The organism is Rufibacter sediminis (genome assembly GCF_014269285.1).
Classification (GTDB): domain Bacteria; phylum Bacteroidota; class Bacteroidia; order Cytophagales; family Hymenobacteraceae; genus Nibribacter; species Nibribacter sediminis.
Window position 1 is genome coordinate 266757 of the sequence record NZ_JACOAF010000041.1, and the last position, 57671, is coordinate 324427.

Genomic DNA, 57671 nt, shown 5'->3' on the forward strand with positions numbered 1-57671 from the left:
TTTATGCTTGTGGTGGATAAACTCATGTTAAATCAGAAAATTATAATTGCTTCGCCAAGGCTACTTTCACCGGGCTTCCGGCCTTCAAAGACATCACACCCGTGGTTAACACGGTATCGCCGGCGCTCAGGCCGGAAGTCACCAACAGATCATTCTCAGTGCGGGTGCTGGTTTCAATCATCACTTCCTTGGCTTTGCCGTTCTGGGTGATGAAGACTTTCTTCCCGTTCTGGACCGGCACTACCGCTTGCGTGGGAATCAGGAGGGCGTTCTGGATAACCGCCAAAGGCAACTGAATGTTAGCAAAAGAACCCGGCATCAGTTCTCCTTTGGAATTGTCGGCGCGGGCGCGTAGCTGAAGCGTGCGAGTAGCGGCGGCAATGCTGGGCTCAATGGCGTATACCTTGGCGGTGAACTTCTCGTTAGAACCGGCCACGGTAAAGGTCAGTTCCGTATTCAGTTTAACCTGACTGGCATATTTTTCCGGCACGGCAAACGTGATTTTGATGGGGTTGATGCTCACCAGATTGGTGACTACCGTCTCAGGGGAGAGGTAGCTGCCGGAGGAAACTGCCCGTAGACCTACTTTTCCGGAAAACGGTGCCGTAATGGAGGTTTTGGCCAGCTGCGCCCGAACCAACTGAATCTGGGCCTGGGCCGTTTTGAGCTCGGCGCGGGCCACATCGTATTCCTCGCGGCTGATGGCTTCCTTCTCTAAAAGCAAGCGGGCCCGGCGCTCATTCTCGGCGGTGAGCGATTGGCGGGTTTGGGCCTGGGCCAGTTGGGCGCGCAGCTCAGAGTCGTCAATCTTGACCAGCACCTGGCCTTTGCGCACGTTGCTGCCCTCCTCAAAGAAGATGCCGCGCACCAGACCAGACACCTGGCCCCGTACCTCAATCTGCTCATTGGCTTCAATGGAACCCGTCACTGACAATGAATTGGCGAACTCCTTTGGGGTGGCCACTACGCCACTTACCCGCATGGCCGGAGCGCCTCCTGGTCCGCCGGGTCCACCCGGGCCTCTACCTGCGCCACCGCCGCCCGGACCTCCGCCGGCCCCGGCTGCTTCTTTGTTGCTGGTGATGCGGTAATACACTAAAGCCCCGAAACCAAGGATGAGCAGCGCATAGACAATGTGTTTTATCTTCATAGAATTGGTAATACTAAACTCTTGCGGTTGTAGTGAGAAGAGTGGTGACTGTGGTTTTGTTTAAAGTAAATGGCTGCAAAGACAGCTAAGATAACCCAGGGAGATAGCCGGTAGGTTCCTGGGCAGGAAAAGAACTGGAAACTGCTGGTGCTAACTACCCATTGCCCAGAGAAGGATGGAGCGGTTGGGAGAGCAAGCCAGACCCGCTTTGGCGCGCGTGTGAGGCCTGGGTTGGGGATAATTCACCGCCGGGCGGGGTGAGAGCTGATGAGACAAGCACGTTCTTCATTCTGAGGGTTGGGGGTGATCTACATGGCAAATAGCCGCCGGGTAGAAAGCAAAAGCTTCTTACCACCACAGCAGCAGGTAAATTTATCGCGTTTTTTGGCTATTTTTAGAAATTAGACCTAAAAACAGAAAGAAGGTTTAAGCAAGGTCAGAAAAAATATCGGCCTTTCTTCTTTCCAGCCTCTTATTTCAAAACCAGCCGTAAATCAAGCACATGGCCAAACCCGATGCCGCCCAGAAAAGAACTAATTTCTTCCAGGATGTCTATGAAGTTGTGAAACTGATTCCGCCAGGGCGGGTCACCTCGTACGGGGCCATTGCCGCGTACCTGGGCGCGAAAGGCTCGGCCAGAATGGTGGGCTGGGCGCTCATTGCGTCGCATTCTCAGCAGGGGATTCCGGCCTACCGCGTGGTGAACCGAAACGGCATGCTCACCGGCAAGCAGCATTTTGAGTCGTATGACGCCATGCAGGCGCACCTTGAAGGCGAAGGCATTAAGATAAAGGATGATCAGGTGCAGGATTTTGAGCAACTTTTCTGGGACCCGGCCAAAGAACTGCTGTAAGATGAACCCATCCGTAGACTTGAACAACATCTCCAAGAAGAAACAGCACTACCCGGTCACCGAGCGGCTGCAACGGTACCTGCGCGACTATGACCGCGAAGCCCCGCTGGCCATCACCTACCAGGACCTGCTGCATTTCACCGATACCTACCCGCTCTATGACCGCTGGGGCCAGGACACGCTTTGGCAGACCGTGGTCTACGACCAGAGCCAGATGCACGAAATCTACGAAGGGCTCACCCGCATTTACGTGCAGCTGAAATCGGGTGGGAACGAGAGCCTGATGGAGCAGCTCTCCGTGCAGCGGGTGGATTACTGCACCTTCGGGAATTCCAACCCCTTCCGGATCAGGATCGTGAATTTGCTCAATGACAACTATGACTACTTCTACTTTAAGAAAGCCGATGCCTCGCGCATCTACGGCCTGGAGTTGGAGCACGTCTTGTCGCCTAACCGCATCAACTACCTGGTGCACGGCGCCTCACTCATAGAGGAGCACATTGCGGGCATCCCGGGCGATGAGTTCATCAAGCATTACCTGAGTCGGCCCAACCTGAACCGGGTGCGGCTGGCCAAGGAGTTCGTGAAGTTCAACGAGCGGTGCTTTGCCCTGCTGCTGGGCGACATGCGCTCCTATAATTACGTGGTGGTGGTCACGCCCGACTTTGAGGAGGAGCAGTACCGGGTGCGGCCCATTGACTTTGACCAGCAGAGCTACGAGGGCCGCAAAACCATGTACCTGCCCCAGTTTTTCAAAGACAACAACCCCATTGTGGCGCTCTGCACCCAGTTGCTGCACCCCGAGACCATGAAGCAGTACCAGAACGAGGAACGCACGCTGCTCTTTAGGCGCATCCGGGCGGCCCGCTACCGCCTGAAGGACCTGGTAGACTGCATGCGCAAAGACACCATCTCGTCACAAGAGAAAGTGACGCAACTGCGCGAGGAACTGGCCCGGCACCACAAGGTGGAGGAGTTCCGGCATTGCCATTCCATGGGTGACCTTGTGCGGCTGCAGCTCAAGCTGATGGTGCGGCATTTGTGAGTTTTCGGTTTCTTTTCTTAAAATCGGCCTTAAAACGGCTTTTTACGTATTGGGCCTGATGATCGCTTTTATGCCCTCCCAACTTCTCCCCAGAGTGTCGCCGGTGCTGCGGCTTTTCAAAGATGCGTTTGAACTGTTCAGGCAAAATGATCCGCTGCGGCTGGCCTCGTCAGTGGCGTTTTTTACCTTGTTCGCGCTGCCGCCCATCCTCATTCTGGTGATCTCGTTGTTGGGTGTCCTCTTCAACGATGCCCTGATTACCGGGGAGCTTTTCAACAAACTCACCAGCTTGGTGGGCGAAGACATTGCCGGCCAGATTGAGCTTATTCTGACCAATTTCCTGGATCTGCAGGGGAACGGCTGGGCGGCCGTGCTCAGTTTCCTGTTCCTGACGTTCGTCTCCACTACCTTGTTTACCGTGGTGCAGAATTCCGTGAACCAACTCTGGAGCATCAAGGTACGGGGGCAGCAGCACCTGAAAGGCGCGTTGCGGAACCGGTTCCGGGCGCTGCTCATCATTTTCACCAGCGGTATCCTGTTCCTGGGTTTTCTGGTCATTGACGCCTCGCTGGCTTTTCTGAACGACCATTATGTGTTGGTAGACGAACAGTTTCAACTGCAGCTGCTGCGCGTGCTCAACCGCCTGTTGGGTTTGGTGGTGGAGACTGCCTGGTTTGCCATTATCTTCCGGTTTTTGCCGTTTGCCCACATGCCGCCGCGGGCAGTGTGGGTAGGAGCGGCGGTGACGGCGCTGCTCTTTCTGCTGGGCAAAATGGTGCTTGCCCGGGTACTTATTAACAGTGACCTGAGCTCGCTGTACGCCACCTCGGGTTCCATCGTCATTTTGCTGCTGTTCATCTTCTACTCGGCCATGATCTTTTTCTTCGGTGCCTGCTTCACGCTGGTGTACGCCCGCTACAAACACATGCCGCTGCACCCTAAGTCCTTTGCCACGTTCTACGAGTGGCGCGAGACCGACCACTCTCCCCTGGAAGAAGTATAGCCCAATCCTGTTTTCGGCCCTCTTTCCTGAAATCGGCCTTAAAACGGAAGTGTTTCTGCTAAATATCTGGTTCTCCGTGACCTTTGCGGCAGATTTTACAAACGCTTGTTTGTTTTATTTGCTTTACGCAGGCACCCGTTATATATTGCTGATCAATTGAATTGCTTTAGAGGCAACTCGTTGTTAATCAAAGACCTATTATGAAGAAGAGAAACTTATTATGGCTGGCCACTGCCTTTGGGGGGGTGGTAGCCACCGGCTGCTCCAAACCCGCCGTGCAGCAGACTTCCTCCACGGAGACTGCGGCCGTAAGCCAGTCTGAGCCGGAGGTGAAAGGCGTGGGGCTGAACATGGCCAACCTGGACCGCAGCGTGTCACCGTGCGAGGATTTCAATTTGTTCGCCAACGGCGGATGGTTGAAGAACAACCCGATTCCCGCTTCGGAGAGCCGCTGGGGAAGCTTCAATGAACTAGCCGACAACAACAACAAAACCCTGCGCGCGGTGGTAGACGCCGCCGTGCGCCAGACCAATGCCTCAAAAGGATCTTCCACGCAGTTGGTAGGCGATTTCTACGCCGCCGGCATGGACTCCGCTGCCATTGAGAAAGCTGGTCTCACACCCCTGAAACCCGAGCTGGACAGAATCAACGCCATCAAAGACCGTAACAGTCTCTTGCAGAGCATGGCGCGTCTGAAGGTGCTGGGCCGGGGCGGAATTTTCAGCTTCTACGTAGGCCAGGACGATAAAATCAGCACGCAGTACATCGTGAACATCGGGCAAAGCGGCCTGGGATTACCGGACCGCGATTACTACACCAAAACCGATGCCCGCTCCAAAAGCGTGAAAGAGGAGTACCAGAAGCACGTGGCCAACATGTTCCAGCTGCTGGGCGACAACGAGGCGACTGCCCGGAAAAACGCCGCGAAGGTAGTGGAAATGGAGACCCGCCTGGCCAACGCTTCCATGACCCGCGTGCAGCAGCGCGATCCGCACGCCACCTACAACAAAATGACCGTGGCCGATCTGCAGAAACTGGCGCCTAACTTCAACTGGCCTACGCTCCTGAAAAACATGAACGTGACCGGGGCCAAAGAAGTGATTGTGGGGCAGCCCAACTTCCTGAAAGAAGCCAACACCATGCTCACCGCCGTACCGGTCTCTGACTGGAAAACGTATCTGCGTTGGCACCTGGCCCGTACCTCGGCGGCCTACCTGCCCCAGGCGTTTGTACAGGAGAGCTTCAACTTCAATAGTAAATTCCTGAGCGGCGCCAAAGAAATGCAACCCCGCTGGAAACGCGTGCTGCGCATGACCGATGGCACCATCGGCGAAGCCCTGGGCCAGGAGTACGTAGACAAAGCCTTCTCGCCGCAGGCCAAAGCCAAGGCGCTGGAGATGGTGAACAACCTGCGCTCCGCGTTCCAGGAGCACGTGAAAAACCTGGACTGGATGAGCGAAGCCACCAAACAGCAGGCGCTGGGCAAACTGAACGCCTTCGCCGTGAAAATCGGGTACCCCGAGAAATGGGAAACCTATGCTGGTTTAACCGTGAGCCGTACGTCTTACCTGCAAAATGTGCTGCAGGCTTCTGAGTGGGGCTTCAAAGACAACGTGAGCAAACTGGGCAAACCCGTAGACCGCTCTGAGTGGGGCATGACGCCGCCCACGGTGAACGCCTACTACAACCCCAGCATGAACGAGATCGTGTTCCCGGCCGGAATCCTGCAGCCTCCGTTCTTCGACCCGAACGCCGATGACGCCGTGAACTACGGCGGAATGGGCGCGGTGATCGGCCACGAACTGACCCACGGCTTTGACGACCAAGGCAGCCAGTACGATCCGGAAGGAAACCTGCGCGACTGGTGGACCGCCGAAGACAAAGCCAAGTTCAAGGAGCGCACCGACATGGTAGACCGCCAGTACAGCGCCTATCAGCCGTTGGACAGCGTGAACGTGAACGGAAAACTGACCATGGGCGAGAACATCGCGGACATCGGCGGCTTGAACATCGCCTTCACCGCCCTGCAGAAAGCCATCGCCAACAAGAACGTGGGCAAGATTGACGAGTTCACGCCTGAGCAGCGCTTCTTCCTGGCCTGGGCGCAAATCTGGCGGAACAACTCCACGCCGGCCGCCCTGCGTCAGCAAGTCTTGACCGATCCGCACTCCCCGGCCATGTTCCGGATCAACGGACCGTTGTCTAACATGCCCCAGTTCTACAAAGCATTCAACTGCGGCCCGGGCAACAAAATGTACCGCCCAGACGCCGAGCGCGTGCACATCTGGTAATATCCGTTTAAAGGCCATTTTCGTCAAATCACCCCAAAAACGCACCTCCGCCACGAGGTGCGTTTTTGCATTTATAAGCCACCCCCGTCCGAGAGGACAATGCAGGCATTGCAACGGCTCCAAGCCTTTACAGCAACCTGCGCTCTCTCGGAGCTGGGCCGCATGCGTAGCCCAGCTCCGAGGCAGCGCAAGCAGTACCGTTCCCAGCAGCAGAGGCCTACGTTTGCTATGGAACAGAAGGTTTTCACCAGGTGTCATAATTACTGAAGAAAAGACTGTCTGAGCGTCAGCGAGTTTCTTTTCTTCATGATTCTTTTGGTTACTTTTCTCATCCAGGAGAAAAGTGACAAACGCGGGCAGACCGCATCTGCAGCCTAAAGGCTTGACAGGACAGAGGTAGAGAGCAAAAGCGGATAGCTAATTAGAGAGGCAGTCATGGTCTTTGGTGAGAACACCAACAACGGCGGGCGGCATTACTATCACTGCCTAGTTTTGAGGCTAACGCCTCACTGCAGTTGCAAACTGCAGACCATGGTAGGTCCAAGTCACAGACTTGAACCAGCTATATTTATAGAACGATACGGCAACGTTACGGCTCTACCTTCAAAAGGGGAATCTCTGCTTAAGGGCAGTTGACTTGGACGATAGTGAGAACACCAACAACGGCGGGACGGCGGGCTTTGCTGGTGGCTTAAAGGTTGATAAAGAAGAAAGAAAGGCACGGAAGTAACTTCCGCGCCATAGTGGGGAAGTAAATCCGGGCCATAGAAGGCAGATCTTACAGATCATCGCTGTTTTGGGCCTGTTTTCCTAAAACCACACAAAAAACGCATCCCAGAAACAAGATGCGTTTTTAACAGAAAGGAGTTTGTCAAATCACTTCCATTACCTGATCACCCGCACCTTCATCCCGACATCCTTCACCGGCCATTTGGTCTGGTCCACCGGCACGGCGGCAATGCTGTCAACCACCTCCATACCTTCTATAACCTCGCCAAACACCGTGAAGGTTTGATCCAGGTTGGGAGCGCCGCCAATGGTGCGGTAGGCCTGTTTCTGGGCCGGGGTGAGGTTCAGTTTGAATTCCTTGATGTTCGCCTGCAATTCGTAGTCGGGCAGTTTGTGGCCCTGCACGATGTAGAAGTCTTTGTTTGATGACATGCGCTCCGGGTTCTCCTCGTCGCCGTAGCGCGCCATGCCCACCGCGCCGCGCTTGTGGAAGTAGTGGGGCTTGATCTCCGGCGGAATCTTGTAGGAGCCAATCTTCATGGTCTGGAAATCGGACCGCCCGCCCTGGATCATGAAGTCCTTCTCTACCCTGAAAAACACGGTTTTGTCAAAGAACCCGTAATTGGCCAGCCGCACGAAATTGCCCCGGTGCAGGGGCGTGTCTTTGTATAACCTGATCTTGATGTCGCCTTTGGGCGTGCTGATGAGCACCAAGGTGTCATTGGGGTGAGCCTGCGCGTACGCTTGCAGGGTGTCTTCTACCAACTCCTGGGTAAGGATGGTGGGGGTCGGTGGGGAAACTGGAGTAGTATTGGCGGTGACAGGAGCTTTCTTCTCGCCACAAGCGCCTACAAGGGCCAGGCACAGGAAAAAGGAAAGCTTAATGGACGGCAAAAATCTGATCATGAACAGTAACTTTTTAAGATAGCACGTCAAGGTGAGACAGGTAAAGCTAGAAGTTGAGAGCCAAATTCACAAAAAAGCCTGTCCTATAAAAGGTGAGCGGTTCTGTAAAACGCTATTTTTAGGTGGAGGAGGTATGAGTTAGAATATAGTAAATTTCTATATAAAACGGCTCTATACGAGTAAATAAATTGAAAGATTCACAGATTTGGCGTTGCGAGATAAATTTCTTCTCTCTATATTCGTCAACATTCAGTGTTTATTTTCCCCAATCCCAACCTAACAAACAAAACCATTTTCTTATGTTGAACAAGTACGTTTCTATCCCCCGGTTTAAATTCTTGATTGGAGCTGCCGTGGTAGTCTCCTCGTGTACCTTCCAGAGCTGCGAGCAGGTGGAAGAAGCCGCCCAGCCAGAAGAAGTGGTGGGCATTTCTGACAGTGGGTCGCTCATTGCCGGGAAATACATTGTCGTGCTGAAGAACGGAAGCAACCTGCGGCTTGCGGAAAGTGCTTCTTACCCGGAGCGGCTGCGCCAGGTGAAAAACTTCGGGCAGGAGATTCTGCGGGAGCGCGGCATCAACCCCGAAGCCATTGGACAGTCCTACGGAAAAGCGCTTCAGGGCTTTGAAGTTGACTTAACGGAGGCCGAAGCCGCCAAACTGGGCCGCGATAGCCGCGTGGCGTATGTAGAACAAGACAAAATCATCAGTTTAGGGAAACCCTCCGGCGGCGGATCTACGCCATCAGGCCAGGTGACTCCGTACGGCATCACGCGGGTAGGTTTCGGCGATGGAACCGGTAAAACCGCCTGGGTGATTGATACCGGCATTGATTTAGACCATCCAGATCTGAACGTGGACGCGGCCCGCAGCATGTCTGTGTTCACCTCAGGCAGAGACGCCGGTACGGCAGATGACGGAAACGGCCACGGAACCCACGTAGCTGGTACCATTGCCGCTAAAAATAACTCGATTGGCGTAATAGGTGTGGCGGCCAACGCCACCGTGGTAGCCGTGAAAGTACTGGATTCACGCGGCAGTGGCTCTACCTCCGGCGTGATAGCGGGGATTGATTACGTTGCCGCGAACGGAAAACCGGGTGACGTAGCGAACATGAGTTTAGGGGGCGGGGTTTCCACGGCATTAGACAATGCGGTGATAGAGGCGGCGAAAGGCGGCGTGATCTTCTGTCTGGCTTCGGGCAACGAAACCGATAACGCCAACAACCATTCCCCCGCCCGGGCCAACGGATTGAACGTGTACACCATCTCGGCCATGAACAACACCGATACCTGGGCCTCGTTCTCTAACTATGGCAACCCTCCGGTAGACTATTGCGCACCTGGGGTAAGCATCCAGTCCACCTGGAAAGATGGTGGCTACAACACCATCAGCGGTACTTCTATGGCTACGCCGCACGCCGCTGGGGTGATGCTGATGACCGGTGGCAAGCCAACTACCAGTGGTTTAGTGAAGAATGACCCAGATGGCAACGCTGATCCAATTATTCACTTATAATCATACGCTCTTATAAACAGGAAGGCCGCCTTTGGATTCAGAGGCGGCCTTCCTGTTTATAAGGAGTTTTGCGAAAAGCAGGCGTAAAATAACCGAGAGTTACTCCGCATATTTTGTGCAGAAAGGAGCAATCAACCCTTCTCGCCAGCCGATGTATCTTCCCCCACGGCGATGGGTCTGTTGCTGCGGCACCACTCACTCCAAGAACCCACGTACAGTTTAGCGCCTTTCAGTCCGGCGCTTTCCAGCGCCAATAAGGTATGGCAAGCAGTTACTCCGGAACCGCAGTGTACAATCACGTTCTCAGGGTCCACATCTTTGAGAACAGCTTTGTATTTCTGCTTGAGGTCATCGGGGGAGAGAAAACAACCCTCAGGGCCTAGGTTTCCGGTGAGCGGAACATTGACGGCGCCGGGGATGTGGCCTGCCACGGGGTCAATGGGTTCGCTTTCGCCCAGGTACCGGTACGCGTCCCGCACGTCTATGACCAGGTGGTTTTTGTCACCCGCGGCCTGCGCCACTTCTTCGCTATCTGCCGTGGGACTTTGCCAGGAGGTAGCCGGATATGGAGCGACCTCCGTAGGGTTGGATACACCGCTGCTGGTTTGGGCTCCAGCTTCTAAGGCTGCTTTCAGTCCGCCGTTCAGTACCTGCACGTGTTGGTGCCCCACGGCTTTCAGCATCCACCAGAACCGTGCTGCGGCATTAGCCCCGCTCTTATCGTCGTAAATGACCACGTGGCTGGCAGGGGTGATGCCTAGTTTCCCTAAGAAAGCCCCAAACTGCTCCGGAGAAGGAAGCGGGTGCCGTCCGCCGTGCGCCGCATTGTTGGGAACGGCCGCCAGATCGGTTTCCAGGTCTACATGAAGCGCGCCGGCCAGGTGTTCGTGCTGGTATTCCTCCAGCGCCTTGGGGCCTTGCCGGGCATCGATCAGGATCAGCTCTTTTTCTTTGGCCAGGGAAATAAAATCGTTGGGCTCCAGAAGGGGTTGGATCATGGCGTGGAAGACGTTAGTGTGAGGGATGTTTGAAACAGACAGGCAATTAAACAGATTAAAAGAGAATTTCCTGTTTCAAGCTGATTTTCTTTAAAACTGGCCCGAAACAGGAAACACACTTATTCGGCTTTGGGGTCTTCGCAGTTGATGTCGCGGAAAACCTGGCTGATGGCATCCTCGGCGTTCCGGAGTTTCTGCTTGCACAGCTTGAGGAGTTCTGAGGAGCGCTGCACCTTCTGGGTCAGTTCGTCCACGTCTACGTCATCGTTCTCAATGGCTTTCAAAATGGCCTCTAGTTCCTGGGTGGCTTGTTTATAGGTGATGTTGCTCATAGCGATCTAAGATGTAATGTAAAATGGGGGTATGATTTGACGCGGCGGTTTTCCGCCTGTTTTCTGGTTTTTAGGTCTGAAACGGAATCAATCGAAAAGGTCTGGTTCTTTGGTTTTGGTCACCTTACTGATCACCGAGCCGGCCAGCAGGCGGGTCTGCAGGACATCGCCGGAGGTGACTTGGTCCAGGGACCGCAGCAGCTTGCCGTTCACGTAGGTGAGGGTGTAGCCGCGCATGAGCATGATCTCCGGGTCATGGGATTTCACGTCCATCTCCATGAGTTGTAGTTGGTGTCCTTTGATCTGCAACTGGTCCTTGGCGCCGTAGAGCAGGCGCTGCTGGTTTTTCTGGAAGTGCATCTGGGCGTTCTGCAGCCGTTGCTTGGCAGATAATTGCAGGCAGTGTTCTACGTGCGTCACCTTGCGCTGGCCGGTCTCCAGTTTTTTGAGGGTATTGGTTTCCAGGTGCAGCAGGTAGTTCTGCTGTTTGGTGCCTTTGGCCCGCAGCAACTGTTCCACGGAATGGGTGAGGCGCAGTTCCTCGCACATGACATGGCGCTGCTCCTCAGTCAAAAACTTCTGGGGCTTGTCGGACAAGGTGCGGGTCTGGCATTCCAGCTGGAACTGGCGGCGGTGCAGAAACTGGTTCGTGCCCTGCTGCACCTGCGCGGCGAGTAAAGCCACGCGGCGTTCAGCGGCTACGGCCAGCGCAGTGGCGGCGTCTTTGATCTGCAGGAAAACGTCGTCCATGCCCGCCTCAAACTCGGCCAGCCGGTCAATGAGGAAAGCGGCCACGGCGGTAGGGGTTTTCAGCGGGGTGTGCGCCACCAGATCAGTGATGGATTCGTCGCGCTCGTGCCCGATTCCGGTCAGCACCGGCAGCGACATCTGGGCCACCGCCGAGGCCAGCTCGTAATGGTCAAAGCACAACAGATCGGTTTGCGAGCCGCCCCCCCTGATGATCACCACCGCGTCAAAGGCCTGCCGCTGCAGCGTCACTCTGGACAAGGCCGCTTTGATGGACGAAACCGCTTCCATGCCCTGCACGCTCGCCTCAAACAAAGTCAGCTGGAAATGGTACCCGAAGGGATTGTTCCCCAGTTGCGCCACAAAATCCTGGTAACCGGCGGCGGTAGGCGAGGAGATGATGGCCAGCCGTTGCGGTACCTCGGGCAAAACCTGTTTCTGGTTCAGCTTCAGGAGACCCTCGGTTTCTAGGCGGGCAATGGTTTCCTGCCGCTGGCGGGCCAAATCGCCTAACGTATAGGTCGGGTCGATGTCGTGGATGTCCAGGCTGAACCCGTAAAGCTCATGGAACCGCGGGCTGGCGTTGAACAGAATCTTGAGACCGGCCCTGAGCGGGTGCCCGGTCTGGGCCTCAAAGTATTGCGCAATCTCCTGGTACTGCCGTTTCCAGACGGTGCCGCGGGCCTGAGCCGTGAGCGTGCTTTTGGAGCCGGGTTCTTTGTCAGTGAGGGTGAGGTAACAGTGGCCGCTTTGGTGGTGCACCCGCGCCTCCGAGATCTCGGCGATGATCCAGTAGCGGTGGGGCAGCGCGTTCTCTATCTCTTCGCGCAGGCGGCGGTTAAACTCATAGAGCGTGAACGGCCTATTGGTGTTGATGGTAAACGAAACTTCTTCGCTACTACTCTGAAAAAATGTCCCCATGCCGTGCGCTCCTCTTGATTTCAGTCTGTTAAAATTACGGTTTTTCTAAATGCAGTCCACCAATTTGCTAAAAATTTAAGCAATTCACCAGCGAGGCGAAGAACTCACGTGCTTGCAGGTCAATCGGTTAGGTTCTTTCTTCAAGTAAAGAAATTTTACGCACTTCTGCGTACTTCCCGCGCTTCGCTTTCTATCTCTATCGTAAGTTTGTTTCCGGCGCTCCGCGGCGGGGCTAAAAACCTGCTTCCCGAAGGGCTGTTATAAGCTCGTTTTCCGGAAAGGAAGGCCAAAACACAAAATCAGGCCTCGCGCCATCAGCGGGTAAATGCCGTATTTCAAGCCGAAAGGATATACGCGGGTTGAGAAATGTCCAGAGAAAAGGCTAATTTCCAACTTCCAAGGCAATCCAGAGTGATAAAACGGGAAAACGCCCTCGATCTTGTGAAATTGTTACAAAAGTGCAAATCCTTGAGGCGTCTCTTCGCGTTCTAAGAATCATTCCTACCTTTGGCTATAGCAATGGTGCGGGAAAGCCACGCACATCAGTAGAACCGTATGTCAACACTTGTACTCAGCGAAATTTTCATTTACCCTATCAAATCTTTAAGCGGCATCTCCCTCACCTCGGCGCAGGTAGAGGAACGGGGGCTGCAATATGACCGTCGCTGGATGCTGATTGACGACAGTGGCATTTTCCTGACCCAGCGCAAACTGGCCGAGATGGCGCTGCTGCAGGTGGCGCTCTCGCCCGAGGGGCTGGTGGTGACGCACAAAACCAAAGACCTGGCCCCGCTGCTGGTGCCCTATGAAACCAACAGCACCCGCTCCACGCTGGTCACCGTCTGGGACGATATCTGCTTTGCGTTCATCGTGAGCCCCGAGGCGAACGCCTGGTTTTCTGAGGCGCTGGGCCTTAGTTGCCGCCTCGTGTACATGCCCGATAACTCCATCCGGCTCATTGACCCCAATTACGCCAAGCACAACGAGAAAGTAAGTTTCTCGGACGGCTACCCGTTCCTGATCATCGGGCAGGAGTCATTGAACGACCTGAATGGCCGGTTAGAGGAAGAGGTGCCCATGAATCGGTTCAGGCCCAATTTCGTCTTTACTGGCGGACAGCCTTACGCAGAGGAGAAATGGAAGACCTTTAAGATGGGCGATGTCCTGTTTTACGGGGCCAAGCCCTGCGGCCGCTGCAACGTGACCACCATAGACCAGGACACCGCCCAGGCTGGTGCTGAGCCCCTGAAAACGCTTTCCACGTACCAGAAGAAAGGCAGTAAAGTGATCTTCGGGATGAACCTGATTGGTTTGTCTACCGGAACTGTCAACGTAGGTGACCGCATCACGGTGATGGAGACCGGCAGCTCGTCTGGTGGGGAATAGGCTTTTGCCGTATCTTCGCCGGTAGAAGGAAGGAGTTAGCCTACCTGTATCGCTATTGGGTTTTAGGCCGGTTTTCTGAAAAAGAGCCCCAAAGCTCCGCCTTCTACGTACATTTACTTTAAAACACGCGCGCCATGACGCAACACAGCCGCTATCTAGTCACTGCCTCTGGGGGAGAGGAAATTGACCTCACGTACGCCAAGGAGTTACGCAGCAATAACTTGTTTCCCTTCGGGCTGCACAACTACGCCATTTACCAGACCCCGGAAGGGCAGTTTGTGAAAGGCACCAACACCGGCAACCTGAACCTCATGCTGGACCGGTACGAGGTAATTGAAGAAACCGCCGCCCGCGGGTACGCCCATCCGCACCAGCGCGTGGAAGAAGAATAAAAGAACGTATCACCCAGCAGGAACTCCTGCGTACAATAACCCGATCATCCTCTCAGAACCTTCTGGGGGGTGATCGGGTTATTGTTTTTTAACTAGTTGATTCCAATGCGATTTACGATATATTCTTCCCGGGTGCGTTTCCTGTTTTTCCTTTTTCTCTTTGGCGGGCTGATTTTCACTTCCTGTAGCCCGCAGAACACGTTGCGCGGGGTTTTCAAAAAGCAGTCTCCTTACGAGAAATACCAGGCCAGCCTGAAGGCGGCGAAGTTAGACGAGACGGCCCTGGGCCAGCAATGGATAGCGGCCGGCGAGCAGGCCTTGCAGAAAGCGGTACCCGTTAGCCTTCCCTTCAAAGAAACCGGCTATTTCCCCGCTGATAAACCCTTGGCCGCCAGTTACCGGTTCACAGTGAAACAGGGGCAGAAAGTAGCGGTGAAAGTTCAGACCCAAGGCCAGCAGGTGCCCCAGGTGTTCATTGATTTGTTTGAGGCCAATCCAGACAATGCAGGCCAACCCAAGCAGGTCTCCTACGCCGATACCACCGCCCAGAGCCTGGAGTATGAGATTGAGGAAGAACTGCCGCACGTGTTGCGGGTACAGCCCGAGTTGTTGCGGAGTGGTCAGTACACCGTCACCATTGAGACTTTGCCGCAATTGGCTTTCCCGGTGCAAGGCAAAGACAGCCGGGCTGTGCAGAGTTTCTGGGGCCAGGACCGCGACGCCGGGGCCAGAAGACACGAGGGCATCGATATTTTCGCTCCCCGCAACACGCCCGTGGTAGCCGCCGTGGAAGGTACGGTGACCCGGGTGAACGTGACGCCCATTGGCGGTAAAGTGGTGTGGCTCTCGGATGCAAAACGGCAGCAAAGCCTGTATTACGCGCACCTGGACAGCCAACTGGTGCAGCCCGGGCAGCGGGTATCCATTGGAGACACGTTAGGGTTGCTGGGCAATACCGGCAATGCCATCACCACCGCGCCGCACCTGCATTTCGGGATTTACCGGTTTGGCCAGGGAGCGGTGGATCCTTTCCCGTACGTGCACCATGACCGAACCAAGCCTGCCTCCCTGCAAGCCGATGAGAAGAAGCTGGGCAACTGGGTGCGTACGGCCAGGTCCAACGCCAATCTGCGGTTAGCGCCGGCAGCCTCGGCCACGTCGCTGCAAACGCTTTCGCAGTACACGCCGCTGCAAGTGCTGGCCGGTTCGGGCACCTGGTACCGGGTGATGCTGCCCGATGGGCAGCAAGGCTACGTAGCTTCGTCCATGGTGGAGACGCTGGACAAACCAATCCAGGCGGTGAAGCTCACCCGCGAAGCCCCTTTGCTGGAGGCTTCCTCATCAGGGGCGGCTCCGCAGAAGAACCTCTCCGCCGATTCTACTGTGCGCGTTCTGGCCAAACAGGACGCCTATTGGCTGGTGAAAGATCCCCAGGGAACTACCGGTTGGATTCCTGCCGAAATGGCCCGCTAAATGGACGAGGGCTGAACATTCCCATCTTTTCGGCCGTATTTCTGAAAGACAAACAACATTTCTTACCTCAAACGACAAAGAGAGCTATGTTAACGTGAGAAGCATATGGCCGACGTATGGGCAGTCACCAGCGCGCACTCTTATATTTCGCTGAAATATGAGGATGAGCGGGACTGGTTTTATATCAAGTGGAACGGGCACATCAATTCAGATGATGTGATTGCTACTGCCAAATATTACCTGCAGCAGCAAGAAGAGAGGCGGTGCCCCAAACTTTTAAGCGATAAAAGCGAGGTGACCGGCGAGTGGGAAGAAGCCAATGACTGGCTGCAGTATGAATGGATGCCGCAGGTGGAACAAACCGGCTTGAAGTATCTGGCCATGGTCCTCTCCCGGGACATGCATGATCTGTCCACGGCGCAGGATCTCAAGCGCAGAATTTCCCCGGCCTGTAAGGTGGCCCTGTTCTATGATATCGCTTCTGCCATCCGCTGGTTGTCTGCCCCTGAGCCATCCAAATAGCCCAAGGGCAGAAGCTGCTTACTGCTTGATCTCTTTTGCCAGGTCTTTGGCGTCTTTGGTGGTTTCCAGGGTGAGGTATTCGGCCTGCAGGGCTTTGATCTTGAGTTTGTCCTGCCCTGAGAGCTGATCTTCCACCAGGTCTTTCTTCTGGTTCAGGCGGCTGTAGATTTCGTCTACGTAGTCCCAGTCGGCGGCGGTCCAGTTGGCTCGGCGGGCGCGGACGTTCTGCAGGAACTGCACATAGGTGTCGCGCATCTGGTTGGCGGGCATCTGTACCTCCAGCGCATTGGGTGTCCCGAAGAATTCGGTTTCAAACCGCCGCAGCGTCTCCTGTTGTAAGGGCATCTGGCTTCTTTGCTGGTTGCGGGCTTCCCAGTTCTCGTATTTTCTCCTCAGCTCTTTGTACTCAGCCTTTGACTTTTCTGAAAGGCTGTCCATTCTGGTATCCAGCTGGGCGGTTTTCTCCTTGAATTCCTCTTTCACCTGCGGCCATCTTCTGGACGAGGCAGTATCTGCTTCCCGGCCGGTGCTGTCGGTTTTGTCTTTCATCCACTCGCGCAGCTCGGCCAGATCTTCTTCGGCGCGGGTTCTGGGTGGGTTGCCGGGGTCGTTGTTATTGGGCGAGGTGCGTTCACAGGCGGTGCCACCCAGCAAGCTGATCACGAGCGCACCGGCGGCCAGTAAGTTGGTATACAGAGGTCTCATATTGCTTTTTTGCTATCTATACGCAGAAATCTGAGCAGGGATTGTTATCGTCCAGGACGCGTTTGCTTCCCTGAGTCAGTAGGGCGGAGGATTCGACTGAAGGTAAGGATATAGGCAGGAAAGAGAAAAGGGTGTGTTTTGAGCCAGTTTTACGTAAAACAGGCTCAAAACACACCCTTCCTTCAAGAAGTGATGACAGAGTGCCGATGGGTTTAAAACAAACCGAAAAGCTCTATGTTGATCCGGTCAATGATGTTGCCCAGGTCTTCCGGGTTCTGTACGAAGTCAATCTGATTGGCATCAATGACCAGGAGCTTGCCTTGCTTGTAGTTCGCAATCCATTGGTCATAGTGCTCGTTCAGGTTCTTCAGGTACGCCAGCGAGATGTTGTCTTCGTAATCACGGCCGCGTTTCTGAATCTGGCCAATCAGTTTGGGAAGATCAGATTTCAGGTAGACGAGCAGATCCGGGGCTTTCACCATCTTGGTCATCGACTCAAAGAGGTTGAAGTAGTTCTGGTAATCGCGGTCGCTCATCATGCCGGAGTGGTGCAGGTTCTTGGCGAAGATGTACGCGTCTTCGTAGATGGTGCGGTCCTGGATGACGCCGCTGGTGCGCTCGTTGATCTGTAATACCTGGTTGAAGCGGCTGTTCAGGAAGAAGACCTGCAGGTGGAACGCCCACCGGGGCATGTCTTCATAAAAGTCTTTGAGGTACGGGTTATTGTCTACGGCCTCCAGAAAAACCTCCCATTTATAATGCTGGGCCAGTTTGGTGGCCAGGGTTGTTTTGCCGGCCCCAATGTTGCCTACAATTGCAATGTGCATGTGTCTCTACTGTTGTTAAACGCGGACGGCAAAAGTACGGGTTAAACAGCAGATTTTTGGCACATTATCTCAAAGCAAGGCAAAAAACGGGTACGGCGTGAGCACGTTAGCCCAGGGTGGTGCCTATCCACTCCACCACATCCATCAGGGAAATCCTGATCTTTGTCAAAAGCAGATCCTTTTCCTGCAAAGTGCCTTTTTTCCAGGCTTTCTGTTCCTGCTTGAGCTGTTTGTCCTCGGCTTTGGTGCGCGGGGTGGCCAGTAGCTGTGACAGGTCTGGTTTGCCGCCGTCTACCCAGCAGGTGTACCAGAAGGAGGCCGTTTTCTCGGCCGAGGCACGCATCCGGTCCTGCACCATGGTGCCCAAGGCCTGGTTGTAAGCACTGGCGAAGGCATCTGAGTAGCTTCTGCGGGAACGGCCGTTGCGTTCGGTGACGGTGTATTTGGTGGCCTCGGTGAAATTCTGGCTTACCTGTTTCTCAATGGCCAACAGCTGCGGGACCAGCGCGTGGGAGGCGCGTACCACTTCCCAGATCTCCTGCTCGGCGCTTTTGAAGTACTGCGCTTTCTGGTGCTTTAAGTTGTAGGAAGAAAGGTTCTGCTCCGGCAGTTTAGATTCCCAGAGGCTGTGCATGCCGGTTTGGCCGGTCAGGTGGCCGTCGTGGTTCAGGCTGGTGTGCAGGGGAACGTGGGCGTCCTGGAGGTAGTGCGCCAGATCTGCCGAGTAGAACAGGATGCTGTCTTTGTCTTTTTTGTAAAAGGCCTGGGTTAACCGCTCCTTCAGTTTGATGACCTGCCACGGCACCAAGCCATATTTCTGCAAGGTGTCTACGCTGTATTTGGCCGCGGCTGCGTCCCAGGCGTGGGGCATGTTTTCCAAGGGATGCTCGCCAAACGCCTCCAAATCTATGAAGTGCCGCGGCGCCTCGTTGGGGTCTGAACTGCGGCGCTCATCGGGCCGTACCGAGGTCTCCACCAGAAGCGTCATGTTCCGGTGGTAGAACTTCTGCATGTCTTTGGGCAAGCCGTAGATGGCCAGTTGCTGAATCACCTTATGCCCGAAGAATCCCCAGGAATGTCCAGAAATAGAAGTGCTCAGAATGATTCCAAGTATTAATATAAATTTACTAATACGGTTGTAAAACATAGTGCTTTTATGTGACGATATTTTAGAAGGTAGGCAGGTGTTTTTGCCTGACCATCGGTTTGCCGGAATCAACTGGTCTCTAAGAGATTCAGTTCCAAAATGTAGTCATTTAGTGTGAATTGGGCAAAAGGGATGTCTATAATTTTGGTGATTTTGAAACCAGACTTGAAATAGAAATGCTGGGCGGGGTTGTTGCGGTGTACGTTCAGTTCCAATTTCTCCGCCCCCAGGGCCTTGGTGCAAAGTATCACTTCTTGCAGAAGCCGTTTCCCGGCCCCCCGGCCCTGATAGGTCGGATGAATGTAGAGTTTGTTCAATTTGTACCGACGCTCAGCGGCATTAGAGAGGGAGTAGGAAGCAAAGGCCGCCGGGGTGCCGCCATAGGAGAGAAGCAGAAACGTTTGGCCTTCGGCCATCTGTCTCCGCAATGCCTCCAATGAATAGATTTCTGTTAGCATGAAGTCAATCTGTTCCCCTGAGAGGATGCTTCCATAGGTGGGGTACCAGGTGGCGTGGGCAATTTCCCGGATGATCCCGGCGTCTGTAGTTGGGTGGATGGTGATGGAGTCTGAAGTCTGCACAGCCATAAAGAATAAAGTAAAGTAGCGGGGCCGGTAAACAAATGCGCAGCGGCATTCTAATGTTATTAGCCTCTGACGTTTCAGGAACCTGATGCGCCGCCCGCTGCTAAAGCCAAGACAAAGGTAATGGCCGCAACCCCTACAAACACGAAAAAACTTGAGACGTTGGTAAGGCCCTGTAGTTGAACAAGAAACAAAATTGCAAGAATTGGGAGAAGGGGTGAAGTCTGACTGGCGCGGTGCGTTTCAGGGCCGTTTTCAGGAAAATGGCCCTGAAATAGATTTCGTAAATCCTCAATAATTTTGGCGAAGCGGAAAGGGGGAGATGCTAAAAAGCCAGGTTTTCTTTCCGCTGACAGCAGGAAAGAAAACTTGGCTTTTCAGGAGAATAATAGCTGGCGGAACTCTATCTGAGACGTACGCCCAGGGAAAGTTGAAAGACGTTGTTGGTATGGTCCAGCCCTTTGTCGCTGTCATCGCGGGTGTCAGAGATGCCCAGGTTGTAGCGGGCCGAGACCTGCAGGTTAGACACGTCATAACCCAAGCCCAGGGCAATGGCTCCGTCGTAGCGGTTGCGGGTATCGGTAATGTCCAGGGAGTTTCGGCCCTGTTTCCGGTGAGCGGCCAGCAAAATGCCAAATTGCGGACCTACCTGCGCGTGCAGTCCGCCGGAGATGGTTCCTTTGAAGATGAGCGGGATGTTGAGGTAGTTGAAGGTATACTCATAGTCCCGGGTATCCACGCCTTGCTGCGAGTACAGCACCTCGGGCTGCAGGGCAAACCGGCTGGAGATAGGCGTGGAAGCGTAACCCCCCACGTGGAAACCAATGCGCGGGTCCAGTTCGGTGCCGGGTATTCTGATGGTGGAGACGTTAAGTCCGCCCTTCAACCCCAGGCTGGTCTGGGCCTCGGCCTCCAGAAAACCACACCATACAAAAGCCACTAAGAATAAGATCTTCTTCATAAAACTGAAAACGTAAGAAATAAAGTAAGAGTGATACGGCAACCAGAAGCGGAAGATATGACCAGGCACTCCGCTTTGGGCTGCAATATCCCTGCAAAGGTATCGGAAGGAACGGTTATTGCGAAAAGAAGCCCGGAGTTCTCCGGTTTTTTACGGCGGAAAGGAACTGAGGCAGGCCGATTGAAACCAACCAACTGGCCCCTAGAGCCGAGGTTCACTAATTATTACCCGCCAGAAATAAAGGTGGTAGAAATTGATGAGGAAATCTAAACCAACTAAAACCCTGCGGATTAACAAACGTTAAAGACAGAAAGCATGATTGGTTAAATGATGTCCTGAACCAGATGTCGTAAAAGCTGAGCCGAATCGCTGACGTTAAAACTTAAATAAAATGGATCTTATGGTCTAGCTTTTTAAGGGATACGACAGTAGTACGCTTGGTCACACAAAGGCGAAAGCCACATCAGAAGTAGAGACGAAGTTATTTAACCAATACAGGGAAGCCTTCTCAAGAGAGAAGGCTTCTCGCGTTTACGTCCTCTCCATTTTAAGCCTCTTTTCCGGAAAATGCCCCTAAAGCAGCATGCCGCTGCCTCGTCTTGAAACGAAACAGCGGCATGTTATTCTTGAAAGGCAGAACCTATTCCTGTACTCTCTGAAAGCGTTTCCCGAACAGAAAATACACCGGAATACCTACGCCCACCAGAATGAGGCCGGGCCAGGAATAGTTGGGTTTGTAGATCAGGAGCACGATGCAGATAAAAGACGCCATGAGAATGTACAGCGCCGGCAGCACCGGGTAACCGATGGCTTTGTACGGCCGGGGCGCATCTGGCATGGTGCGGCGCAGAATGAAGATGCCCGCAATGGTGAGAATGTAAAACAGAAGCACCGCAAAGATCACGTAGTCCAGCAAATCTGAGTAACGACCCGATAAACACAGCACGCAGGCCCACACGCACTGGATTGCCAAGGCGGCGCCGGGCACGCCGTTCTTGTTCAGTTTGGCCATGTTCGGGAAAAACAGGCCGTCTTTGGCCATGGCGTAGTACACCCGCGGGGCAGAAAGAATCACGCCGTTGTTGCAGCCAAAGGTAGAGATCATAATCAGGATGGCGATGGCGATGGTCGCGGGCGCACCGCCAATGACTTCAGCCACGGCCGTTCCCACCCGGTCATTGCTGGCGAACTGAAGCCCGCGGCTCAGGGCGTCTGTCGCGCCCGGGTCTCCCTGCAAAGGCAGAATGGTGAGGTACACCACGTTGATCAGGATGTACAGGATGGTCACCAACGCCGTCCCGATGGCCATGCTCAGCACAATGGTGCGCTTGGGATTCACGATCTCATCGCCGGAGAACCCGATGTTGTTCCAGGAATCTGAGGAGAAAAGCGACCCGATCATGGCCGTGCTGATGCCCACCAACAAGGCCCAACCCGACAGCGTGGTGCGGGTGATGGCCCCGCTTTCCTTGTCCAGCACCACCGACTGCGCATCCCAGAGATTAGAGAAGTTCAGGTCGATGACATCCGGATTGGTGCCCAGAAGCAAGCCGAAGCCCAGCAGCGCAAACAATGCGATCAGCTTGGTACTCCCGAAGATATTCTGAATGATGGTCCCGTTCCTGACGCCTTGCTGGTTGATCAAGGTCAGCAGTACAATGGAGGCGATGGCCAGCAACTGCACCGTGTTGAACTGCAAAAAGCCCAGATCCAGGAGCACGTTCTCTTCCGAAAACCAGGGTGCCAGCACGCCGGTAAACCGCGCAAACGCCACGCCCACCGCCGCAATGGTGCCGCTCTGGATGACCAGGAAAAGTGTCCACCCGTAGAGGAAAGCCACCAGCGGCCCGTAAGACTCCCGCAGGTACACGTATTGCCCGCCCGCGCGGGGCATGAGGCTGGTCAGTTCGCCGTAGCTCAGGGCGCCGGCCAGGGTCATCAGGCCCGTAAGGCCCCACACCAAAAGCAGGTAACCGGTGCTGCCCACCGATCGGCCGATGTCCGCACTGACAATAAAAATACCGGACCCAATCATGGAACCGGCCACCAACATGACGGCATCAAATAATTTGATCTCGCGCTTAAATCCCGTAGAGGTTTCAGACATAGAAACTAGTGACGAAAGAAGATGGAAGCAATTGTGAAGGGAAGGAGGAAGAAATGAGCAGAGACAGGTTCTCCGCTCATTTCCGGTGTGAGTCCTGATTCAGAACTCGGAACTAACTGTCCTGTTTATACTTTGCGCGGCGGCAACTCAAAGGCCACGGCGTTGTGCTCAAAATGACCTTTGTGCGAACCGTCACAGAAAGGCTTGTTCTGGGATAAACCGCAGCGGCAGATAGACACCACTTCGCGGCCCTGTAGGTTGTACTCGTTGCCCTGCGGATCTACTATGATAAACTCGCCTTCAATTTTAAGCGAGCCGTTGTTGTTCACGGTAAGTTTTGTTTTCATGCTGTTTTTAAGAAAATAGGGGTAAAAGGTAAAGAAACGGTGAGGCGGAAGAATCTGTCTGCTCCGGTGCTGTCACCGGAAAACAGGACAGCCTCGATCCAAAGATAGTATTTTTGCCCAAAGCTTTACATTTGGCTTTGGGATTCTGCGCAAAACCTTGTCCGCGCCTGGCAGCTGGAAAGGAGCTTTGACCAATGGTGAAAGGGCGAAAAGAGCGGCAGAACCAGGCTCCAGATTTGCATGCTGCCCAAAATTTTCGGTGTTTTAACCTTGGAGGCAGGGCTGCGTACGTATAAATACGTTAGCTTGTGCGACTTCTAAAGCGTAAAATTTAAGTTATTCTATGAAAAAAAACTTCTTGACCCCTGTGTTGCCCGCCGTTCTGGCGTTAGGCCTGTTAGGATCTTGTGTGTCATCCAAAAAATATGAGGCCGCCTTGGCGGAGAACCGTTCCCTGGTAGTGTTGCAGGACGAACTGACCCGCCAGAAAGCCGAGCTGGAAAGCGAGCGGGCCCGTCTGCAGCAAGACAAAGAGCGCCTAAACCAGGAGAAAGCCGATCTGGCCAGCGAAAAAGCCTCCACCGAGGCTTCCCTCAGAACCAACCTGAACTCCAAAAACCAGCAGGTAGATAAACTCTCCGCCGATCTGCAGGCCCGCGAAGCCCGCCTGGCCGAGATGCAACGCATCTTAGACGAGAAAGACCGCGCCGTGAACAACCTTCGGCAGGTGGTGAGCAAAGCCCTGCTGGGTTTCAAAGCCTCAGACTTAACGGTAGACGTGCGCAACGGGAAAGTATATGTCTCGCTCTCCAACCAGCTGCTGTTCAAGTCCGGCTCTACCAAAGTAGACGCGCAGGGCCAGGAAGCCTTGAAGAAACTGGCCGGAGCCCTGCAGAACCAGCAAGACGTGAACGTGGTGGTAGAAGGCCACACCGATGATGTGCCCGTGGCCAGAGGCACCGCCGGCATGCAGGACAACTGGGACCTGAGCGTGCTGCGCGCCACCGAGATCACCCGTATCCTCACCGAGTCCGGGGTGGCCCCGCAGCGGGTAACGCCATCGGGCCGTTCCAAGTACGTGCCGGTTGACCCCGCCACCACCGCCGATGCCCGCCAGAAAAACCGCCGAACCGAGATCATCCTCACCCCGAAACTGGATGAGCTTTTCCAGATTCTGGAGAAAAACTAAACTGGTGCGGTGCTCTTATAGGCACTAGAAGATTGGCATCAATCCCTTGAAAGGCCCTGCCCGGAGCATCTCCGGCGGGGCCTTCGTTTTTGGGCCGTTTTTGGAAAATCAGCTTAAAAACGCAGCGCCTGCCAGATACGGTGTTCCACCGTTTTGGCGTTGTTCTTGCTATAGAGAAAGCAGGCCTTTCAGGAAAATTTTTACCTTTGATTTGGCATCCGACAAACCCTTTACAAGACAACTATGCAAAAAGGAACGATTCTGGGACTGGTTCTGGGCGTGACAACCGTGTTCTCCTCCCCGGCCTGGGCGCAGGAAACCGAGAAGAAGGAAACCCTACCCGCCACAGAAACCCAGGAGTCTGCCGTAGAGCAGGACCTGCGGAGCTTCAAGGAATGGGTGAAGCTTCAGTCTGACAAAGTTTCCACTACCACCCGCGCCGAGTGGCCAACTATTAAGAGCGACTTCGCGCGGCAGGCCAATAAGATTGAGAGCAGCTTTCAGGGCCTCTCTGAAACTTCCAAGCGCGATTTTCTGGAGCTGAAAACCAGGTTCCAGGAACTGGAGGCCAGGCCCATGGCCGATGAGGTACCGCTTCAGGCCGAGGAAGTGCGGCTGCGCGAAAAAGAACTGTTGGGCTCCTTCGGGAATGTGCAGAACATCAGCGCCATCCACATGCGCGAAGCCTACATCCGGTTTATGCAGAACGTGCGCGTGAAACGCCAGAACTGGACCTCCCGCGACTGGGACTACGCCCAGTACATCCTCCAGAACCTGGGCAAGCGCAAAGCAGCCGTGGAAGACGAGCTTACTCCCTTAGACGAACTTAAGATCCGGACCCTGATTGGCGAATTCCATACCCTGCGTTCTGGTCAGGAGTTCAAGGAGCAGAAGAAAGCCAAGAAGCAGTAACCACCGGCACCAGGAAACCAGCTTCCCGGTTGCGGTTCTCCCATTATACACCGAGGCCGTTTAGGGCCAGTTTTTGAAAAACTGGCCCTAAACGGCCTCGGTGGTTTTAAGCAGTAAACCCGATTACAGGCTGTCTTTCAGCACCTGGTTCTGGGTGGTGTTGGAGTTGGAGTTGTTGGATTCTCCCCGGGTTTCAGAATTGCCCACGCGGGTTTGCGTTTTCTCGGTGGCCGCGGCCCCGGTGGTGTCATCGGTAGGCGCATTCACAATGCTGCTGTTATTATTGGGGTTGCTGGAATTCTGCGCCGCGTCTGTTCCCGCCGAGTTGGTGTTTCCGCCGGTCTGGGAATCACAGGCCACAAAACTGGTGCTACCAGCCACGGCCAATATCATGAGTAGTTTTTTCATAGTGTAGGTGTTTTTAAGCTCTGTTTCACATACTCTAAACTGGCAAAGCCGCAAAAAAGTTATGGGGCTCCTATGGGCCGAGGATCGCATCAGAAAACACCAGTGAAAAAGGCCTAAAGCAGGATCTAAAAACAAAGGCAGGAGCTAAGTGTTCAAACCTGTTTTCGGCCTTCTTTCCTGAAAACGGGCCTGAAACGGCAGGGGCGGCAACACAGGGCCAGGGAAGAAAATATAGGTCGCAGCGCGGCGGTAATTCAGCTTTCTACTGACGGCACTTCCTGTAAAATTCCATAGCTTTACCGGAGGATGCTTCTGGCTGAACCAGTACAGGCTTCCTTTTAGATCATCTGACCTCTTGAACGTAGACATGACTTCTGTACGTGTTGTAGTGGCCTCCCTGCTTCTGGCTTGCGGGGCCTCCTCCCCCTCCCTCGCGCAAGCGCCTAAAAAGCCAGACGCCGCCGATATCAGGCTGGCGCTGGATAAACTCAACGTGCTGGGCAGCGTTCTGTACTTTGCGGCCCACCCCGATGACGAGAATACCCGCCTGATTGCCTACCTGGCCAACGAACGCAAACTTCGGACCGGCTACCTGTCCCTCACCCGTGGCGATGGCGGCCAGAACCTCATTGGCTCAGAGATCAGGGAAGAGCTGGGCATCATCCGGACGCAGGAACTACTGCAAGCCCGCCGGGTAGACGGCGGCGAACAGTTTTTCAGCCGGGCCAACGACTTCGGGTTTTCCAAAAATCCCGCCGAAACGTTCACCATCTGGAACAAAGAGCAAGTGCTGGCCGATGCCGTCTGGACCATCCGGAAATTCCGGCCCGATGTCATCATCACCCGTTTCTCGCCGGAGCCCAGCGGCACCCACGGCCACCACACCGCCTCGGCCATGATCGCGGTGGAAGCCTTTGATGCCGCCGCCGATCCCAAGCGTTTCCCCGAGCAGCTGAAAACCGTGGAGCCCTGGCAAGCCAAACGCCTGCTCTGGAACACCTCCTCGTTTTTCTACAGCCAGAACCAGAAATTTGACACCTCAGACAAACTGGTGCTGGATGCGGGTGTCTACAACCCCTTGCTGGGAAGGTCCTACAACGAAATTGCCGCCCAGAGCCGCAGCATGCACAAAAGCCAGGGTTTCGGGAGCAGCGGAACCCGAGGCGAGGCCGTGGAATATTTCGAGTTCCTGAAAGGCGCGCCCGCCAAGACCGATGTGCTGGAAGGCGTGTCTACGTCCTGGAGCCGGGTGCCCGGCAGCAAAGACGTGGCCCAGCTGTTAGGCGAAGCGTTGAAGTCGTATAATCCGGCTAATCCGGCCGCGTCTGTGCCCGTTTTGTTGAAAGCCCACGCGGCGCTAACCAAATTGCCGGCCTCTTACTGGAAAACGGTGAAGCAGCAGGAACTGCAGGAGGTACTCAAAGCCTGCCTGGGCCTGTATCTGGAAGCGTCGTCGGTGAGGGACTATTCGGTTTCGCCGGGTGAGCAGGTGGCGTTGTCGCTGGAGGCCGTGAACCGTTCTGCCGTTCCGGTGACCCTCACCAAAGTAGAGTACCTGTTCGCTCATCAGGATACCACGTTGCAGCAGAAACTGGAGATGAACAAGCCGTTGTTTCTCAAGACTTCTAAAACGGTTCCGGCGGCCATGCCTTATTCTCAGCCCTACTGGTTGCAGGTGCCCGGTTCCGTCGGCATGTTCCGGGTAGATGATCCGGCCTTGATTGGTCTGGCCCAGAACCCCGCCGCGGCGCAGGTAAACCTCCATCTGACGGTGCAGGGGCAACCGTTCACCTTTGCCGTGCCGGTGGTGTACAAGCGCACCGATCCCGTGGAGGGCGAGCAGTACCGTCCGTTTGAGATTGCGCCGCCGGTTTTCGTGAACATCACCGAGAAAGTCTACGTCTTCGCCGATGCCCAACCCAAACCCGTGACCGTGCGGGTGCGCGCTGGAAAAGACCAGGTAGAGGGCCAAGTCTCATTGCGTCTGCCGGAAGGCTGGCGTTCTGAACCGGCCAATCATTCCATCAAACTAAGCCAGAAAGACGAGGAGCAGACGTTTACGTTCCAGGTGTACCCGGGGGCAGCTCAGACGGAGAGCGCCATCAGCGCGGTGGTCACCTCCAAGGGCAAAACGTATTCCCAAAGCCTCAGAACCATCCAGTACGCGCACATTCCTACCCAAACCCTTTTCCCCGAGGCCGTAGCCAAAGCGGTGAAACTGGACCTGAAGCGGAAAGGGCAGGTGATTGGCTACCTGATGGGAGCCGGTGATGAAGTACCCGCAAGTTTGCAGCAGATTGGCTACGCCGTGGAGCAGTTACGCGTAGAGAACCTGTCGGCGGCGGCCTTGCAGAAATACGATGCCGTGGTGGTGGGCGTGCGGGCGTACAATACCATGGAACGCCTCAAATTTCAGCAGCCTCAGCTTCTGCAGTATGTGCAGAATGGCGGAACGCTGGTGGTGCAGTACAATGTGAGCAACGGATTGGTCACTCCCAACCTGGGGCCTTACGCCCTGAAGCTGTCCAACGACCGCGTGACGGTGGAGGATTCTGACGTGCGGTTCCTGAAACCCAATCATCCGGTCCTGAATACCCCTAACAAGATCACCGAGCAGGATTTCCGGGGATGGGTGCAGGAACGTGGATTGTATTTTCCCAATCAGTGGGCCCCGGAGTACGAGGCCATCCTTTCTGCCAATGACCCGGGAGAATCGCCCAAAGACAGTGGTTTGCTGGTGGCCAAGTACGGCAAAGGCTACTATGTGTATACCGGGTATTCGTTTTTCAGGGAATTACCGGCCGGCGTGCCCGGCGCATATCGGTTGTTCGTGAACATGCTTTCGTTAGGGAAATAGCGTTTCAGGGCTGATTTTCTAAAATCGGCCCCAAAACGGAGATTCGTACCAGTAATCCTTGCCAGATGAACTACCAGTTTTATGCGGATGGATCAAATCATTCTTAGGTAAGACCGTTCATCAATAAGAAGCAAGAACCACCTAAACGCTACACCGGGCAGATGTGCCCTCCACCTCATCCCAGACACCATGACCAAAGGAGATATAGACCCGCCGCCCTTCTTTAAGAGTTGGACCTCCATGTACTGGTTGGTGCTGGGCGTGCTGGCGGTCCTAATCCTGTTGTTTTACCTCATTACCGAAGCCTACAAATGAGCGGATTGGATTGGGGAGTGCTGGTAGGCACCATTGCGTTCATAGTGCTGTACGGCGTCTGGAAAACCCGCAAGGCGCAGCACATGTCCGGGTACCTGCGGGCCGATAACACCGAGCGCTGGTGGATGATGGGGCTTTCCATCATGGCGACCCAGGCCAGCGCCATCACGTTTCTCTCCACCCCTGGGCAGGCCTTTGATGATGGCATGCGCTTCATCCAGTTCTACTTCGGGTTACCTTTGGCCATGGTGGTGCTGTCCATCACGGCCATTCCCATTTATTACCGGCTCAAAGTCTTTACCGCCTATGAGTACCTGGAGACCCGGTTCAATCTGAAGACCCGTTCTTTGGCGGCGCTTTTGTTTCTGCTGCAGCGGGGGCTTTCCACGGGAATCACCATTTACGCCCCGGCCATCATCCTGTCCGCTATTCTGGGCTGGAACCTGACCGCTACAATCCTTTTCATTGGGGTGGTGGTGACGTTTTACACGGTGGTGGGCGGCACCAAAGCCGTAAGCCAGACCCAGCGCCTGCAGATGGCGGTGATGTTGGGCGGCATGCTGGCGGCGGCCATTGTGGTGGTGCGGCTATTGCCGGAAAACGTGGGTTTCTCGGAAGCCATGGCGGTGGCCGGCACGGCGGGCAAACTGAATTTGGTAGACCTGAGCTTTAACCCCAATGACCGCTACAACCTCTGGTCGGGCCTGATTGGCGGCTTCTTTCTGTCCTTGTCTTACTTCGGGACCGATCAATCACAGGTGGGGCGTTACCTGGGCGGCGAGACCATCGCCCAAAGCCGGTTGGGCCTCCTGATGAACGGGCTGGTAAAGGTGCCCATGCAGTTTCTGATTCTCCTGGTGGGCGTACTGGTGTTCGTGTTTTACCAGTTCTACGCGCCACCGCTCTACTTCAATCAACAACAGGCCGCCAATGTACTGGCATCCTCTGCGGCTCCGGCCTGGCAGAAACTGGAATCAGAAAGTCAGGTGGCGTTTCAGGAGAAGAAAGCCGCGACGCTGGCCCTGGTGCAGGCGCATCAGACCCAGGATCAAGCGGGGAAAGACCAGGCCGCCCTCAAAATGCAACAGGCCGAAGAGAAAAGGAAAGACCTCCGAAGTCAGGCCCAGGAGTTGGTGAAAACCTATAATCAGGATACTGACCTGAAAGACACCGATTATGTGTTCCTCACGTTTGTGACCCAGCAATTGCCCCGCGGTTTGGTTGGGCTGCTGCTGGCGGTGGTATTGTGCGCGGCCATGGGCAGTACGGCCTCCGCCTTTAACTCGCTGGCTTCTACCTCGGTGGTGGATGTCTACAAACGCTCGCTGCGGCGCAACGCCTCTGATGAACATTATGTGCGTGCTTCCAGGTGGCTGACGGTAGGGTGGGGAGCAGTTTCCATTTTCTTTGCCCTTTTCGCCTCCCAGCTCGAAAACCTCATTCAGGCGGTCAACATTCTAGGCTCGCTTTTTTACGGGACCGTGCTGGGAATCTTTATCGCCGCCTTCTACTTTAAGCGACTGGCCGGAAATGCGGTGTTTTGGGCCGCCCTGCTTACGCAGTTGCTCATCTTCCTGCTATACTACTACACTGCTATTGCGTATCTCTGGTACAACCTGATTGGAACAGTGCTGGTAGTGGGCTTTGCTTATCTGTTGCAGCCGATGCTGCCCAAGCAGAGGCTGCCTTCACCGGCTCCCTGATTTTTCTTTTTTACCGTTAGCTATGAATCCGTCTTTCCTGACCTTGCAGCACATCATCCAGAGCCGCAGAACCACCAAACCGCCCCGGATGAACGGCCGGTACATCCCCGATGACCAAATGAAGGAGTTGCTCTCACTCGCGGACTGGGCGCCCACGCACGGCCACACCGAGCCTTGGCGGTTTGTGGTGTATGCCCGGGAGAAGGTGAACGATTTCTGCCGCACCCATGCCGAGCTTTACCGGTCGCATACCTCGCCCGACAAGTTCCTGGAGATGAAGTACGAGAAGCTGTTGCACATGGGAGACCACGCCTCGCACGTGATCGTGGCCTACATGCAGCGCGGCGAATTGCCCAAGATCCCGGCGCTGGAAGAAATTGCCGCCACTTCCTGCGCCATTCAGAACCTGTTGCTAGGCGCTACCGCCCTGGGTATTTCCAGTTACTGGGGCTCGGGCGGAATGGCCTACCATCCGGTCATGAAGGAACTGCTGCAGCTTCGCGAGGAAGATACCGTGCTGGGCATTCTGTACCTGGGGTATGCTGACACGCCGGAACCAACGGGGAAACGCATAACGCCGCTGGAAGAGAAAGTGCGCTGGATGTAACACCACCAGAAAACCGCTTGCATAGAAACACAGAACCCCGCTGCAGAAGCTTCCGCAGCGGGGTTCTGTTTTGAGGCCGTTTTTAGAAAAGTAGCCCTAAAGTATTATTTCTTGTTTTTAATCTCGGCCAGAAGCTTCTCGTTCAGCGCCACGTAGTCGGCGTTGTTTTCTTTCTTGGCTAGTTCAATGGACTTCTGGGCAGTGGTAGTGGCGCCTTTGAAATCGTTTAACTTGGCTTGCATTTTGGCTTGTTGGTGCAGCGTCCAGAACTTAGGTTCTTTCTCGTTGGCCATTTTCATCCAGGTCAGGGCCTGCTTCATGTCTTTGTTGTTATCGGCGTAGTAAGACGCAGCCGTCGCATATAAAGCCGGGGGAACGTTGGTGCCGTTGATCACTTTCTCCTTGATCTGGGCCATAACTTTGGAATCCACATCGGTGGTGATTTTTACGGGAACAATGGTGTTTTCCCACATGATCTGCATCACGCCGCCGTTGTTGGTCAGGTCGCTGAACCCGATGGTGAAGGTCTCTATCTTCTGTGCGGATTTCTCAGGGGTTACTTTGAACCGCACAGCGTCTTCCTCGGTCTTGTAATCGTTGCCGCCGTCTCCCCAGTGCTTGGTGTTCTTGTGGATGATGATGGTCCATTCCTTTTCACCCGGAATGGTGTACAGCGCGTACTGACCCGCCGGCACCTTGTTGCCCTCCAGCATCACTTCATCAGAGAACGTCAGTTTAGTAGAGGCGTTGGCCCCGGTGCGCCACAGTCTTCCGTAAGGAGCCAGATCCCCGAAGATTTTCCGGCCTTTCGTGCTGGGGCGGGAGTAGTCTACGGTGATGTCAGTTAAACCAACCGTTTGTTTCAAGGTGGCAGCCGGACTTGCCGCCGGGGTCTTGATCTGGGCAACGGCCGCATTGCCGAAAAGGAACATAGCCAGGGCAAATGCCCACACCAGATTCATGTGTACTATCTTTTTCATGTCTTAGGGTTTTAGCAGGAATAAATATGCCTGTAATATTAGCGAAAAGCTGGCAGTATGCCTAAAGCCGGGGTGGTGGAAAAGGGCATATCTAAGTTAGTGGCAAAGGCAAAGAACTCACATAGACCTTTGCAGGAATCATGTTTATGACATCATTGCATGTAGCTTAGTTTTGATGTCATATCTGTTAGCTTAAACCTGATACTTTGCCAATTTAATAATAGGATGCAAGTGTGTTAGAATTAAACTTCCTTTTCAGAAGAATAGCCTGAGGCCAGTTATCTATTTTCTTAGGTAGATACATGTAAATTTAAAAAGTCTCTTATGTTTGGTTAATTGATTGATTATTAGTAGCTTAAAAGGTGGTATAGGTGGTGATTTTCTTATAAAGTTGGCGAATGACTAGTCAAGCCTAGGGCAGGCCTCTTGTAATATAATTTCGATCTCTTATCTTATGTAAATGTTACACACCAATTAACAAACTATTAAAACAAACCAAATGAAAAAACTTTTACTCTTGTTCTTGTTTTTGCTCAATGTGCTAAGTTTTAGCACGATGGCGCAAAATAGAACCATCACCGGGAGGGTTACTTCGGCGGCTGATGGTTCGGCGCTTCCTGGCGTGAGCGTGGTGGTGAAGGGCACCACCATCGGCGCGAGCACGGATGTAGAGGGCCGGTATCAAATCAGTGTGACTGGTTCGCCTACCTTGGTTTTCACGTTCATCGGGTTTACTCCCCGGGAAGAAGCGGTAGGTACCAGATCTACCGTGGACGTCCGGTTGGCAGTGGACACCAAAACCATTGAAGAGGTGGTGGTGGTGGGCTATGGTAGCCAGGAAAAACGGGAGGTAACTGGTTCCATTGCTTCCATCAAAGCGGAGGATATCCAGAATACGCCTACCCCCAGTTTTGAGAATGCCTTGCAGGGAAGAACTGCTGGGGTGCTTGTTGAACAGCAGAATGGTAAAGTTGGCCAAGGCATCAAAGTGCGGGTGCGCGGATCTTCTTCCGTAAGTGCCGGTAACGAACCCTTGTATGTGTTGGATGGGGTGCCATTGACCACCAGTGTTCCAAATGCAAATGGTGCGCCCACCAATCCTTTGGCAGACTTGAACCCGAATGACATTGCTTCTATTGAGGTATTGAAAGATGCAGCTGCCGCGGCAATCTATGGCTCAAGAGCGGCAAATGGGGTAGTGCTGATCACTACGAAAAGAGGAAATTCCGGAGACACTAAAATCAACGTGAGTTATTTCACTGGTTTTAGCAAACCAACCCGTAAACGTGAATTCCTGAATTCTGCTGAATATGTAGAACTCTTTAGAGAGGCTGCTGCTAACTCAGAAGAGCGGTATGGTTCTGACTATGGGCCGGCGTTCTTAGAAACTCGTTTACGGCGCTATGCTGCCGGAGCCACAGACCCATTGACTTATGATACTGACTGGCAAGATGAGGTATTCCAAGACGCCTCAGTCAATCAGATGGACGTGAGTGTTGCCGGTGGTACGGAGAAAACCAGATTCTTTACGGGGCTTTCTTATAGCAATCAGGAAGGAATCCTGATTGAGAACCGGTTTGAGAAAATGAGTGGCCGTTTGAACCTGGACCATCAAGCAACAGAAAGGCTTTCTGTGGGTATGAACTTTAGTTTAACCCGTACCAAGAACTATCGTCTGAGCAATGACAACGCCTTCAGTACGCCAATGCAGATTGTAGCGTTGCCGCCTATCACCCCGGCTATTGACCCTAGAACGAAGCTAGTCAGTGGTGTCCTTGATCCCGCTACCGGTCGTCCTAACACGAACTACCCGCTGTACTACAACCCCTTGCTCAATGCTATTGATGCAGACTTCCTGACGACGGTATACCGTAATTTCACCAACGTCTATGCCAGCTATAAGATCTTCAATGGCTTGACCTTTCGGTCTGAATTTGGCCTGGATTTGTTAAACCAGAACGAAAACGCTTACTACGGTAGATTAACTGCCAGAAATACGGGTACGCCTAACGGTACCGGAATTAGTGCCATTTCCCAGATTGCTAATTACAATACCAACAACTTCTTCAACTATAACACCAACATTGCGGATGTTCATTCTATAGATGTGGTGCTGGGTATGAGCTATCAGGAATCTAACCAGACTACGAATTATGTGGAAGGGCAACAGTTCCCAAGTAATGCTTACCGGACAATTGCCAGTGCGGCTGACATTACTGAAGGTTCTTCCTCTGGAACAGACTATTCGTTTCTGTCTTACTTCACCAGAGTGAACTACAAGTTCAGAGACAGATACTTACTGGGTTTAAGCGGCCGTGTTGATGGTTCTTCCCGTTTCGGGAATGATAGCAAATACGGCTTTTTCCCTGCAGCCTCTCTGGGCTGGATTCTTAGTGAGGAGTCTTTCCTGGCAAACTCAAACCTTATTAACTACCTGAAACTAAGAGGTAGCTATGGTATCACTGGTAACGCTGAAATCCCTAACGCGGCCTCTTTGGGCTTGTACTCAGGAGATGCCGGTTACGGTGGAACTCCAGGGCAAAGACCAACCCAGATTGAGAACCCAGACTTGAAGTGGGAAGAAACGGCTCAGCTGGATTTTGGTTTGGAATACGGCTTCTGGAACGGCAGACTTTCAGGGGAGATTGATTATTATATCAAGAAAACAGATGACCTGTTGCTAAACGTGAACGTTCCAGGCACCAGTGGTTACAGAACTCAGTTGAAAAACGTGGGTAAACTGGAGAACAAAGGATTTGAGTTCAGCTTGAACTCAGACAATTTGGTGGGTGATTTCAAATGGTCTACTAACTTCAACTACTCCAGAAACCGCAACAAGATCACTGACCTGCAAGGTCAAATCATTGAAGGTGGCTACCTGAACCGTGCAGTGGAAGGACAGCCTATTGGCGTGTTCTTCGGGGTGGAATATGCTGGTGTTGACCCCGCTAACGGTGACGCCATTTACTATTTGAATACCCTGAATCCAGATGGTAGCAGGAACAGAGAAACCACCAGTGACTACAGCTCTGCCGAAAGAGTGGTTATCGGTAATCCCAATCCAGACTATACCCTTGGCTTGACGAATAACTTCTCCTTTAAAGGCTTTGATTTGAGTGTTCTCTTCCAGGGAGTAGTAGGCAATGAAATCTACAATGGTGCAGGAAGTTACATGAGTGCCAGTGCTAGCTGGTTTGATAACCAAACCAGAGACCAGTTGAGAAGATGGCAAAAACCTAATGATATCACAGACGTGCCAAGAGCATACCTGGGATACGCCAACGGAACAGATCCGTCCTCACGCTACATTTCTGATGGTTCCTATGTGCGATTGAAAAACCTGACGGTGGGTTACACTTTGCCAACCTCCTTCACCCAGAAATTTCACTTAGATAAGGTGCGGATTTATGCCATTGGCTTGAACCTGTTGACCTTTACTGATTATGAAGGTTGGGATCCAGAAGTAAACACTGACTACCTAGCTGGTAACATCTCTCAGGGAAACGATTTCTATGGTGCCCCTCAGGCCAAAACCTTCACTTTCGGGATTAACATCGGTTTCTAAGCAGAAGCACTGAAACACGTAAAAGAACATGTCATGAAAAGAAAAAATATAAAAGCATACGTTGTCATCTTGGGTTTTGCCAGCCTTCTGTTTAGCTGCAATGACCAACTAGACATTGATCCGCAGCAGTCAGTAGAGACTGGGCAGGCACTAGCCACCTCTTCTGACGTAGAGGCAGCCCTGGTGGGAGCATATGATGCTGCCGGAGACGCTGATGTCTATGGTGGAGACATTCAGTTTTTATCAGACTTATTGGCTAATAATGGTGATATAGCCTTCGTGGGCACTTTCGCTCAGCCAGGTCAGGTGTATGATAAAGTGATTTTGGAGAACAACTCCTTTATTGCCAATACTTGGTTAGATAGCTACCGCGTCATAAACATCGCAAACAGTGTGCTGGCTAATATAAGTAAAGTGGATGAGGCGAAGAAAGCCAGGGTAGAAGGAGAAGCTAAGTTCTTAAGAGGATCCATCTATTTTGAACTGATCAAGTTGTACGGCAAGGCTTGGGTGGATGGAAATCCAGCTACCAACCCCGGGGTTCCTTTGGTTCTGGAGCCTACCAATATCATCAATGAGGCTTCTTTTGTCAGCAGGAACTCCGTTGCTGAGATTTATGCACAAATTTTGAAAGACTTGACCGAAGCAGAAGCTTTATTGCCTCCTACCAACGGTTTCTTCGCCACTAAGGGGGCCGCCGCCGGCATGTTATCCCGGGTGTTCTTACAACAGGAAAAGTTCTTGGATGCAGGTGACGCCGCAGACCGGGTAATTAAGTCAGGTAGATACAGACTTACTGATACGTATGCGCAGGCGTTCAATAACACTGGCAATAGTTCTGAAGACATCTTCGCTATTCAGGTAACCTCACAGGATGGTATTAACGAGTTAAACACTTATTACTCCCAACTTCAGCGTGGTGATGTTGAAATTCAGGATAAACTGATCAATCAGTACGAAGCTGGAGATGAACGGCTCGGTATCTATGAGGACGAATACACCAATAAGTTTGATGAGCAGTTCGCTGTTGTTCCAGTTCTGCGCCTTGCTGAAATGTATCTTACCCGTGCAGAAGCTAGCTTGAGAACTGGTACCAACATTGGTGGTGTTAGCGCCGTCGCCGACATCAATACCATTAGAGAGCGTGCTGGCTTAGAACCCGTGACTACAGTAACGTTGCCACAAGTATTGCAGGAGCGGAAACTTGAACTCATTTTTGAAGGACAGCTTCTCCATGACATCAAACGTACCAAAGGTGCAGTGGGTACTTTCCCTTACAATGCGAACAATTTAGTGTTCCCTGTTCCTCAGCGCGAGAGAGATGCAAACCCAAATCTAACTCAGAACCCCGGATACTTAGGAGGCTAATTTGATTTATCATTAAAAGAAAAGGGGAGGCTATAGCCTCCCCTTTTCTTTTAATGATATTCAGTTCCTGGTTGCCAATGAGTCAATGTTGTCTGAACCTTATTTCTTTTCTAAAACCCAGGTCTAGTTATTTTAAGTATGAGGTTTTTTTTTTACATAGCTTTTCTAAAAAGCTATAATTTTCCTGCCTTACGGCAAGAGCAACGAGCTGTCTCCGTAGCTCAGGAAACGGTAGCCGTTAGCCAGGGCGTGCCGGTACACCTTTTGCCAGGAAGGACCAATCAAAGCCGAAACTAAGAGCAACAAGGTGCTTTGCGGTTGATGGAAGTTGGTGACCAGACCAGTGCAGATCTTAAACTGATAACCGGGGGCAATGAGAATGCGCGTGGTGGCGTGTAAATGGGTTAACCGGCGGCTGTCCAGGTGGTAGAGGACTGCTTCCAGGGCCTCTTGTACCGAAAGCGTGGTGCGTACCTCATACGGGAACCATTGGGGCACCAGCAGTTCCTCACTTTCACCGGGAAGAATGCCCAGGGAAAGACCGGTTCCCAGCCAGTATAAGCTTTCCAGCGTGCGCATGGAGGTAGTCCCCACGGCGATGACGGGGTGCGGACCATGGTACAGCAACTGCTCCACAAAAGCCCGGCTCACGGATAGCTGCTCGCCGTGCATGTAGTGGTATTCCATCAACTCTGCTTTCACCGGCTTAAAAGTCCCGGCCCCCACGTGCAGGGTCACAAAGGCCTGTTGATGACCTCTAGCGTTGATCTGTTCCAGAACCTCCGGCGTAAAGTGTAAACCGGCCGTGGGGGCCGCTACCGCGCCTGCTTCTGAGGCATACACGGTTTGGTAGCGATCCTGGTCGGCTTCCTCTACATCTCGGTTCATGTAAGGAGGCAAGGGAAGAAGACCGGCCATGTCCAGTATCTCGGCAAAGGTGCGGTGACCGGGCGACCAGGTGAAGTGAATGGCAAATCCTTCCTCGGCGGGTGCCAGGCGTTCAGCCCAGAGGGAACCGTCAGAAGGGAAGGGGCCCAAGGGCATTTCCAGGCGGCCATCGCGCCAGCGTTTGTTGTTTCCTACCAGACACTTCCACACTACGGAGTACGTCTGTTGCATGGCTTGCTGCACTTCCCGCACCGGCTCCAGGGGCTCCAGGCAGAATAACTCAATCATGCCGCCGGTTGGCTTCTGGAAACGCAGCCGCGCCTGCACTACTTTGGTATCGTTAAAAACCAGGAGCGAATTGAACGGCAAAGCCGCGGGAAGGTCTTTGAACTGGGCATCAGCGATGCGGCCATTCCGGTACAGCAGGAGCTTAGACTGGTCCCGGTTCTCCAAAGGGAACTGAGCAATCCGGTCCTCGGGTAACGTGTAGGTGAAATCAGTGATGGAAAGTTGGCGCGGATGAGGTGTTGGCATGTAGGTCAATCACAATAAAAAACAAAGGTATGAAGCCGAGGCTAGCAACAATAATTATAACGTATTTTCATGCTCCTCAACTGAAGTTCTGAGGAAACAAATCATAAGAAAATGTGGCTTTTTAGGAGCGTATACGATTTTCCAGAGGAGTGGCAGAGTTGGAGGTGCTTTTCGGCGGAGGAGGCGAGCGTTTTGGAAGCGAAACCAGCGTGACACGGAAAGATCGAATCAGAACCAAGTTACTCCAGGAAACTTGAAAGGGGGGAAGTTCAGCCTTCAGAACATCGGGAAACCTGAATAGTTGACAGGCTGCGTTTTAAGTCTGTTTTCTGAAAACCGGCCTCTAAACTGGAAGCTGGGCTGTTTCAGGTTACCGGATGAATGGGGGCGATGTCCTCGTCCTGCTCCAGGTCACTTAGTTCCAGTTCCAGGGCTTTTACGGAGATCTGGATTTCCCAGAGCGATAAGGCCATGGAGACCATCAGTAAGACCAGGCTTACCCCAAACACAATCTTACCGGCTGTTTGTAAGCCGGCGTAGAGCATGAACATGCACAAAACGCAGGAAAACATGCTGGCAATCCCGAAGGCCTGCATGTTGCGGATGAGGACCAGCCGGAGCCGGAGGTTCTGGATCTGGCCGTAGACCAGATGACTGTGGCTAGTTTTGTAGATGGGTTTTAAATCCCTGATCAGTTTCGCTAAGGACAGGAACCGGTTGGTAAACGCCAGCAGCAGCAGAGAGAGCGCCGGAAACAGCAGGGCAGGAGTGGTGAGCGTTATTTCCATGGCAGCACGTACGCGGCGGCAGATAAGCTGACGAAGCTATTCTTCCGGGGTGTCATCTTCCTCAGACTGAAACTCCAGGTCCTCCGCAATCTCCAGGGCGCTGGCAATAAGATCATCGGTTTCCTCTTTGGAAGAAGCATTCAGGGTCTCCTCAAACAGGGCCAGGATGTGTTCCGCATCGGCATTCACAAACAGATCGGTGTAGAGTTCTTCAAACAGATGGCTCTGGTTCTGGATCACCTTGTCAATGCCCTGCACATTGGTGGCCTGGAGGGCCTCCTGCAGCAGATCCCGCACTTGGGCGCTTTCTTCGTCCCCGCCCAGATCGGTGAGCAACTGTAATAACGAGATGCCCAATCCCAACCGCAGGCGCTCAAACCTGAAACTCACTTCCTCCTGGCTTTTCCGGCCCGGACGTGCTTCCTGGAGCGCCGTCTCCAGCTCACGGTACAAAGGAGTGATTTCGGTCTTGAGGGGGGCTGGCTCCAAGCCAAACACCTGCTCCAGTAATTGTTGGTAAAGAGAATCGCTCATGGACAGCTACTAAAATATAAAAATCAACAAGAGGTTTCAGACCTGAAAAATATAGGTACTGAACCGGCGGCAAGTTAGGAAAAGAACCAATGCGTTTACGGGCTATTTTTCTAAAAACCACCCCAAAACGGAGAGCAAAGCCTTAGAGGGCTGCACCGGCGTACCAAAACAGGTCTACCGCTTTGGTTACGCAAACAGGGCAGAGGCAGTTCCTGCCGCAAAACGGAATGCAATCCTGACCAGTCAAATCTTACCAAAACAAAGCAGCGGTCGCGGCATTTAGCTTGTGCTTTAGTATGAAAATTTAGAGATAAAGAATCATTTGGAAGGGTTTACTTTCCTGCGGATTTTAGTTAACTTACTAAGACTGAATAAACCACGTATGGGGGCCGCGCTGCTGAAGACTTTATTCCCGGGTTTCTGGATCTTTGTGCTTTTCTGCGCAATGATAGGAGCTCCCATGGCGCTGCTGGGGCAGGAATTGTCTCTGGAAGACGATGGCTTGAAGTTTCTCTACAACCGCAAACGCGCCAGAATTCCTTTTACGCTGGTGCACAACCTCATCATCATTCCCATCAAGATCAATAATTCCAGTCCGCTCAATTTTGTGGTGGACACCGGGGTAGACAGAACCCTGCTCCTGGAAATAGGACAATTTGATACCATCACCTTGAACAATGTGGAGAAGCTTTTCCTACGCGGCCTGGGGAGCGGCGAGGGCATCAAGGCGATGTTGTCCTCGGGGAACAGCATCAATTTCTCAGGGGTGGAATCCAAGAACCAGAAGGTGTTGCTCTTGGAGCAGAATATTTTCAATCTCTCCTCGCGGGTAGGCATGGAGGTGCACGGGATCATCGGGTACCCTCTGTTCAAGGATTTCGTGGTGGAGATTGATTATGAGAGCAAGGTCATGACGCTGTACAAGCCTGGCACGTATCCCCGCAAAAAAGCCCTGAAGAGTTCGGTCATCCCCTTGGAGATTGAAGCCTCCAAGCCGTACGTGCAGGTGCAGGCAAACTTCCCGGACGGCAAAAAGCACTCGCTGCGGCTGGTGGTGGACAGCGGGATGAGTACGTCCATGCTGCTGTACCCGCCTACCATCCCCGAGGTCAAAATCCCGGACAAACGCATTGAAGCCTACCTGGGCCGAGGGCTGAACGGCGACATTCATGGGGAGATTGCGCGTCTGGAAACCATTGAGATTGGGCAATTCACCCTAAAGAAGCCGCCCGCCTGTTTCCCGGATTCCATTTCCATTAGGCACGCGCTGGGCCTCAACAACCGGAACGGCAACCTGGGCGCCGATGTGCTGCAGCGGTTCAAGGTGGTGTTTGATTACGCCAACTCCAGAATGCTCCTGCAGCCCAGCCGCAAATACAAAATGCCGTTTTACTACAACCTAAGCGGCTTAGAACTGCTCAGTCCTATTCCCGGCTTCAACTTCTACACCATTGCCCAGGTAATGCCCAATTCACCAGCCCAGCGGGCCGGCCTGGAACCCGGCGACGCCATTCTCAGCATCAACGGCGTGGAGTGCATTGACCAAACCTTGGGCGAGATACTGGAGATGTTTCAGAAGTACCCCAAGCGCCGGTTACAGTTGAAAGTAAGCCGCGAGCTGAAATCCTTTAATACCACCATCCACTTGCAGGACCTGATCTAAGTTTTTGTGTTTCGGGCCGATTTTCAGCAAAACCGGCCCGAAACGCAATAGCTATTTTGGATTCACGAACTGGTACACAGCGGAGAAGTCTTCCTGCGCCAAGCCGGCTTGCTTGGCCTGCGCGAAAAGCTCTTTGACGGTGGCCAGCGTAGGTAGTGCGATGCCTTGCTCATACGCGGTCACCCCAGCCAGGTGCAGATCTTTGTGCATCCATTCCAGCGGAAACTCGGCGGAGAAATCCCGGGAGAGCAGCTTGTTTTCCTTCAGTTTGAGGAAAGGCGCCCCACCCGGACCGTTCAGCAGGGTTTGACACAGCATTTCTTCGGTGATGCCCAGCGAAGTACCCAGGCGCAAGGCCTCCGAGAAAGCCGCCATGATCTGCCCGAAGAGCATGTTATTCACCATTTTCATGCTGGCGCCCTGCCCGTGCGCGCCAATGTGCAGCACCGCTTTGCCCATGGTATCCAGCAACGGTCGCACCTCGTCCACATCCTTGGACTCGCCGCCTACCAGAAACACCAGCTGCCCCGTCTCGGCGGGAACAAGCGAGCCGGAAACCGGAGCGTCTAGAAACCGATGCCCCATCTTATGGGCGGCCTGGGCCATCCGGAGGCTGAAGGAAGGGTTCACCGTGCTGGCATCTACCCAGAGGGAGTTGCCGGGCAGTTCTTTTAGGAAACCGTGTTGGCCCAGCGCCGCTTCCTCCACCGCTTCCGGCGTAGCCAACATGGTGAATACCACCCGGCATTGCTTGCCAACTTCCTCCGGGGTTTTGGCCAGAATGGCGCCGCTGTTGACCAAAGCCTCGGCCTTCTCGGGAGTGCGGTTGTGCACCACCAGCGTGTGGCCGGCTTTCTGCAGATTGGCGGCCATGCGGCTGCCCATGATGCCCAATCCTATAAATCCTACGTTCATGTGTTTCTCTTTAAAGTATGCACGAATGTAAGGATGTACGCACCGGCCACGCAAGGGGTGCCCTGGCATTCCTGTTTTAGGGCCGTTTTGCTTAAAACAGCCTTAAAACAGAAGTGAAGCCTGCTTCGGGAATTTGGGAAGGAGGTACGCGCCGGCCATACAAGTGGTGCTGCTTCCTACTCGTTTCGGGCCTGTTTTGCTGAAAACGGGCCCGAAACAGAACTTAAACTTCTTTGGGGAATTGGAAGGTGAACGTGGTGCCTTCGCCCGGCACCGAGGAAACCGACAAGTCGATGCCGTGGAAAGTGGCGATGGTTTTCACGATGGTCAGGCCCAAGCCGTGGCTTTCGCCGTCTGGGGCATGCAGGCGCTTGAACCGGCTGAAGATGTGCGGCAGTTGCTCTTCCTGAATGCCCACGCCGGTATCTTTCACGGTCAGTTCATAACCAGCGGCAACTGGTTGCCCTCTGAGGCAGATGCTTCCCTCGGGTTTGTTGTATTTGATGGCGTTGTTTACCACGTTGAAGAGCATGGTGAACAGCAGCGACTGATTTCCGGCCAACGTGTACTCTCCCGTAACGTCCACCTTCAGCTCTACTTCGCGGGCCTCGGCGCGCTCCTTTATTTCCTCGGCCACCTCCTCTGCCAGCTGCGGAATATCCACGGCCTCGTTGCGCACGTATTGCTCGTTCTCGATGCGGGAGATGAGCAGGAGCGCCTGGATGATGTTCTTGAGCCGGTGCAGCGTCCGGAGGTTGTCTACCAGTTTCTCCAGCATGCTTTCGGGCGTGTCCGGGTCGGAGAGCAGGTTCTCCAGCCGGGTCTGGAGAATGGAAACCGGCGTCAGCAGCTCATGCGACACATTCCCGATAAACTCTTTTTCTTTCTGAAACGCCTCTTGAATCTGCCCCATCATGGCATTGATGGTATTGTTGAGGTACAGGAAGTCTGAGGTGGACGTCTTGATCTTCTGCGGCGTAAACGTGCTGGGGTGCTCCACCCGCTGCAGGCGTTTGATGATGAGCGTGAGGGGCCGTAGCAGCACTTTGCTGAAGGCCAGATCGGTGAACACGGTCAGGAGCACCACCGCCGCCAAAAAATACAACGCGTAGGTTTGCAGCGTTTTGCTGTTGTTGTGGATGGTAGCCAGCGAGCGGCCGATCTCCAGCAGGTACCGTTTGCCGCCCAGGTCAAACGTGGACGACAGCACCCGGTAGTTCACCACCTGATTGTCTACCTTGCGCAGGCTGTTCTCAATGCTGTTGATGACCTTGCCTGAGGAGATCTCTTCCAGGGAGATAAACTCCTCCCGGAAGAGGTTGTAGCTCCCGTACGCGCCAGATTCGCTCGTCAGGAAAGACTCAATGCCTTGTTCCTCGATGATCTGGTACATCTTGTCTTCCTTCTGCATCAGGCGCGCATCGGCGTTGATAAGCGCCACCTTGTTGACCAACCACGGAAGCCCGGCCACCAAAAGCAGCAGGATGATGATCTTAGAGGCCGCACTGAAAAGGGCTAATTTAGACTGAAGCCGCATGGGTGGTAATGTGCTAATTGGTAAATGTGCTGATGTGCTGATTTTAAATCACTACCACATTTTAATATAATTAACCAGAAAGATAGTGATGAAATAATCTTCAATCCAAAATCAGATGGGTTCAGAAGCATTGGTAAGTGTTGCCACCAAAGTAGCAGACTGTCACCAGAGTCGTCGTGATGACTTATATTTAAATGATAATTGTATTATAATTGCTTCAAATTTAATAAATTGAAAATTTATTTATGGCTTGCATTGCCCACCTCTCTCTATTTGTTTTCGTCTGCGTTATATGAAGCTACTCTTCTTTTTTATTATAAGTGCCACCTTTGTCTTAGGCAGCTGCAATAAAAACAAAGGCGACCAGCTTTTTCATTTACTGTCGCCGGACGAGACAGGTATAGTTTTTAGCAATACCCTGCCAGAGAACGACACACTCAACGCCATTGAGTACGATTACCTCTATAACGGAGCGGGAGTGGGCATCGGAGACATCAACAACGATGGGCTGGAGGATATCTTTTTCGGCGGCAACATGGTGTCCAGTAAATTATACCTGAACAAGGGCAACATGCAGTTCGAGGACATTACCGAAAAAGCAGGTGTCTCTACTGACCGCTGGGTAACAGGCATATCCATGGTTGATATTAACAGCGATGGTTTTATGGATCTCTATGTTTGTGTGGCCGGGCCAAATAAAACAGCTGAGAAGCCCAACATGCTGTTTATCAATAACGGCGATAACACTTTTACTGAATCGGCCGGGGCGTATGGTCTGGCAGATTCTGGATATAGCACCCAAGCAGCCTTCTTTGATTATGATAAGGACGGTGACCTGGACATGTACCTGCTTACAAATGCGTTGGAGAGTTTCCCGCGCAACAACGCCCGGCCTAAGAAAGTAGATGGCCAGGGCCTGAGTACAGACAGGCTGTACCGCAACAACGGCGACAATACCTTTTCTGATGTTTCCAGGGAAGCCGGCATCCTGATAGAAGGATATGGGTTGGGCTTGGGTATTGCGGATATCAACAATGACGGGTGGCCGGATATTTATGCGGCAAACGACTTTATCACCAACGACCTGCTATACATTAACAATGGTGACGGCACTTTCACAGATCACTCAAAGCAATACCTGAAACACCAGAGCTGGAATGCCATGGGCACGGACATCGCCGACTTTAACAACGATGGCCTGCTCGATATTATAACTGTTGACATGTTGCCGCCAGATAACCTGCGGGAAAAAACCATGATAGCGGCTCCTAACTACGACCGCTACAAACGCAATCTTTCGTTGGGATACCAGCCACAGTACATCCGGAACACCTTACAGCTAAACAACGGCAACGGTACGTTCAGCGAGATAGGCCAGTTGGCCGGCATTCACCGCACAGACTGGAGCTGGGCACCTTTGTTTGCTGATTACGATAACGATGGACTTCGTGACCTCCTGATCACGAACGGTTACCGCAAAGATGTCACCAACCTGGATTTTATTATTTACAAGCGCCAGGAAAGCCAGTTTGGAGGTAACGAGCACCAGGTTAAAACAATGGCGAAACTACTGAAGGATCTCCCTGGGGTAAAAGTGCACAACTATATCTATCAGAACACCGGCAACCTTTCCTTCGCAGATAAATCAATAGAGTGGGGACTGGATGCGCCCTCCTACACCAACGGAACTGCCTATGCTGACCTGGACAATGACGGTGACCTGGACCTTATCATGAATAACATTGATGAGCCTGCCTTTCTCTACAGAAACGATGCAGACAAGCTGCCCGACCGCCATTACCTGCGCGTTAAACTGGAAGGCGATGCTAAAAACAAAGCTGGGCTCGGCGTTAAACTTACTTTGAAGTATGGTGGTCAGCAGCTGTATCATGACCATTCGGTATACCGCGGATACAAATCTACAGTAGAAAGTGTCGCTCACTTTGGCCTGGGCAAAGCAACTCAGGTAGATGTACTGGAGGTGGTATGGCCGGATGGCAGACAGCAAACGCTGCAAAGTGTAAAGACCGACCAGGTTTTGACTGTACGTTATTCGGATGCTAAAGCCCCGAACGCGGCACCTGCCTCAACAATTACTGCCATGCTATTCCAAAGGGTTGACAGTACTGAAACCGGCATCCGTTACCAGCACCAGGAAAATGACTTTGTCGATTTCAAGCTACAGCCTTTGCTCATGCAGAAGTACTCACAGGGTGGCCCGGGCATTGCTGTGGGCGACTTGAACGGGGACGACCTGGAAGATTTTTACGTGGGAGGCTCCTCCGATGTCTCCGGAAAACTTTACCTGCAACTATCGGGGGGCAAATTTAAAGAAGCGGCTTTTCCTGATGCAGTGAAGCACGGAGATGACATGGGTGCTTTGTTCTTTGATGCAGACGGTGACGGAGACTTGGACCTGTACGTGGTGAGCGGGGGCAGCGAGTTTAAGGAAGGATCTGCGGAGTACCAGGACCGGCTTTACAAAAACAATGGCAAAGGAGCCTTTGCCTTAGATGCAGTTGCTTTGCCTACCCTCAGGGCAAGTGGCTCCTGTGTAATATCAGCCGATTATGACCAGGATGGCGATCTGGACTTGTTTGTGGGAGGAAGATTGGTGCCACAGCGTTATCCTTTACCGGCCAGAAGCTATATCCTTCGGAACGATGGGGGCAAGTTTACAGACGTGACAGTCAAAATATGTCCGGAACTGAAGGAAATGGGCCTTATTACCGCTGCGCTCTGGACAGACATTGACCAGGACGGACAGGTGGACCTGATGCTGGCCGGCGAATGGATGCCTGTTACCTTGTTCAAAAACAACAAAGGCCTGTTTAAAAACGCTACAAAAAATTCTGGTTTGCAGAATGCCATTGGTTGGTGGAATAGCCTGACGGCTGGTGATTTCGACAACGACGGCGACATAGATTACATTGGAGGCAACTTCGGCCTTAATTCTGACTACAAAGCGACTGCGGAACAACCTATTACAATTACGGCAAAAGACTTTGATAACAATGGAAGTATCGACCCGGTGTTAGGTCGTTACCTGATGCACAAAAACTACCCGGCCCACCCGCGCGATGCCATGACAGATCAGATGGTTTCGATGCGCAGGAAGTTCCGGTCTTTTGAATCGTATGCCAGCATAGGCTACGGTGATCTTTTCTCGAAAGAAGAGTTAGCAGGAGCCATCGTAGCAAAAAGCACCCATTTACAAAGCAGCTATATTGAGAACCTGGGGAACGGTAAATTTAAAGTTAGCCCACTACCGGTGCAGGCGCAGGTAGCACCAGCTTTTGGTCTGCTTGTAAACGACTATAACGGTGACGGAAATTTAGACTTGTTGCTGACAGGCAACAATCACGGCACAGAAATACAGGCAGGTTGGTACGATGCCTCCATTGGCATATACCTGCAGGGCAACGGGAAAGGCGGTTTTGCATGTGTCCCTGTTACCAGAAGTGGTTTTTTTGTAGATACGGATGCAAAAGGCATTGCTGAGCTTACGCTACCAAATGGCAAAAGCATGGTGCTCTCCGCCTCAAACCAAGGACCGGTGAAAACCTTTACCTATGTGCAGCAGAAAGAAGTGATACAGTTGAACCCTACTGATGCATGGGCCACAATAACGCTTCAGGATGGCAGAAAAGTGCGGCAGGAGTTTTACTACGGCTCAGCTTACCTGTCACAGTCGTCCAGAGTATTGGTTGTACCGGCAGGAGCGCAAACAATTACTATCTACGACTTTACAGGAAAGAGCAGGCAGTTGGCGCCTGAGGCAAACAGGTTAGCAGGGCGTCCATAAGTCACGGCACATGCTGTTCTCTTTGTGTTTCCAGCCACTTCTAAGGGGAAAGGTTTTTCCGGTAGTTAATTAGGATATAAAGAAGCCGATGTAGGAACTTGTTTTATAAGTAAGTAATTAGTTTATTACTATACAATTGCAGTTTGGGTGCCATAAGCATGTATTGCAGGGGTATAAAACCAATTACAGTATCTAAGTATCCCATTAAAATCATGAGAAGAATTAAAATACTGTTCCTTTCACTGGTTATTCCTATCCTATTTGGTTGTGAAGAAAAACATGATCTACCTGGCTTAGACAAATTCTCACAGTCGCAACTGATTGTGTGGAACAGGCACTTGAGTGAAATTATCATTAAAGATATCTTCAGTCCGCCTGTTGCCAGCCGTATTTACTCTTACCCAAACATTGCGGCATACGAAGCCCTGGCTCCAGCCTATCCTGCTTACAAATCTCTTTCAAGCCAGTATAATGGCTTATCAGAAATTCCTCAGCCCGATACAACTAAAGAGATATATTACCCGGTATCGAGCATCATCGCCTTCTCCACAGTGGGTAAAAAGCTTATCCTGGATGAGTTGAAGATGGAAGAATATGAGGCAGAGTATCTGGCGGAGCTAAAAAGAATCGGTATTAGGGAAGAAGTACTGAACAACTCCATTGCGTATGGCCGAGAGGTGGGAGGACATATACTGGCTTGGGCAAAGAAAGACGGTTATGTGGAAACACGGGCACTTACCAGGCATGTTATTTCTGCCAAGCCAAATACATGGCAACCCACTGCACCTGACTACATGCCTGCTGTAGAACCTCATTGGAATAAAATAAGGCCATTTGTCATGGATTCTGCATCGCATTTCAAGCCTCAGCTGGCAACGGCCTTTGACTCTTCGGCTACATCTGGTTTTTACAAAGAGGCGATGGAAGTTTACAGCATTGTAAAGAATATCGACAAGGAGAAACTTCTTATTGCCCGTTTCTGGGACGATAACCCAAATATATCCTACACCAAAGGGCATGTTACCTATTTCCAGCAGAAGTTAACTCCTCCCGGCCACTGGATTTCCATCACCAGTTCAGCTATCCGAAAGAATAAGCTGGACATGATGGAGGCCGCCGAAACCTATGTGATGGTTACAGCTGCGCTCGCCGATGGCTTTATTTCCTGCTGGGATGCCAAGTTTGCCTATAACTCTATTCGTCCGGATACTTATATAGAGCGCTACATTGACCCGGACTGGGACCCTATACTGCAGACGCCTCCTTTTCCGGAGTTCCCGAGTGGCCATAGTGTTATATCAGCGGCGGCAGCCACTGTGCTTACACATAAATTCGGTGACTCTTATGCTTTTATTGATTCTACGCAGCTGGCCATAGGCTTGCCAGTACGCAAATTCAACTCTTTCAACGAGGCGGCTTTCGAAGTGGGGGAGAGCCGGATCTACGGAGGCATTCACTTCCGCGCTGCCTGTGACCTTGGAGCTGAGCAGGGAAAGGCTATAGGTAACCATATCGTTTCTAAATTACGAACCCGCAAGGCAGAACAAACAGCTAAACTTTAGCCGGTCATGCTTTGCCTTGGATGTATAATTCTTTTAAAAGCAGTCTGCATTGGTTAACAACCAGCAAACTGCTTTTTTAATTTTAAAACTCATGTTCGCATTATTTAAAGCCTGTCCACTGTACAAGCTAAGTGCTGTATCATTTGCAACGATCCTTTTTCTTGCCGGCTGCAACACCGATCAGGGAAAAGAAGGCCAGAAGGAAAATACATCAGCAGCGGCAGAGACAGCTGCTGTACCTGTGTTATTTGAAAGCCTCTCTTCAACAGCGACAGGTATCACCTTTTCGAACACGCTTACAGAAACTGAAACCCTCAACGTGCTGGAGTTTGAGTACTTCTATAATGGCGGCGGTGTGGCGGTAGGTGACTTTAACAACGACGGTCTGCAGGATATTTTCTTTTCCGGCAATATGGTGCCCAGCAGGCTATACCTGAACAAAGGAAATCTAAAGTTTGAAGACATTACCGAACAAGCTGGCATTAATACTTCCGGTCGCTGGGCAAGCGGTGTAGCCGTAGCAGATATAAACAACGATGGCTACCAAGACATCTATGTGTGTGTAACAGGCAAAGCAAACCCGCAGCAGCGCACAAACCTGCTCTACATCAACAACCAGGATAATTCCTTTACAGAGTCGGCCCAGCAGTACGGGCTTGCAGACAACAGCTATTCCACGCATGCCGCTTTCTTTGATTATGACAAAGATGGTGACCTGGACCTTTACCTGCTCAACCATACCTTGGAAGAAACAAACCCTAACCTGCTGAGGCCCCAGTTACGGAATGGCTCAGGGAAAAATACAGACAAGCTTTACCGGAACAACGGGAATAACACTTTTACAGATGTCTCGAAAGCAGCTGGTATATTGGTGGAAGGCCACGGCCTGGGGGTAGCCATCAGCGACATCAACCAGGATGGTTGGCCGGATGTATACGTATCAAATGACTACCTATCGAACGATATCCTATACCTGAACAACGGCAACGGCACCTTCACTGACAAAGCCGCGGCTTATTTCAAACATCAGAGCCAGTCGGCTATGGGCAACGATGTAGCCGACTTTAATAACGACGGGCTGGTGGATATTATCACGGTAGATATGCTACCCGAAGACAACCTCCGGAGTAAGCTGATGTTCGCGGGCATGAACTACGACCGGTTTATGTCCGAAATTTACAACGGTTATGTTCCGCAGTACATGCGGAATACCCTTCAACTTAACAACGGTAATGCCTCTTTTAGTGAAATAGGGCAACTGGCGGGAGTACACAGCACAGACTGGAGCTGGAGCCCCCTGCTGGCCGACTTTGACAACGACGGCTACAAAGACCTGCATATCACCAACGGATTTCCGAAGGACATCACCAACCGTGACTTTATCATGTACCGCATGCAGGGCCTTAACAGCAATGTGCCAACAGAGGTGCTGAACAAGCAATTTATGAAAGTCATAGACCAGCTGCCCAGTGCCAAGAAGTCGAACTACATGTACCGGAACGAGGGTAACTTTACCTTTAGTAACCAAACCAAAGCCTGGGGACTGGAGGTGCCATCTTTCTCAAACGGAGCAGCCTATGCCGATCTGGATGGGGACGGTGACCTGGATCTCGTGACGAACAACATAAATGGGAAAGCCTTTGTATATCGTAATAACGCAGAAAAATACATTGGGAACAATTTCCTTAGGATAAAGCTGCAGGGAAACAAAGCAAACGCAGCTGGCTACGGTACCAAAGTCAGGGTGTTTCAGAACAATCAGGAGCAGTTTCAGGAGTATTCACCTTACCGTGGTTTTATGTCCACGGTGGAGCCTTTTCTACATTTTGGTCTAGGTCAAGCTTCTGAAGTAGCAGCTGTAGAAGTAACCTGGCCTGACGGCAAAGTACAGCGCCTCGAAAATGTGAAAGCCAACCAGGTGCTTACGCTGGCTCATAAAAATGCCGTGGCCACTAAGGTGCTACAGCAGAAGGCTGCACCCCAACTGTTCCAAAGCGCCAACGCCAGGTATAAGATAAACTATACCCATAAGGAGGAACCTTACATTGATTTTAAGGTACAGCCGCTGCTGCCGCACAAGTATTCGCAGAACGGACCAGGTATAGCAGTGGGCGATGTGAACGGCGATGGCCTAGAGGATTTTTATGTGGGAGGAGCCTTTAAGTACCCAGGCAGAATCTTTCTGCAGTCAAAGAACGGCACCTTTACAAGCGCTGCTATCACCGACCAGACGAAGTTTGAAGAAGACATGGGCAGTTTGTTTTTCGATGCGGACGGTGACGGTGACCTGGACCTGTATGTAGTCAGTGGGGGAAATGAATTCCCGGTCAATTCGCCCTACTTTCAGGATAAACTTTACAAAAACGATGGCAAGGGCAACTTTACCCTGGATGTGCAGGCGCTGCCCAACACAACCTCCAGCGGGTCATTTGTAACAGCGGCAGACCTGGACGGCGACGGAGACCTGGACTTATTTGTGGGCGGCAGAATGCGCCCGCAAAGCTATCCCGCTCCTGCCGAGAGTTACATCCTGCTGAATGAGGGCGGCAAATTCCGAAACGCTACAGCACAGGTATGCCCGACCTTACAAAATCTGGGGATGCTCACCGCCGCCCTCTGGACGGATTTTGATAATGACCACGCCGTAGATCTGATTGTGACAGGAGAAGGCATGCCAATAACGTTCTTCCGGAATGTGAACGGTACACTGCAGAACGTAACGGCTGCTACCAGCTTGCCTAATACCAGTGGCTGGTGGAATAGCCTGGTGGCAGGAGATTTCAACAATGACGGCGATATAGATTACATAGCGGGCAACCTGGGGCTGAATACCAAGCTTAAAGCGTCAGTCAAGGAGCCTGTAACAGTGTATGCCGCTGACTATGACCACAACGGAAGCATGGACGCTATAGTAGCACACTACGTGATGGGTAAGAACGTGCCGGCACGACCACGGGATGACATCTTTGACCAGATAGTATCGATGCGTAGGCGCTTTGCCAGTTACAACAGCTATGCCCGCGCCTCTGTTACAGAAGTACTTACTGCGGCAGAACTGAACGAATCTTATGTGCTGAAAAGTGTAAACATGCATACCAGCTACCTAGAGAACATGGGCAAGGGCAAGTTCAAAATCACATCTTTGCCGATGCAGGCACAGTTTGCGCCTGTGTATGGCATGACCGTGAACGACTATGATGGTGACGGAAACCTGGACGTGCTGCTGACCGGTAATTCTCAGGCTCCGGAGGTACTTAGTGGAGCCTATGATGCTTTCAAAGGTTTATTTTTGAAAGGAAACGGGAAGGGGGGCTTTCAGCCAGTGACGCTGCAGCAAAGTGGCTTCCTTGTAGATGGCGATGCAAAAGGAATGGCTGAACTGACCCTTTTTAATGGAAAGCCGCTGTTGCTTATAGCCAACAACGATGGTCCTCTGCAGGCATATACTACCAGCTCCGGAAGCCCGGCAAAGGTAATAAAGGTCAACCCATCTGACGCAAGGGTAGAGATAACCTTGGACACAGGTAAAAAGATAATAAAAGAGCTATATTATGGTTCTGGTTATCTCTCACAATCTACCAGAAGCATTGCCCTGCCTCAGAATACCGTCTCTGCTGTGGCTTACGACTATAACGGAAAGAGCAGAAAGATTAAATAGTAAAAGCCGCAAAAGGTATAAAAGTTAATTAAAGAAGATGCTTACGCTGCATAGAAAATACTTTAGGGCTGTTTCCTGCTCCCTTCTTTTCTTTATCCTAATGCTGGTTTCCTGTACTGGGGAAAAACAGGAGGACGGACACAGAAGTATGGTCACGCTACTCGAAGAGGTTGCCCAAAAATTTTATGTTGTAGACAGCAGGTTTGCCAATCATGCACGTGTAGATTACTTTGATTCACTGGCGAACCAAGCCACCGGAAGGAAAAAATTTGACTACGAATACCAGAAAGCAATAGAGTTACTTCGCGCAGGAGAACCGGCAGAGGCTGCCAAACTGTTTGAGAAGCTTCAACAGGAGTTGCCTCAGCTAGCGCATAGTTTCACCCCGAAAGATAGAGACCTGGCAGACAAACTGCAAGCGGATATAGCCCAATCGTACCTTCGCCTGGGCGAGCAGGAAAACTGCCTGATCAACCATACATCGGCTTCCTGCATCTTCCCGATTTCCAGCACCGGGGTGCATCAGCTACCACAGGGATCCCGAAAAGCGATTGAGCATTATACAGCGCTACTAAGCCGGAATCCTGATGCCTTGCATTACCGGTGGCTGCTAAACATCGCTTACATGACGCTCGGTGAGTATCCGGATGGGGTACCGGAAAAATGGCTGATCCCATTAGAAAAGCAGTCAGAACATCCTGTCGCTCGTTTTGAGGAAATTGCAGGAGCGTTAGGCGTTGATGTAAATGATATATCCGGAGGCTCCATCATAGAAGATTTTGACAATGACGACTTCTTAGATATTATGGCCTCTTCCTATGGCCTACGGGACCAGATTCACTTTTTTCATAATAACGGCGACGGCTCCTTCTCAGACCATACTGAGAAAGCGGGTCTGAAGGGAATCACTAACAGCCTGAACATGATGCAGGCAGACTATAACAACGATGGCTTTATTGATGTGCTCGTGCTGCGCGGTGCCTGGTTTGAACAGCAGGGCAGGCAGCCTAACTCCTTGCTGCGAAACAACAGTGACGGCACCTTTACAGATGTTACGGCAGAGGCTGGTCTGCTCTCTTTTTACCCAACCCAGACAGCCACCTGGAGCGATTTCAACAACGATGGTTGGCTCGACCTTTTCATTGGCAATGAAACAGCCCACAGGTTTAGCCCTAATCCTTGCGAGTTGTATATTAACCGCCGCGGCAGGTTTCATAATATCACCAAGGAGGCTGGGGTTGAACTCGCGCAATATGTTAAAGGTGTAACTTCCGGTGACTTCGACAATGACGGCTGGCAGGACATTTACATCTCCACGCTGTACGGCCAGAACTATTTGTTCCGCAACCTCGGCTTAGGGAAAAACGAGCAGCTAAAGTTTGAAGATGTAACTGAAAAGGCTGGCCTGCAGGAACCGATGATGTCGTTCCCTACTTGGTTTTATGACTATGACAACGATGGCTGGCTTGATATTTTTGTATCGGGATTTAAATTCAGCACGGAGCCCGGTGTTTCTTACAACGTGGCAGCCGAGTATTTGGGCCTGCCAAACAACGCCGAGAAAGCACGACTCTACCGTAATAACGGAAATGGCACTTTTACAGATGTGTCAGAAAAAGTGGGTATAAGTAAATCGCTGTATACCATGGGCAGTAATTTCCTGGATATCGATAATGACGGCTGGCTGGACATGTACCTGGGCACGGGAGACCCAAGCTTTGAATCACTTATCCCTAACAAGCTGTTCCGCAACAATACCGGCAAAAGCTTTCAGGATGTAACCACTTCTGCGGGAGTAGGCCACCTGCAGAAAGGCCATGCCGTTTCTGCAGGTGATATAGACAACGACGGAGATCAGGATATTTATACCGTGATGGGCGGCGCTTTTGAAGGCGATAATTACAGGAATGCGCTCTTCAAAAACACCTACCAGGAAAGCACTTCTGCTGGCAATAACTGGATCAAAATTAAATTTGAGGGAGCAAAAGCTAACAAAGCGGCCATCGGCACACGTCTGAAAGTGACATTTACAGATGCTGGCAGGCAAAGAACGATTTACCGGGATGTAAACTCCGGCGGAAGCTTTGGAGCCTCTACCCTGAGAGCTGAGTTAGGTTTGGGGCAGGCAACTAAAATCGACAAACTGGAAATAAAATGGGCAGGTTCCAACAGAACACAAGTATTCGAAAACATTTTAGCCAATCAGTTTGTGCAGATAAGGGAGGGCGACAGTGAGGTAAAGAAACAGGATCTTAAAAAGCTTAACCTGCAAAAGAAAAAAGGTGGGCATGATCTACATCATGCCCACCTTTCAGATCATCAATAATGGAATTAACGCTTTATTCCTCCGGGGATAGTAGCCAGGTTTGCTTGCCTGCTGCCGGTTAGTTCTGTCCGCACCTTGCCGGCCTTATCAACTACCTGCACAGACTTTGTGCCTGCTGGCAGCCACAGCGTTCGGGAAGACTGGGAGAGGTATCCGGAGCCAAAGTAGAATTCCTGCTTTCTTTTTTTTCCGTTCGCCAGCGTAATGCTAGCATAAGCATCAGAAGGCAGAATAGAAACTGCTTGTAAAGCTGCAGCATGCGCTGCACTGCTGTAAGCCTTTAAACTATCGTTATAAGAAGCAACCAACAGCAACGGAGTTCCATTTGCAGTATTGATTTCGGCCATACCTTTGGCATCAGAATCTACTATAAAGCCGCTCCTGTTCACATTCACGGGCGAGAACTGCCCTTGTCCATTGCCTTTCAGGTATAGGCCTGTAAAGGCATCGTAACGGCCCACCACGACCTCGGTAGCATAAGAGTTGCCGACCAGCAGCATGTCCAAATTTCCGTCACCGTCGTAGTCGTTTACCGTAATACCACACACGGGTGCGAATTGCGCGCGCATGGGTAAGGCCGTGATCTTAAATTTTCCATTCCCCTGGTTCTCAATATAGCTACTGCTGAAGTGCTCGCTTTTAGCAGCGTAAGCCCCCTCTAGCCTTTCTGCTGTAAATATTTCATCAAACGATTTACTGGCGTAGTCGTCGTAGCTCCTGAACTCCCGGCGCATCGATACCATCTGATCTGTCATGTTATCGCGGCCATGCACCAGTTGCTTTTTTCCCTGGATATAGTGCGTCATGATGGCGTCGGTTGTTCCGCTCTTGTCGAAATCCTTGGCATATACCTGAACAGGCTGCTCCTTCGATGCCTTGAATTTAGAGTTGAGGCCTAAATTGCCAAGCACAAAGTCAATGTCGCCGTCGTTGTCAAAGTCGCCGGCGGCCATGCTGTTCCACCAGCCATGTGTACCGCTGAGCCCTGTGCCGGCGGTAACATCCTGCAGCTTGCCCTTTACGTTCTTCAGAAATGTTACAGGCATCCATTCCCCTACAAGCACCAAGTCTACTGTGTTGTCGTTGTCAAAATCAGTCCAAAGCGCGGAGGTAACCATGCCTATATTGGAGAGCATGGGGGCAACGGTACTGGTCAGGTCTTTAAACTTGCCGCCATTGTTCTGCAGGATATAGCTCTGTGCCGGTAACGGGAATTTTCTCGGATCCACTCTGCCTCCTATAAACAAATCCAGGTCGCCGTCGTTGTCGTAATCGGCTGCTACTACGCAGGACCCACTAGCAGTTGTCAGTGGCAGTGCTTTGGAATCAAGCGTAAAATTGCCCTTGCCATCGTTTAGGTATAGTCGGTCCTGGTAGGCCTTGTCTCCTGTGGCATGCGTACTTCCGCCGCTCACCATGTATAGGTCCAGGTCGCCGTCACCATCCACATCAAAGAACAGGCTACCCATGCCTTCTGCCTTTGTGCCTTCCAAGGGTAGCGCTTTAGATGTAAACCTGCCGTCTTTGCCCTGCAAAAACAACATACCGCTATGGGTGGCATTGCCGCTCACATAGAAATCTTCCAGCCCATCACCGTTTACATCGCCAACCGAAATACCTGGGCCATTCTGGGAGTACTTGTGAGGTAGGAGAGGCTGCAGCTTAAAATCCACATACTCCTGGTGCTGGTCTTTATAGGCTATGCCCACAGCTGCTGTAACCTCTTTAAAGAATGGATCCTGGCTTTTTGCTGGTTCCTGCTGTATCTTTTTCCTTGCATGCTTATAGCTAACTGTGAGCACCTGGTTTGGCTTTACGTTTTGCAGTACCTGATACCTTCCATCAGGCCATGTAATCTCCAGCACATCTACCTGTTCAACTGCTCCTAAGCCGAAGTGCAATGTATTTTCCACTGTCGATTGAAATCCCCTAAAAGGATATTGCTCGCCCACCTGCAGCTTACCGCCATAATGCAGCACAGCCTTAGCGCCTATACCTGTCCTGTTTGCAGGCGCACCCTCAAACTTTACCCGAAGATAATTTCTGCTCTCTGCACCCTCTTTCTTTTTCTGCTCCTGCTCGGTTACCATATTCTGGTACACAAAAGGCTCCTCATCCACGTTGTTGATCACAATATCAAGGTCTCCGTCGTTGTCAAGGTCAGCATAAGCGGCCCCGCTAGAGAAGGACTCCTGTCCCAGACCCCAGTTCACCGATTCATCTGTAAAGGTTAAATCCCCGTTGTTGCGGTACAGGAAGTTGTGCTTTTTAACGCCCTCCATTGTTTCGGCCACTTTCACCAGGTGGGTTTCAGTACCTTTATTTCCGAAGCTGGATCTTGCCTGCGTAACATAGTAGGTGGCAAAATCGAGATGGGTAATATCCTTTCGTATACCATTTGTTATAAGAAGATCCCGGGTTCCGTCATTGTCGAAATCAGCAAACAAAGGGCTCCAGCTCCAATCGGTATAATGTATTCCGGCTAACTGGCTGATCTCGCTGAAAGAGCCGTTGCCGTTGTTTAACTGCAGCGTGTTTCGGACATACTGCGGCATATACCCCCGCTGTAGTGCCAGCTGAAACCCATCGTAATTTTTCACGCCATTCATGAGCT

General features: G+C 52.2%; 43 protein-coding genes (2 of these 43 cut by a window edge). 22 read left to right on the forward strand and 21 right to left on the reverse strand.

Annotated features, from left to right (window positions below; all coding sequences use genetic code 11):
* Together H7U12_RS17225 and H7U12_RS17230 are read right to left on the reverse strand one after the other, a co-directional pair.
* Positions 1-26, reverse strand: partial view of an efflux RND transporter permease subunit gene (locus H7U12_RS17225; protein WP_186640311.1) — the 5' portion only. Its footprint begins 3076 nt before the window's first position; only the first 26 of its 3102 coding nucleotides appear in the window; it begins with the start codon at positions 24-26; its stop codon lies beyond the left edge, outside the window.
* 14 nt (positions 27-40) lie between these two features.
* Positions 41-1150, reverse strand: coding sequence for an efflux RND transporter periplasmic adaptor subunit (locus H7U12_RS17230; protein ID WP_186640313.1), 1110 nt, complete (start codon positions 1148-1150; stop codon positions 41-43).
* Positions 1151-1652: 502 nt separating this feature from the next.
* On the opposite strand from H7U12_RS17230, the gene H7U12_RS17235 reads away from it, so the two are divergent.
* The 4 genes from H7U12_RS17235 to H7U12_RS17250 all read left to right on the forward strand — a co-directional run bounded on the left by H7U12_RS17235 (position 1653) and on the right by H7U12_RS17250 (position 6342).
* Positions 1653-2003: an MGMT family protein gene (locus tag H7U12_RS17235; protein ID WP_186640315.1), complete on the forward strand. Its 351-nt coding sequence runs from the start codon at positions 1653-1655 to the stop codon at positions 2001-2003.
* A gap of 1 nt (position 2004) precedes the next feature.
* Positions 2005-3048, forward strand: a complete 1044-nt coding sequence (locus H7U12_RS17240; protein ID WP_377165104.1) for a hypothetical protein — start codon at positions 2005-2007, stop codon at positions 3046-3048.
* A gap of 70 nt (positions 3049-3118) precedes the next feature.
* A complete protein-coding gene (locus H7U12_RS17245; RefSeq protein ID WP_186640317.1) occupies positions 3119-4051 on the forward strand; it encodes a YihY/virulence factor BrkB family protein in 933 nt (310 codons plus the stop codon).
* Positions 4052-4251: 200 nt separating this feature from the next.
* Positions 4252-6342 (forward strand): M13 family metallopeptidase, encoded by a 2091-nt coding sequence (locus H7U12_RS17250; protein ID WP_186640319.1) that lies wholly within the window; start codon positions 4252-4254, stop codon positions 6340-6342.
* Between the two features lie 885 nt (positions 6343-7227).
* On the opposite strand, the gene H7U12_RS17255 is transcribed toward H7U12_RS17250, so the two are convergent.
* Positions 7228-7977: a peptidylprolyl isomerase gene (locus tag H7U12_RS17255; RefSeq protein ID WP_186640321.1), complete on the reverse strand. Its 750-nt coding sequence runs from the start codon at positions 7975-7977 to the stop codon at positions 7228-7230.
* Between the two features lie 299 nt (positions 7978-8276).
* On the opposite strand from H7U12_RS17255, the gene H7U12_RS17260 reads away from it, so the two are divergent.
* Positions 8277-9494, forward strand: coding sequence for a S8 family serine peptidase (locus H7U12_RS17260; RefSeq protein ID WP_186640323.1), 1218 nt, complete (start codon positions 8277-8279; stop codon positions 9492-9494).
* A 131-nt stretch (positions 9495-9625) separates the two neighbouring features.
* Here H7U12_RS17260 and H7U12_RS17265 read toward each other — a convergent pair whose 3' ends face one another.
* From H7U12_RS17265 to xseA, 3 genes are all read right to left on the reverse strand, one after another.
* Positions 9626-10492: a sulfurtransferase gene (locus H7U12_RS17265; protein WP_194362559.1), complete on the reverse strand. Its 867-nt coding sequence runs from the start codon at positions 10490-10492 to the stop codon at positions 9626-9628.
* A gap of 119 nt (positions 10493-10611) precedes the next feature.
* Positions 10612-10824 carry an exodeoxyribonuclease VII small subunit gene (xseB, locus tag H7U12_RS17270; RefSeq protein ID WP_186640325.1) on the reverse strand — a complete coding sequence of 71 codons (213 nt, stop codon included), beginning with the start codon at positions 10822-10824 and terminating at the stop codon, positions 10612-10614.
* 87 nt (positions 10825-10911) lie between these two features.
* The gene (xseA, locus tag H7U12_RS17275; protein WP_186640327.1) at positions 10912-12492 is read right to left on the reverse strand and encodes an exodeoxyribonuclease VII large subunit; all 1581 of its coding nucleotides are present in this window, start codon (positions 12490-12492) and stop codon (positions 10912-10914) included.
* Between the two features lie 555 nt (positions 12493-13047).
* Here xseA and H7U12_RS17280 point away from each other — a divergent pair.
* From H7U12_RS17280 to H7U12_RS17295, 4 genes are all read left to right on the forward strand, one after another.
* Positions 13048-13878, forward strand: coding sequence for an MOSC domain-containing protein (locus tag H7U12_RS17280; RefSeq protein ID WP_186640329.1), 831 nt, complete (start codon positions 13048-13050; stop codon positions 13876-13878).
* A gap of 134 nt (positions 13879-14012) precedes the next feature.
* On the forward strand, positions 14013-14270 hold the full coding sequence (locus H7U12_RS17285) for a hypothetical protein (protein WP_186640331.1): 258 nt from the start codon (positions 14013-14015) through the stop codon (positions 14268-14270).
* 105 nt (positions 14271-14375) lie between these two features.
* Complete coding sequence (locus H7U12_RS17290) at positions 14376-15743, forward strand: M23 family metallopeptidase (RefSeq protein ID WP_186640334.1); 1368 nt, start codon at positions 14376-14378, stop codon at positions 15741-15743.
* A 105-nt stretch (positions 15744-15848) separates the two neighbouring features.
* The gene (locus tag H7U12_RS17295) at positions 15849-16265 is read left to right on the forward strand and encodes a hypothetical protein (protein WP_186640336.1); all 417 of its coding nucleotides are present in this window, start codon (positions 15849-15851) and stop codon (positions 16263-16265) included.
* A gap of 18 nt (positions 16266-16283) precedes the next feature.
* On the opposite strand, the gene H7U12_RS17300 is transcribed toward H7U12_RS17295, so the two are convergent.
* From H7U12_RS17300 to H7U12_RS17330, 7 genes are all read right to left on the reverse strand, one after another.
* Positions 16284-16970 (reverse strand): DUF6565 domain-containing protein, encoded by a 687-nt coding sequence (locus tag H7U12_RS17300; protein WP_186640338.1) that lies wholly within the window; start codon positions 16968-16970, stop codon positions 16284-16286.
* Between the two features lie 212 nt (positions 16971-17182).
* Positions 17183-17797, reverse strand: coding sequence for a deoxynucleoside kinase (locus H7U12_RS17305; RefSeq protein WP_186640340.1), 615 nt, complete (start codon positions 17795-17797; stop codon positions 17183-17185).
* Between the two features lie 106 nt (positions 17798-17903).
* Positions 17904-18944 (reverse strand): zinc dependent phospholipase C family protein, encoded by a 1041-nt coding sequence (locus tag H7U12_RS17310; RefSeq protein WP_186640342.1) that lies wholly within the window; start codon positions 18942-18944, stop codon positions 17904-17906.
* A 68-nt stretch (positions 18945-19012) separates the two neighbouring features.
* Positions 19013-19531, reverse strand: coding sequence for a GNAT family N-acetyltransferase (locus tag H7U12_RS17315; RefSeq protein WP_186640344.1), 519 nt, complete (start codon positions 19529-19531; stop codon positions 19013-19015).
* Positions 19532-19931: 400 nt separating this feature from the next.
* Positions 19932-20489, reverse strand: a complete 558-nt coding sequence (locus H7U12_RS17320; protein ID WP_186640346.1) for a porin family protein — start codon at positions 20487-20489, stop codon at positions 19932-19934.
* Positions 20490-21129: 640 nt separating this feature from the next.
* Complete coding sequence (locus H7U12_RS17325) at positions 21130-22596, reverse strand: APC family permease (RefSeq protein WP_186640348.1); 1467 nt, start codon at positions 22594-22596, stop codon at positions 21130-21132.
* A gap of 125 nt (positions 22597-22721) precedes the next feature.
* Entirely contained in the window at positions 22722-22943 is a 222-nt protein-coding gene (locus H7U12_RS17330; protein ID WP_062542310.1) for a CDGSH iron-sulfur domain-containing protein, read from the reverse strand.
* Positions 22944-23352: 409 nt separating this feature from the next.
* Here H7U12_RS17330 and H7U12_RS17335 point away from each other — a divergent pair, with 409 nt between their 5' ends.
* Both H7U12_RS17335 and H7U12_RS17340 read left to right on the forward strand, forming a co-directional pair.
* Positions 23353-24132, forward strand: a complete 780-nt coding sequence (locus tag H7U12_RS17335; protein ID WP_317170789.1) for an OmpA family protein — start codon at positions 23353-23355, stop codon at positions 24130-24132.
* A gap of 243 nt (positions 24133-24375) precedes the next feature.
* A complete protein-coding gene (locus H7U12_RS17340; RefSeq protein ID WP_186640352.1) occupies positions 24376-25044 on the forward strand; it encodes a hypothetical protein in 669 nt (222 codons plus the stop codon).
* 123 nt (positions 25045-25167) lie between these two features.
* On the opposite strand, the gene H7U12_RS17345 is transcribed toward H7U12_RS17340, so the two are convergent.
* Positions 25168-25452 carry a hypothetical protein gene (locus tag H7U12_RS17345; protein WP_186640354.1) on the reverse strand — a complete coding sequence of 95 codons (285 nt, stop codon included), beginning with the start codon at positions 25450-25452 and terminating at the stop codon, positions 25168-25170.
* A gap of 367 nt (positions 25453-25819) precedes the next feature.
* On the opposite strand from H7U12_RS17345, the gene H7U12_RS17350 reads away from it, so the two are divergent.
* The 4 genes from H7U12_RS17350 (at position 25820) to H7U12_RS17360 (ending at position 30934) form a co-directional block, all read left to right on the forward strand.
* Complete coding sequence (locus tag H7U12_RS17350) at positions 25820-28309, forward strand: PIG-L family deacetylase (RefSeq protein WP_186640356.1); 2490 nt, start codon at positions 25820-25822, stop codon at positions 28307-28309.
* A gap of 189 nt (positions 28310-28498) precedes the next feature.
* Positions 28499-28624, forward strand: a complete 126-nt coding sequence (locus H7U12_RS22815) for a hypothetical protein (protein WP_255897151.1) — start codon at positions 28499-28501, stop codon at positions 28622-28624.
* Complete coding sequence (locus tag H7U12_RS17355) at positions 28621-30327, forward strand: sodium:solute symporter (RefSeq protein ID WP_186640358.1); 1707 nt, start codon at positions 28621-28623, stop codon at positions 30325-30327. The genes H7U12_RS22815 and H7U12_RS17355 overlap by 4 nt, the downstream gene beginning before the upstream one ends.
* A gap of 22 nt (positions 30328-30349) precedes the next feature.
* The gene (locus tag H7U12_RS17360; RefSeq protein ID WP_186640360.1) at positions 30350-30934 is read left to right on the forward strand and encodes a nitroreductase family protein; all 585 of its coding nucleotides are present in this window, start codon (positions 30350-30352) and stop codon (positions 30932-30934) included.
* A gap of 104 nt (positions 30935-31038) precedes the next feature.
* Here the strand turns inward: H7U12_RS17360 and H7U12_RS17365 are convergent, their stop codons facing one another.
* Entirely contained in the window at positions 31039-31914 is an 876-nt protein-coding gene (locus H7U12_RS17365; protein WP_186640362.1) for a DUF2911 domain-containing protein, read from the reverse strand.
* Between the two features lie 556 nt (positions 31915-32470).
* Between H7U12_RS17365 and H7U12_RS17370 the strand changes: the two genes are divergently transcribed.
* Together H7U12_RS17370 and H7U12_RS17375 are read left to right on the forward strand one after the other, a co-directional pair.
* Positions 32471-35479, forward strand: a complete 3009-nt coding sequence (locus H7U12_RS17370) for a SusC/RagA family TonB-linked outer membrane protein (protein ID WP_317170790.1) — start codon at positions 32471-32473, stop codon at positions 35477-35479.
* Between the two features lie 33 nt (positions 35480-35512).
* Positions 35513-36847: a RagB/SusD family nutrient uptake outer membrane protein gene (locus tag H7U12_RS17375; RefSeq protein WP_186640366.1), complete on the forward strand. Its 1335-nt coding sequence runs from the start codon at positions 35513-35515 to the stop codon at positions 36845-36847.
* 189 nt (positions 36848-37036) lie between these two features.
* Here the strand turns inward: H7U12_RS17375 and H7U12_RS17380 are convergent, their stop codons facing one another.
* From H7U12_RS17380 to H7U12_RS17390, 3 genes are all read right to left on the reverse strand, one after another.
* Positions 37037-38269 (reverse strand): S-adenosylmethionine:tRNA ribosyltransferase-isomerase, encoded by a 1233-nt coding sequence (locus H7U12_RS17380; protein WP_186640368.1) that lies wholly within the window; start codon positions 38267-38269, stop codon positions 37037-37039.
* A gap of 365 nt (positions 38270-38634) precedes the next feature.
* Complete coding sequence (locus tag H7U12_RS17385) at positions 38635-39057, reverse strand: DUF2721 domain-containing protein (protein ID WP_186640370.1); 423 nt, start codon at positions 39055-39057, stop codon at positions 38635-38637.
* 36 nt (positions 39058-39093) lie between these two features.
* On the reverse strand, positions 39094-39591 hold the full coding sequence (locus tag H7U12_RS17390) for a hypothetical protein (RefSeq protein ID WP_186640372.1): 498 nt from the start codon (positions 39589-39591) through the stop codon (positions 39094-39096).
* Between the two features lie 382 nt (positions 39592-39973).
* Between H7U12_RS17390 and H7U12_RS17395 the strand changes: the two genes are divergently transcribed.
* A complete protein-coding gene (locus H7U12_RS17395; protein WP_186640374.1) occupies positions 39974-41254 on the forward strand; it encodes an aspartyl protease family protein in 1281 nt (426 codons plus the stop codon).
* A gap of 51 nt (positions 41255-41305) precedes the next feature.
* Here H7U12_RS17395 and H7U12_RS17400 read toward each other — a convergent pair whose 3' ends face one another.
* Complete coding sequence (locus H7U12_RS17400; RefSeq protein ID WP_186640376.1) at positions 41306-42169, reverse strand: NAD(P)-dependent oxidoreductase; 864 nt, start codon at positions 42167-42169, stop codon at positions 41306-41308.
* Between the two features lie 223 nt (positions 42170-42392).
* Positions 42393-43706 carry a sensor histidine kinase gene (locus tag H7U12_RS17405; protein ID WP_186640378.1) on the reverse strand — a complete coding sequence of 438 codons (1314 nt, stop codon included), beginning with the start codon at positions 43704-43706 and terminating at the stop codon, positions 42393-42395.
* Positions 43707-43998: 292 nt separating this feature from the next.
* On the opposite strand from H7U12_RS17405, the gene H7U12_RS17410 reads away from it, so the two are divergent.
* The 4 genes from H7U12_RS17410 to H7U12_RS17425 all read left to right on the forward strand — a co-directional run bounded on the left by H7U12_RS17410 (position 43999) and on the right by H7U12_RS17425 (position 55057).
* Positions 43999-47511 (forward strand): VCBS repeat-containing protein, encoded by a 3513-nt coding sequence (locus tag H7U12_RS17410; protein ID WP_186640380.1) that lies wholly within the window; start codon positions 43999-44001, stop codon positions 47509-47511.
* Between the two features lie 212 nt (positions 47512-47723).
* Entirely contained in the window at positions 47724-49073 is a 1350-nt protein-coding gene (locus H7U12_RS17415; RefSeq protein WP_186640382.1) for a vanadium-dependent haloperoxidase, read from the forward strand.
* A gap of 319 nt (positions 49074-49392) precedes the next feature.
* On the forward strand, positions 49393-52731 hold the full coding sequence (locus H7U12_RS17420; protein WP_186640384.1) for a VCBS repeat-containing protein: 3339 nt from the start codon (positions 49393-49395) through the stop codon (positions 52729-52731).
* Positions 52732-52879: 148 nt separating this feature from the next.
* Positions 52880-55057, forward strand: coding sequence for a CRTAC1 family protein (locus H7U12_RS17425; RefSeq protein WP_186640386.1), 2178 nt, complete (start codon positions 52880-52882; stop codon positions 55055-55057).
* A 5-nt stretch (positions 55058-55062) separates the two neighbouring features.
* Here H7U12_RS17425 and H7U12_RS17430 read toward each other — a convergent pair whose 3' ends face one another.
* On the reverse strand, positions 55063-57671 hold the 3' portion of the coding sequence (locus H7U12_RS17430) for a VCBS repeat-containing protein (protein ID WP_186640388.1). The gene runs 994 nt beyond the window's last position; 2609 of the gene's 3603 nt are visible here — the last part of the coding sequence; its start codon lies beyond the right edge, outside the window; the stop codon is at positions 55063-55065.

Bases quoted from the DNA above. Each gene is read 5' to 3' on its own strand.
- H7U12_RS17230 (WP_186640313.1), bottom strand. From the start codon at position 1,150: ATGAAGATAAAACACATTGTCTATGCGCTGCTCATCCTTGGTTTCGGG.
- H7U12_RS17235 (WP_186640315.1), top strand. From the start codon at position 1,653: ATGGCCAAACCCGATGCCGCCCAGAAAAGAACTAATTTCTTCCAGGAT.
- H7U12_RS17240 (WP_377165104.1), top strand. From the start codon at position 2,005: ATGAACCCATCCGTAGACTTGAACAACATCTCCAAGAAGAAACAGCAC.
- H7U12_RS17245 (WP_186640317.1), top strand. From the start codon at position 3,119: ATGCCCTCCCAACTTCTCCCCAGAGTGTCGCCGGTGCTGCGGCTTTTC.
- H7U12_RS17250 (WP_186640319.1), top strand. From the start codon at position 4,252: ATGAAGAAGAGAAACTTATTATGGCTGGCCACTGCCTTTGGGGGGGTG.
- H7U12_RS17255 (WP_186640321.1), bottom strand. From the start codon at position 7,977: ATGATCAGATTTTTGCCGTCCATTAAGCTTTCCTTTTTCCTGTGCCTG.
- H7U12_RS17260 (WP_186640323.1), top strand. From the start codon at position 8,277: ATGTTGAACAAGTACGTTTCTATCCCCCGGTTTAAATTCTTGATTGGA.
- H7U12_RS17265 (WP_194362559.1), bottom strand. From the start codon at position 10,492: ATGATCCAACCCCTTCTGGAGCCCAACGATTTTATTTCCCTGGCCAAA.
- xseB (WP_186640325.1), bottom strand. From the start codon at position 10,824: ATGAGCAACATCACCTATAAACAAGCCACCCAGGAACTAGAGGCCATT.
- xseA (WP_186640327.1), bottom strand. From the start codon at position 12,492: ATGGGGACATTTTTTCAGAGTAGTAGCGAAGAAGTTTCGTTTACCATC.
- H7U12_RS17280 (WP_186640329.1), top strand. From the start codon at position 13,048: ATGTCAACACTTGTACTCAGCGAAATTTTCATTTACCCTATCAAATCT.
- H7U12_RS17285 (WP_186640331.1), top strand. From the start codon at position 14,013: ATGACGCAACACAGCCGCTATCTAGTCACTGCCTCTGGGGGAGAGGAA.
- H7U12_RS17290 (WP_186640334.1), top strand. From the start codon at position 14,376: ATGCGATTTACGATATATTCTTCCCGGGTGCGTTTCCTGTTTTTCCTT.
- H7U12_RS17295 (WP_186640336.1), top strand. From the start codon at position 15,849: ATGGCCGACGTATGGGCAGTCACCAGCGCGCACTCTTATATTTCGCTG.
- H7U12_RS17300 (WP_186640338.1), bottom strand. From the start codon at position 16,970: ATGAGACCTCTGTATACCAACTTACTGGCCGCCGGTGCGCTCGTGATC.
- H7U12_RS17305 (WP_186640340.1), bottom strand. From the start codon at position 17,797: ATGCACATTGCAATTGTAGGCAACATTGGGGCCGGCAAAACAACCCTG.
- H7U12_RS17310 (WP_186640342.1), bottom strand. From the start codon at position 18,944: ATGTTTTACAACCGTATTAGTAAATTTATATTAATACTTGGAATCATT.
- H7U12_RS17315 (WP_186640344.1), bottom strand. From the start codon at position 19,531: ATGGCTGTGCAGACTTCAGACTCCATCACCATCCACCCAACTACAGAC.
- H7U12_RS17320 (WP_186640346.1), bottom strand. From the start codon at position 20,489: ATGAAGAAGATCTTATTCTTAGTGGCTTTTGTATGGTGTGGTTTTCTG.
- H7U12_RS17325 (WP_186640348.1), bottom strand. From the start codon at position 22,596: ATGTCTGAAACCTCTACGGGATTTAAGCGCGAGATCAAATTATTTGAT.
- H7U12_RS17330 (WP_062542310.1), bottom strand. From the start codon at position 22,943: ATGAAAACAAAACTTACCGTGAACAACAACGGCTCGCTTAAAATTGAA.
- H7U12_RS17340 (WP_186640352.1), top strand. From the start codon at position 24,376: ATGCAAAAAGGAACGATTCTGGGACTGGTTCTGGGCGTGACAACCGTG.
- H7U12_RS17345 (WP_186640354.1), bottom strand. From the start codon at position 25,452: ATGAAAAAACTACTCATGATATTGGCCGTGGCTGGTAGCACCAGTTTT.
- H7U12_RS17350 (WP_186640356.1), top strand. From the start codon at position 25,820: ATGACTTCTGTACGTGTTGTAGTGGCCTCCCTGCTTCTGGCTTGCGGG.
- H7U12_RS22815 (WP_255897151.1), top strand. From the start codon at position 28,499: ATGACCAAAGGAGATATAGACCCGCCGCCCTTCTTTAAGAGTTGGACC.
- H7U12_RS17355 (WP_186640358.1), top strand. From the start codon at position 28,621: ATGAGCGGATTGGATTGGGGAGTGCTGGTAGGCACCATTGCGTTCATA.
- H7U12_RS17360 (WP_186640360.1), top strand. From the start codon at position 30,350: ATGAATCCGTCTTTCCTGACCTTGCAGCACATCATCCAGAGCCGCAGA.
- H7U12_RS17365 (WP_186640362.1), bottom strand. From the start codon at position 31,914: ATGAAAAAGATAGTACACATGAATCTGGTGTGGGCATTTGCCCTGGCT.
- H7U12_RS17370 (WP_317170790.1), top strand. From the start codon at position 32,471: ATGGCGCAAAATAGAACCATCACCGGGAGGGTTACTTCGGCGGCTGAT.
- H7U12_RS17375 (WP_186640366.1), top strand. From the start codon at position 35,513: ATGAAAAGAAAAAATATAAAAGCATACGTTGTCATCTTGGGTTTTGCC.
- H7U12_RS17380 (WP_186640368.1), bottom strand. From the start codon at position 38,269: ATGCCAACACCTCATCCGCGCCAACTTTCCATCACTGATTTCACCTAC.
- H7U12_RS17385 (WP_186640370.1), bottom strand. From the start codon at position 39,057: ATGGAAATAACGCTCACCACTCCTGCCCTGCTGTTTCCGGCGCTCTCT.
- H7U12_RS17390 (WP_186640372.1), bottom strand. From the start codon at position 39,591: ATGAGCGATTCTCTTTACCAACAATTACTGGAGCAGGTGTTTGGCTTG.
- H7U12_RS17395 (WP_186640374.1), top strand. From the start codon at position 39,974: ATGGGGGCCGCGCTGCTGAAGACTTTATTCCCGGGTTTCTGGATCTTT.
- H7U12_RS17400 (WP_186640376.1), bottom strand. From the start codon at position 42,169: ATGAACGTAGGATTTATAGGATTGGGCATCATGGGCAGCCGCATGGCC.
- H7U12_RS17405 (WP_186640378.1), bottom strand. From the start codon at position 43,706: ATGCGGCTTCAGTCTAAATTAGCCCTTTTCAGTGCGGCCTCTAAGATC.
- H7U12_RS17410 (WP_186640380.1), top strand. From the start codon at position 43,999: ATGAAGCTACTCTTCTTTTTTATTATAAGTGCCACCTTTGTCTTAGGC.
- H7U12_RS17415 (WP_186640382.1), top strand. From the start codon at position 47,724: ATGAGAAGAATTAAAATACTGTTCCTTTCACTGGTTATTCCTATCCTA.
- H7U12_RS17425 (WP_186640386.1), top strand. From the start codon at position 52,880: ATGGTCACGCTACTCGAAGAGGTTGCCCAAAAATTTTATGTTGTAGAC.